At 64.4% G+C, this 57,671-nt stretch carries 42 protein-coding genes and 1 pseudogene (1 of these 43 only partly in view); 24 read left to right on the forward strand and 19 right to left on the reverse strand.

The features are described 5' to 3' along the window. Window positions 1-198: 198 nt before the first annotated feature. The 4 genes and pseudogenes from GEV01_RS10090 to GEV01_RS10105 form a co-directional block, all read left to right on the forward strand. Window positions 199-468, forward strand: a pseudogene (locus tag GEV01_RS10090) (ABC transporter permease subunit); the annotation flags it as partial. Window positions 469-484: 16 nt separating this feature from the next. Then, window positions 485-1,294, forward strand: coding sequence for an ATP-binding cassette domain-containing protein (locus tag GEV01_RS10095; RefSeq protein ID WP_152803857.1), 810 nt, complete (start codon window positions 485-487; stop codon window positions 1,292-1,294). Window positions 1,295-1,524: 230 nt separating this feature from the next. Further along, window positions 1,525-2,091 carry a YceI family protein gene (locus GEV01_RS10100; RefSeq protein WP_008449570.1) on the forward strand — a complete coding sequence of 189 codons (567 nt, stop codon included), beginning with the start codon at window positions 1,525-1,527 and terminating at the stop codon, window positions 2,089-2,091. 101 nt (window positions 2,092-2,192) lie between these two features. After that, window positions 2,193-3,950: an amidohydrolase gene (locus GEV01_RS10105; RefSeq protein ID WP_235914299.1), complete on the forward strand. Its 1,758-nt coding sequence runs from the start codon at window positions 2,193-2,195 to the stop codon at window positions 3,948-3,950. 1 nt (window position 3,951) lies between these two features. Here GEV01_RS10105 and GEV01_RS10110 read toward each other — a convergent pair whose 3' ends face one another. Then, the gene (locus tag GEV01_RS10110) at window positions 3,952-4,539 is read right to left on the reverse strand and encodes a chromate transporter (RefSeq protein ID WP_328595476.1); all 588 of its coding nucleotides are present in this window, start codon (window positions 4,537-4,539) and stop codon (window positions 3,952-3,954) included. Further along, window positions 4,536-5,114 (reverse strand): chromate transporter, encoded by a 579-nt coding sequence (locus GEV01_RS10115; RefSeq protein WP_152803861.1) that lies wholly within the window; start codon window positions 5,112-5,114, stop codon window positions 4,536-4,538. The genes GEV01_RS10110 and GEV01_RS10115 overlap by 4 nt, the downstream gene beginning before the upstream one ends. A gap of 136 nt (window positions 5,115-5,250) precedes the next feature. Between GEV01_RS10115 and GEV01_RS10120 the strand changes: the two genes are divergently transcribed. Continuing rightward, entirely contained in the window at window positions 5,251-5,439 is a 189-nt protein-coding gene (locus GEV01_RS10120; RefSeq protein ID WP_008449565.1) for a hypothetical protein, read from the forward strand. A 255-nt stretch (window positions 5,440-5,694) separates the two neighbouring features. On the opposite strand, the gene GEV01_RS10125 is transcribed toward GEV01_RS10120, so the two are convergent. Continuing rightward, entirely contained in the window at window positions 5,695-6,597 is a 903-nt protein-coding gene (locus tag GEV01_RS10125) for a PAS domain-containing protein (protein ID WP_152803863.1), read from the reverse strand. Between the two features lie 47 nt (window positions 6,598-6,644). On the opposite strand from GEV01_RS10125, the gene GEV01_RS10130 reads away from it, so the two are divergent. From GEV01_RS10130 to GEV01_RS10145, 4 genes are read left to right on the forward strand one after another with little or no spacing between them, the layout of a single operon-like run. After that, a complete protein-coding gene (locus GEV01_RS10130) occupies window positions 6,645-7,070 on the forward strand; it encodes a hypothetical protein (RefSeq protein ID WP_152803865.1) in 426 nt (141 codons plus the stop codon). Window positions 7,071-7,078: 8 nt separating this feature from the next. After that, a complete protein-coding gene (locus GEV01_RS10135; RefSeq protein WP_152803867.1) occupies window positions 7,079-8,209 on the forward strand; it encodes a hypothetical protein in 1,131 nt (376 codons plus the stop codon). Then, window positions 8,206-9,357: a hypothetical protein gene (locus GEV01_RS10140; protein ID WP_152803868.1), complete on the forward strand. Its 1,152-nt coding sequence runs from the start codon at window positions 8,206-8,208 to the stop codon at window positions 9,355-9,357. Before GEV01_RS10135 ends, GEV01_RS10140 begins: the two co-directional genes overlap by 4 nt. Further along, the gene (locus tag GEV01_RS10145) at window positions 9,347-9,799 is read left to right on the forward strand and encodes a hypothetical protein (protein WP_152803869.1); all 453 of its coding nucleotides are present in this window, start codon (window positions 9,347-9,349) and stop codon (window positions 9,797-9,799) included. The genes GEV01_RS10140 and GEV01_RS10145 overlap by 11 nt, the downstream gene beginning before the upstream one ends. Before the next feature lie 25 nt (window positions 9,800-9,824). On the opposite strand, the gene GEV01_RS10150 is transcribed toward GEV01_RS10145, so the two are convergent. After that, the gene (locus GEV01_RS10150; RefSeq protein ID WP_152803870.1) at window positions 9,825-10,229 is read right to left on the reverse strand and encodes a hypothetical protein; all 405 of its coding nucleotides are present in this window, start codon (window positions 10,227-10,229) and stop codon (window positions 9,825-9,827) included. An 80-nt stretch (window positions 10,230-10,309) separates the two neighbouring features. After that, window positions 10,310-10,951 carry a phosphohydrolase gene (locus GEV01_RS10155; RefSeq protein ID WP_152803871.1) on the reverse strand — a complete coding sequence of 214 codons (642 nt, stop codon included), beginning with the start codon at window positions 10,949-10,951 and terminating at the stop codon, window positions 10,310-10,312. Window positions 10,952-11,073: 122 nt separating this feature from the next. Here GEV01_RS10155 and GEV01_RS10160 point away from each other — a divergent pair, with 122 nt between their 5' ends. Beyond that, complete coding sequence (locus GEV01_RS10160) at window positions 11,074-14,199, forward strand: NAD(P)-binding protein (RefSeq protein ID WP_152803872.1); 3,126 nt, start codon at window positions 11,074-11,076, stop codon at window positions 14,197-14,199. Window positions 14,200-14,208: 9 nt separating this feature from the next. Here the strand turns inward: GEV01_RS10160 and GEV01_RS10165 are convergent, their stop codons facing one another. Continuing rightward, window positions 14,209-14,868, reverse strand: coding sequence for a class I SAM-dependent methyltransferase (locus GEV01_RS10165; RefSeq protein WP_152803873.1), 660 nt, complete (start codon window positions 14,866-14,868; stop codon window positions 14,209-14,211). 11 nt (window positions 14,869-14,879) lie between these two features. Then, entirely contained in the window at window positions 14,880-17,738 is a 2,859-nt protein-coding gene (locus GEV01_RS10170) for a hybrid sensor histidine kinase/response regulator (protein WP_235914300.1), read from the reverse strand. A 176-nt stretch (window positions 17,739-17,914) separates the two neighbouring features. Between GEV01_RS10170 and GEV01_RS10175 the strand changes: the two genes are divergently transcribed. After that, window positions 17,915-18,544 (forward strand): LysE family translocator, encoded by a 630-nt coding sequence (locus tag GEV01_RS10175; RefSeq protein ID WP_328595477.1) that lies wholly within the window; start codon window positions 17,915-17,917, stop codon window positions 18,542-18,544. A 144-nt stretch (window positions 18,545-18,688) separates the two neighbouring features. Here GEV01_RS10175 and GEV01_RS10180 read toward each other — a convergent pair whose 3' ends face one another. Further along, the gene (locus tag GEV01_RS10180) at window positions 18,689-19,363 is read right to left on the reverse strand and encodes a YceI family protein (protein WP_152803875.1); all 675 of its coding nucleotides are present in this window, start codon (window positions 19,361-19,363) and stop codon (window positions 18,689-18,691) included. Between the two features lie 396 nt (window positions 19,364-19,759). Continuing rightward, window positions 19,760-22,417: a M1 family metallopeptidase gene (locus GEV01_RS10185; RefSeq protein WP_152803876.1), complete on the reverse strand. Its 2,658-nt coding sequence runs from the start codon at window positions 22,415-22,417 to the stop codon at window positions 19,760-19,762. Window positions 22,418-22,606: 189 nt separating this feature from the next. On the opposite strand from GEV01_RS10185, the gene GEV01_RS10190 reads away from it, so the two are divergent. Continuing rightward, complete coding sequence (locus GEV01_RS10190) at window positions 22,607-23,233, forward strand: glutathione S-transferase family protein (RefSeq protein ID WP_152803878.1); 627 nt, start codon at window positions 22,607-22,609, stop codon at window positions 23,231-23,233. A gap of 8 nt (window positions 23,234-23,241) precedes the next feature. Here the strand turns inward: GEV01_RS10190 and GEV01_RS10195 are convergent, their stop codons facing one another. From GEV01_RS10195 to GEV01_RS10210, 4 genes are all read right to left on the reverse strand, one after another. Next, on the reverse strand, window positions 23,242-24,183 hold the full coding sequence (locus GEV01_RS10195; RefSeq protein WP_235914301.1) for a CheR family methyltransferase: 942 nt from the start codon (window positions 24,181-24,183) through the stop codon (window positions 23,242-23,244). 8 nt (window positions 24,184-24,191) lie between these two features. Next, the gene (locus GEV01_RS10200) at window positions 24,192-29,096 is read right to left on the reverse strand and encodes a hybrid sensor histidine kinase/response regulator (protein ID WP_152803880.1); all 4,905 of its coding nucleotides are present in this window, start codon (window positions 29,094-29,096) and stop codon (window positions 24,192-24,194) included. Between the two features lie 18 nt (window positions 29,097-29,114). Continuing rightward, window positions 29,115-30,992: a putative bifunctional diguanylate cyclase/phosphodiesterase gene (locus GEV01_RS10205; protein WP_328595478.1), complete on the reverse strand. Its 1,878-nt coding sequence runs from the start codon at window positions 30,990-30,992 to the stop codon at window positions 29,115-29,117. Between the two features lie 169 nt (window positions 30,993-31,161). Continuing rightward, window positions 31,162-32,718, reverse strand: a complete 1,557-nt coding sequence (locus GEV01_RS10210; protein WP_235914302.1) for a CehA/McbA family metallohydrolase — start codon at window positions 32,716-32,718, stop codon at window positions 31,162-31,164. Between the two features lie 242 nt (window positions 32,719-32,960). On the opposite strand from GEV01_RS10210, the gene GEV01_RS10215 reads away from it, so the two are divergent. Genes GEV01_RS10215 through recD form a run of 4 tightly spaced genes read left to right on the forward strand, consistent with a single transcriptional unit; the run spans window position 32,961 to window position 45,275 of the window. Beyond that, on the forward strand, window positions 32,961-36,104 hold the full coding sequence (locus GEV01_RS10215; protein WP_152803884.1) for a CHASE domain-containing protein: 3,144 nt from the start codon (window positions 32,961-32,963) through the stop codon (window positions 36,102-36,104). Between the two features lie 36 nt (window positions 36,105-36,140). Further along, entirely contained in the window at window positions 36,141-39,551 is a 3,411-nt protein-coding gene (gene recC, locus GEV01_RS10220) for an exodeoxyribonuclease V subunit gamma (RefSeq protein WP_152803887.1), read from the forward strand. Continuing rightward, window positions 39,548-43,309, forward strand: coding sequence for an exodeoxyribonuclease V subunit beta (gene recB / locus GEV01_RS10225; RefSeq protein ID WP_152803889.1), 3,762 nt, complete (start codon window positions 39,548-39,550; stop codon window positions 43,307-43,309). Before recC ends, recB begins: the two co-directional genes overlap by 4 nt. After that, entirely contained in the window at window positions 43,299-45,275 is a 1,977-nt protein-coding gene (gene recD / locus GEV01_RS10230; protein ID WP_152803891.1) for an exodeoxyribonuclease V subunit alpha, read from the forward strand. Before recB ends, recD begins: the two co-directional genes overlap by 11 nt. 153 nt (window positions 45,276-45,428) lie before the next feature. On the opposite strand, the gene GEV01_RS10235 is transcribed toward recD, so the two are convergent. The 3 genes from GEV01_RS10235 to GEV01_RS10245 all read right to left on the reverse strand — a co-directional run bounded on the left by GEV01_RS10235 (window position 45,429) and on the right by GEV01_RS10245 (window position 47,907). Continuing rightward, entirely contained in the window at window positions 45,429-46,301 is an 873-nt protein-coding gene (locus tag GEV01_RS10235; protein WP_008449516.1) for a serine hydrolase, read from the reverse strand. A 276-nt stretch (window positions 46,302-46,577) separates the two neighbouring features. After that, window positions 46,578-46,802, reverse strand: coding sequence for a TOBE domain-containing protein (locus tag GEV01_RS10240; protein WP_008449515.1), 225 nt, complete (start codon window positions 46,800-46,802; stop codon window positions 46,578-46,580). Between the two features lie 82 nt (window positions 46,803-46,884). Then, entirely contained in the window at window positions 46,885-47,907 is a 1,023-nt protein-coding gene (locus GEV01_RS10245; RefSeq protein ID WP_152803893.1) for a sulfate ABC transporter substrate-binding protein, read from the reverse strand. A 372-nt stretch (window positions 47,908-48,279) separates the two neighbouring features. Here GEV01_RS10245 and GEV01_RS10250 point away from each other — a divergent pair, with 372 nt between their 5' ends. Beyond that, window positions 48,280-48,753, forward strand: a complete 474-nt coding sequence (locus GEV01_RS10250; protein WP_235914325.1) for a GNAT family N-acetyltransferase — start codon at window positions 48,280-48,282, stop codon at window positions 48,751-48,753. Between the two features lie 10 nt (window positions 48,754-48,763). Here the strand turns inward: GEV01_RS10250 and GEV01_RS10255 are convergent, their stop codons facing one another. Beyond that, window positions 48,764-49,561: a class II glutamine amidotransferase gene (locus tag GEV01_RS10255; protein WP_152803897.1), complete on the reverse strand. Its 798-nt coding sequence runs from the start codon at window positions 49,559-49,561 to the stop codon at window positions 48,764-48,766. Window positions 49,562-49,716: 155 nt separating this feature from the next. On the opposite strand from GEV01_RS10255, the gene GEV01_RS10260 reads away from it, so the two are divergent. The 7 genes from GEV01_RS10260 to GEV01_RS10290 all read left to right on the forward strand — a co-directional run bounded on the left by GEV01_RS10260 (window position 49,717) and on the right by GEV01_RS10290 (window position 56,226). Next, a complete protein-coding gene (locus GEV01_RS10260; protein ID WP_152803899.1) occupies window positions 49,717-50,541 on the forward strand; it encodes an EAL domain-containing protein in 825 nt (274 codons plus the stop codon). A 151-nt stretch (window positions 50,542-50,692) separates the two neighbouring features. Then, entirely contained in the window at window positions 50,693-51,139 is a 447-nt protein-coding gene (locus tag GEV01_RS10265; RefSeq protein ID WP_152803901.1) for a hypothetical protein, read from the forward strand. A 102-nt stretch (window positions 51,140-51,241) separates the two neighbouring features. Continuing rightward, a complete protein-coding gene (locus tag GEV01_RS10270; RefSeq protein ID WP_235914303.1) occupies window positions 51,242-52,018 on the forward strand; it encodes a YcbK family protein in 777 nt (258 codons plus the stop codon). 46 nt (window positions 52,019-52,064) lie between these two features. Beyond that, on the forward strand, window positions 52,065-52,475 hold the full coding sequence (locus GEV01_RS10275) for a hypothetical protein (protein WP_152803903.1): 411 nt from the start codon (window positions 52,065-52,067) through the stop codon (window positions 52,473-52,475). 25 nt (window positions 52,476-52,500) lie between these two features. Next, a complete protein-coding gene (locus GEV01_RS10280; RefSeq protein WP_152803905.1) occupies window positions 52,501-53,301 on the forward strand; it encodes a transporter substrate-binding domain-containing protein in 801 nt (266 codons plus the stop codon). A 2-nt stretch (window positions 53,302-53,303) separates the two neighbouring features. Continuing rightward, the gene (locus GEV01_RS10285; protein ID WP_152804072.1) at window positions 53,304-53,969 is read left to right on the forward strand and encodes an amino acid ABC transporter permease; all 666 of its coding nucleotides are present in this window, start codon (window positions 53,304-53,306) and stop codon (window positions 53,967-53,969) included. A 67-nt stretch (window positions 53,970-54,036) separates the two neighbouring features. Beyond that, window positions 54,037-56,226, forward strand: coding sequence for a putative bifunctional diguanylate cyclase/phosphodiesterase (locus tag GEV01_RS10290; protein WP_152803907.1), 2,190 nt, complete (start codon window positions 54,037-54,039; stop codon window positions 56,224-56,226). Window positions 56,227-56,235: 9 nt separating this feature from the next. Here GEV01_RS10290 and GEV01_RS10295 read toward each other — a convergent pair whose 3' ends face one another. Then, window positions 56,236-57,276 carry a hypothetical protein gene (locus tag GEV01_RS10295; protein WP_152803909.1) on the reverse strand — a complete coding sequence of 347 codons (1,041 nt, stop codon included), beginning with the start codon at window positions 57,274-57,276 and terminating at the stop codon, window positions 56,236-56,238. Window positions 57,277-57,293: 17 nt separating this feature from the next. Further along, window positions 57,294-57,671, reverse strand: the 3' portion of a protein-coding gene (gene flgL, locus GEV01_RS10300) for a flagellar hook-associated protein FlgL (protein ID WP_152803911.1). The gene runs 534 nt beyond the window's last position; only the last 378 of its 912 coding nucleotides appear in the window; its start codon lies beyond the right edge, outside the window; it ends in the stop codon at window positions 57,294-57,296.

The following is a 57,671-nucleotide window of genomic DNA, read 5'->3' on the forward strand; positions in this document are numbered from 1 at the left end:
CAAGTATCTCATCGGCTCTTCATGCGGCAAACGACTATTTTTTCCTTTCTATATATCAAAAACCTATAAAGAAGAAAGTGCATATCAAAACGTAAAACTATTCGTTTTGATTTTGTTGTTGCGGAATTAATCTGGCCGGCATGACTACTCGTGGAGCCGGCAATGGGAAATGTTAAGCATCGGACAACCGCAGGCGCCGATCCGGCCCTGGTCGAGATGGCGCGCAGCTACGGCCTCTCCGGCTGGCCGCTGTTTCTCGACGTGACCTTGCCGGCGGCGCTGCCTTCGATCCTGTGGTCCGTGCGCATCGGGCTCGGCCTGGTGTGGCTGCTGTTGATCGTTGCCGAGGCCGTCTCTGCGCAATCCGCGGTGCGCATCGCACTGTACGTCCTGCTGGGCGGCGCGGCCGATCTGGTGGTGCGCGCGACGGCACGGCATTTCCTGCGCTGGCATCCCGCTTACCGTTAAGAATGGAGTAAACCGTATGTATATTTCGACCGCCTTGTTCGACATCGACGATACGATACGCCGCCCGCTTCGGCCGACGCCGGCGCCGCCGCTCAAGCGGCAGGGCGTGGCGCTGGCGTTGGAAGACGTGAGCGTGGCGTTCGGCGCCCGTCCTGTGCTGAATGAACTGCGGCTCTCGCTGCGCGCCGGCGAATTCGTCGCCGTGCTGGGCCGCAGCGGCTGCGGCAAGACCACGCTGCTGCGCACCATCGCGGGATTGGACGGCGCCGATGCCGGCAGCATCGCGGTCGGCAACGGCGGCCTGGACCCCAGCATCCGCATCATGTTCCAGGAGCCCAGGCTGCTGCCGTGGAAGTCGGTGCTGGAGAATGTGGCGATCGGCAAGCCGCGCTCGCTGAATGCGGCGGCGGCCACGCTGCACATCGTCGGCCTGGCCGGCCGCGCCGACGATTGGCCGGCGCAGTTGTCGGACGGCCAGCTGCAGCGGGCCGCGCTGGCGCGCGCGCTGCTGCACGAGCCGCAACTGCTGTTGCTGGACGAACCGCTGTCCGCGCTCGATGCGCCGAGCCGCGCCGAGCTGCAGCAACTGATCGAAGCGCTGTGGCAATCGCGCGGCTTCACCGCCGTGCTGGCCACGCACGACGTGCAGGAAGCGCTGGCGCTGGCCGACCGCGTGGTGCTGATCGAGCACGGCCGCATCGCGCTGGACTTGCCGGTGGACTTGCCGCGTCCGCGCGCACGCGGCAGTGCAGCGTTTGCTGCTTTGGAACAGAGATTGCAGCAGCGCATGCTGCAACCGCCGGCGGCGCTCGCCCCTGCGGCCTGACATCCTCTCGGCCTTTAGGCAGATGCCCATCCGATCGCCGCTGCTCTATCATCGCAATATGAGCAGCCGGTTTTATGATCGATTTTATCGATAGTAAAGCGGTAAATATTTCGTTTTACAACGGTAGATGTGACGAGCATAATCGCTTCACTCGAAGACATGCACCGGGCGGGCCTCAGCTTGCCGGGTCGAGTTCTTACATATTGTTCCCACATCCTGGAGTCTTACAAATGAAAAAAATCTTTGCCCTGCTGGTTGCTGCTGGTATCTCGCTGTCCGCCTTCGCCGCTCCGGAGAACTTCACCTCCGACGCGAACCACACCTTCGCCCGTTTCGAATACAGCCACTTCGGCTACTCGACCCAGCAGAGCCGCTTCAACAACACGACCGCCAAGATCGTGCTGGACCGCGCCGCCAAGACCGGCTCGGTTGAAGCGACCATCGACACCAAATCGGTCGATACCGGCTCGAAGCTGTTCGACGGCCACATCCAGGGCGAAGACTTCCTCGACACCGCCAAGTTCCCGACCATCACCTACAAGTCGACCAAGTTCAACTTCGATGGCGACAAGCTGGCTTCGATCGACGGCAACCTGACCATCAAGGGCGTGACCAAACCGGTCAAGCTGACCGTGACCCACCTGCAGTGCATGGATCACCCGATGCTGAAGAAACTGGCTTGCGGCGCCAACGCCACCGCCACCATCAAGCGTACCGAGTTCAACGCCGGTAAATACGCACCCTACGTCGGCGACGACGTGACCCTGACTTTCGCAGTCGAATCCATCAAGGACTAATCGAACTGGGCCTGGCTCAATTCCTTAGTCTCTGATGTGGGTCGGCGCGGTGCATGCATCGCGCCGGCCCGATTTTTTTTTAGGAGCAGTAGACAATGAGAATGAACCAGTTCGCACTCGCAGCCGCATGGGCCTGCGCCGGTCTCGCGCAGGCCGCGCCGGACCTCATCATCAGCAACGGCAAGATCGCCACCATGAGCAAGGAGGGCGAGTTCGCCCAGGCCATCGCCATCAAGGACGGCAAGATCCAGGCCGTCGGCAGTAACGCCCGCATACTCAAACTCAAATCGGCCGGCACCCAGCTGATCGATGCCGGCGGCAAGACCGTCATTCCCGGCCTCAACGACTCCCACCTGCACATCATCCGCGAAGGCTTGAACTACAACGCCGAGCTGCGCTGGGATGGCGTGACCTCGCTGAAGACGGCGCTGCAAATGCTCAAGGAGCAGGCGGCGCGCACGCCGGAGGGCGCGTGGGTCAAGGTGGTCGGCGGCTGGAACGAATTCCAGTTCGAAGAAAAACGCCTGCCGACGCTGGCGGAAATCAATGAGGCGGTGCCGGACAAGCCGGTGTTCCTGCTGTACCTGTACGGCCTGGGCTTCCTCAACCAGAAGGGCATCGCCACGCTGGGCTACGACGCCAGCACCCGCTTCAAGGATGGCGAAGTGCAGCTGGGCGCGGACGGCAAGCCGACCGGCCTGCTGATCGCCAAGCCGAACGCGATGATCCTCTACACCACGCTGGGCAAGACCAACGCGCTGCCGCGCGCGCAGCAGCTCAACTCCACGCAGCAGTACTACACCGAACTGAACCGTCTCGGCCTGACCAGCGCCATCGACGCCGGCGGCGGCGGGCAGGCGTATCCGGACGATTACGCGGTCAGCCTGGAGCTGGCCAAGAGCGGCAAGCTGACGGTGCGTACCTCCTACTATCTGTTCGCGCAAAAGCCGGGCAAGGAGCTGGAGGATTACCAGCGCTGGCTCACCATGACCAAGCCTGACCGCAACGACCACCTGTTCTACGCCAACGGCTACAACACCGAGGGCGGCGGCGAGAACCTGGTGTGGAGCGCGGCCGACTTCGAGAACTTCCTCGAACCGCGCCCGGACATGCCGCCGCAAATGGAGAGCGAGCTGGAACCCGTGCTGCGGCTGCTGATCAAGAACCGCTGGCCGTTCCGCATCCACGCCACCTACGACGAGAGCATAGACCGCGACCTGGCCGTCATCGAGAAGGTCAACAAGGACACGCCGCTGAACGGCCTGCGCTGGTTCTTCGACCATGCCGAGACCATCAGCGACAAGCAGCTGGCGCGCGTGAAGGCGCTGGGCGGCGGCATCGCGGTGCAGAACCGCATGTACTTCCAGGGCGAGCTGTACTGGAAGCAGTACGGCGCGCAAACCCGCCAGATGCCGCCGATTAAAAAAATGCTGGAGATGAAAATCCCGGTCGGCCTGGGCACGGACGGCACGCGCGTCAGCAGCTATGGTCCGTGGCCGTCGATCTACTGGGCGGTGACGGGCAAGACTGCGGGCGGGCTCAGCGTGTGGCAGCCCAAGGATGTGCTGAGCCGCTACCAGGCGCTCAAGCTGATGACGCAGGGCAGCGCGTGGATGAGCGGCGAGGAAAAGCTCAAGGGCACGCTGGCCCCCGGCCAGTATGCGGATCTGGCGATACTGCCGCAGGATTATTTCTCGATGGCGGCAGAGCAGATCAAGAACCTGGAAAGCAGCCTGACCATCGTCAACGGCAAGGTGGTGTATGCGACGCGCGAGTTCAAGCAGTACGCACCGGCCTTGCCTGAGGTGGAGCCGGACTGGAGCCCCGTGAAATACTACGGCGGCTACCAGAACAAATAAGTCAGACCAGCTGGAACCAGCCCACCACAGCGCCCGCAGCCAGCAGCCACAGCAAGTGGATGCGGGTGCGCCAGATCACCAGGCCGGCCACCACCGACAGCGTCCACAGCGGCCAGTCGGTGGCCCAGCTGTGGTGCGCGCTGCCGAGGATGATCCCGACCGACACCATCAGCCCGACCACCACCGGCGCCATGCCTTGCTTGAAGGCGCGCACACCCAGCAGCTCGCGGTTCTGATGGCCCCAGCGCGCCGCCAGATAGGTCAGCGTGGTACTCGGCAGCATGATGCCTATCATCGTCACCAGCACGCCGGCCAGCGCCGCCGTGTAGCTGCCCGCGTTGAGGCCGACATTCCAACCCATCAGCGCCACGAACAGCACGTTCGGGCCCGGCGCGGCCTGGGCGATGGCGATCGAATCGTTGAACTGCGATTGCGTCAGCCAATGGTGTTCCTCGACCAGGAAGCGATGCATCTCGGACGTGGTGGAAATCGCGCCGCCTATCGACATCAGCGACAGCAGCAGATAGTGGCCGAACAGGTTGAGCCAGTCGGACAGGCTCAGCACGAGATGCAGCGGGGCGTCGTTCACGGCTGATGTCCCTTCAGCTTGCGGTAGGTGAGCGTGACGCCGATGCTGCCCAGGATCAGCAGGGTGTAGGCCAGCGGCAGATGCAGCAGCACCACGAACACCACGCACAGCAGCGCGATGGCGCCTGTCAGCCACATCGGCAGCGGATGCTTGCCGAGCGCGGAGGCGAGCTTGAGGCCGGTCGCGGCGATCATGCCGGCCGACACCGCCGCCATGCCGCGCAAGGCGCCTGCCACGCCGGGATGGTGGGCGTAGTGCGAGTGCAGCACGGCCAGCACCAGCACCACCAGCAGCGGCACGGTCAGCATGCCGGCCAGCGCCACCAGGCCGCCGCGCAAGCCGTAGTAGCGGCTGCCGATCATCAGCGCCAGGTTGACCACGTTGGGGCCGGGCATGATCTGCGCGACCGCCCATTCCTCGATGAATTCTTCCTGCGTCAGCCAGCGCTTGCGCTCGACCATTTCGCGCTGCACGACCGCCAGCACGCCGCCAAAACCTTGCAGCGCCAAAATGGTGAAGGACAGGAAAAGATCGAATTGGGAAGAGGGGCGGGAGCGGGGCAGATCGGAAGTCATGCACTATTATCGCGCAGAAACGCTTTAAATACAGAAATGATAGGAAGCTGACATTGACTTTGGCCGATGCTCGCCCATACTCCTTTAGCGTGTCGCAGATCAGGGTTTACTTCACCAACTCTTGCTAAGGATCATGATGAACGTTTCGCTATTACAGCAGCGCAGTGATGAGCAATGCAGTGCCGCAGTCAACCGCGGCATCCTGGTGCAATCCAGCTTCAACACCGTTTGCGCGATCGAATACATGAAATCCCACAACGTTGCTCCGCAGGTGATCGAACGGGTGCTATTACACCCTGAACTGCGTCGAAAATCCCCTCATTGACCCGTCAGCTTATACAGCCCCGGTGTTTACTTATGCACAAATCATGTTGACAAGAATTTTCTTTAAAAATTTTCTCGTTACAATACTTGACGCGCTAAGTCATTGATTTTTCAAGGGGTTTATTTTGCCTGTTGGATGGGCAGTTTGTTGAAAACCGCATAGGTAAAGCCTCCCTGCGGTGTCAAGAGGGTGATATCCACATAGATATCCACAGCGTCTGTGGATATCCGGAAAAGTGCTTTAACAATCCACGACTTACAGCGGTATTTTCAATGCCTGCAGGACGCTGGCGACGACAATGTAGCGCGGTGGGGTGTCGGCGCTGGCCGTCACCGTCGCGCGCAACCGCACTTCCTGGCCATCGCGGCGCCAAGCGCTGACCACGTCGGTCCAGGCTTCGCCTTCCTTCAAGGCTTGCAGCGCGTCGCTCAGTTGGTCCGGCGGATAGGGCGGGGCGTGCAGCAGGCGCGGATCGGCGCCCAGCAATTCCTCCCGGCTGTACTGGAAGACGGTGCAGAATTTATCGTTGACGCTGGTGATGCGGCCGCGCTGGTCCAGCGTCATCATCACCGCGTGCTGGTCGATGGCGGCCAGCAGCTGCCTGGCCTGGTCCAGTTCCCGTTGCAGCACCTGCGCCTGGCGGTGCGCCTGCTCCAGCCCGGAGTAGGCGCGCAACGACGAGATCACCGTGGTGAACAGCTTGCGCGTGGTCAGGTCGGTCTTGCACCAGAAATCGTTGATGTCGTAGTCGAGGATGATGCTGTGCTCCAGCGCCTGCCCCGGCTGGCCCGTGCGCAGGACGATGCGCACCAGCTGGTTGTGCAGCGTGTCGCGGATCTGGCGGGCCACGTTCAGGCCGGCATCGCTGGTTTCCATGATCACGTCCAGCAGCACCAGCGCGATGTCGGGCGTGGTGCGCAGCGTGTGCAGCGCTTCCTCGCCACTGTAGGCGTGCAGGAAGCTGAGCCTGCGGCCTTGGAAGCAGGCGTTGCTCAGCGAGAATTTGGTGACGACGTGGACGTCGACGTCATCGTCCACGATCAGCACGCGCCATGGCGGCGGCGCCTGTGCAGCGCCCGGCTTGCCTGCTTGCGGCTGGCTGGCCGGCGGTGCTTCGTCTTCTATCATCCAATCGGTGTCGTCGTCGTTCTGGTTCATGCATCAATCCCACGGTGAGTCGGAGAAGGGAATTGCGGACCTTCACAGTGACACTATTCCTTGCCAGTACTTTTGTCAAAGGATTCCCCGGTGTGCGGGCGCCGACGTGTCTCAAGGCCTACTTATGCACAGAAAAATATTTTTCAAGCAGCCTCGAAAGCGTTTCGAGCCTGAATTTTGCATGCCGTAAGTACTTGATTTTATTGGGTAAAAAATTTGCCTGTGGATTAGGCATTTTGTTGAAACCCGCGCCGTTAAAGGCGTTCTCGGGTGTCAAGTGGCGGTTATTCACAACCTTATCCACAGTTGGTGTGGATATCTGTGAAAAGCGCTTTAAATCCGGCGGCTTAGGCGCTTTTCTTCAGGAATCGCAACAATGCATATCGTCATTTACGGCAAATTCAATTGAATGCCATCAACTTTGCCTGCATGATAACATTCTCGCCGGTGATTTTTTTGCACAAATGCTATGAAGAAATGCTTGTACGTGGTGGCGGCTGGATTGAACTTTCTGACGGTGGCTCAAGCGGCGCAGCCTGTCCGCTTGCAACTGCCTTTGCCTGTGGCGGGCACCCGCTTTTTGCCGCAAAACATAGGGCTGTCTGCCGATGGAAAAGACCTGTGCCTGACCGGCGCCAACACGGATGAGAATGGCCGTGCAACCACCCAGTTGCTGCTGATTGACCGCACCAGCAATACGGTGCGCTGGCAGAAACGGCTGCCCGCACCGGACGGCTACTCCGACATCTATCCGGTGCAATGCGTGAAGGAAGGCGCAGCGGTTTATCTGTTGGCCAATGTCGATACGGATAGCGTCAAATCGCTGCGGCAGACTCTGGCCTACGTGTACAGCTTTAACTTGCAAGGCAAGCAAACCGCCTACAAAGTGCTGGATCTTCCGGGCAGCGACCACTTCGCCTATGCCATGGCGGCTGCGCCAGGCGGCATCAAGGTGGCCGGCTATATCAAGGACGAGGACGACGACTTCGAATACTACTCGGTGTTCACGCAGGGCCTGGATGCGGCATTGAAAGCCGATAAGCCATCGATCAAGAAGACCGGGGCGTTTGCGCCGTTTCCCACTGCACGGATAGTCGGCGACAACCTGCACATCGGCGGGAATTTCTATCCATACAAACTCTCCAAGACGGAGGGCGGTGGCGATTACGCGGTCTCGAAATTGCGCTTGAGCGGCAGCTATCTGTGGAGCCAGCGTCCGCCCACCGCGAATTCTCTTTCGGTGTACACCGGCGTCGGCGGCAATGGCGCCGTATTCCGCTTGGGCTATCAAAAAGAGATGTCGTCGTTGTTGCAGGTGACGGCGGATGGCAAGGTCGGGCCGGAAGTCAGTTATGCCAGTAAATATTGCGAAACGCAGGCGCTGGTTGAATACGGCAACGTCTACCTCGCCATCCGCAAGCCCTGCAAAAGCTTGGGCGGACGCTCGGTGATGGTGTCGATCAACCCGGACGGCAAGACTGAAAAGCTGCTCGACTGGTTTGCCGAGGAAGCGCTCTATCTGACCACCGGTGCGGACTCCTGGGCGGCGGTGGCCAAGGACAAGTCCGGCAAGCCTGTCTTGTACACCGGCGCCGTGAGGGCCGCTGAATGAGCGGCAAGAAGTTTTGCTGGGCTGCGCTGGGCCTGGCACTGTGCGCCAGCGCGCAGGCGGCACCGCAAAAGCTGGCACTGGCGTTGCGCGACAAGAGCTTCAGCGTGTACAGCATGGAGTTCTCGGCCGATGGAGAGCAGGTGTGTATCGCCGGTGTCGACCACGACGACCTGGGCTCTTCGACCGGCCGTCTGATTTCGATAGACCGTGGACGGAATGTGATCCGCTGGCAAAAGACCTTCCCGGTTCCGGATGGCTATGCGGGCCTGTTCCCCGTTCAATGCCTGCCCACGAACGATAGGGTCTATCTGCTGGCCAACGTCGATACGAAGAGTTCGCCCCCGATCACACAGACGCTGACCTATGTGTACAGCTTCGACGCCCAAGGCATCCAGCTCGCCAGGCGCCGGTTGGTCAGTCCGGCACGCAGCCAGTATGGCTATGCGATGGACGTGACCGCAGACGGCATCAAGGTCGCGGGCTATCTGAAAAACGAGGATCAGGATTTTGAGTACTACTCGGTCTATACGACTGTGCTCAATCTGGCGCTGCAAGTACAGGGGGAGCCGGTGATACGCAAGACCGGCGCCTATCTGTCCGGCAGCGGTTCCCGCGTTGTTGGCGACAGCCTGTATGCCGCCGGAGTGTTCGCACCCGCCAAGATAGCCAAGGATCAGGTGATTGACGACTTCGCGGCATCGCGGATACGGCTGGCAGGCGGCTATGCGTGGAGCGTGCACCCGCAGTTGGGCGCGCGCCCGGCCGTGAGTGCCGGTGTGGCAGCAGACGGTACCATCCATGTGCTGCGCAACGAAGGCCGAAGCACAACGCTGTTGACCGTGCCGCCTGACGGCAAGCCGCTGCCACCGCGCACCTACTCAAGCCGCTATTGCGACACCCGTGCGATCGCCGGGTATGGCAAAGGTTTGATTGCGTTGCGCGAAACTTGTGACGACAACGCCCGGAGGGCAACAACGGCGTTGCTGGAAATCGATCCTGCCAGCGGCAAGGAAACAGAATTGAAATGGGTAGACGATCAGGTTGTCGGGGTCGCGACCTCTGGACGGCTATGGTCGGCGATCGCGAAGAATCCGGCTGGCAAGTTGTTTTTTTATTCCTCCGAAAAAGGATTTTTGTATGCGCAATAAAGTCATGTTCGCGGCACTGCTGCTGTGTTCCAGCCTGGGCCAGGCCTTCGATGGTGCGCCGTCGTTCAGCACCAAGCGCGCCGGCGTCGAGCACACGCTCAAGCTCAGCCGGTGGAAGGTCAACGCCAAGGGCGTGCCTTCGTTCGACTATGTCTATGAACAGCAGGCCGGCGCCTGCAGGTTCAAAGTGGCGGGCCATGCGATAGCCGGCTTCGACGAGTCGGGCGGCGAGGTGGTGCTGGATGTCTTCAATCCCGAAGACGGCAAAGGCAAGGCCATGCCGCAGATCCTGGTGTTCTACGACGAAGCAGTCACGATGGTCTTGCCGCTGAAGGGCGCAGTGCGGGAGGTGTCTTTCGACGACGAGCTGAGCGACGCGCAACTGCGCAGCAGCTGCGGCAAGAAGGCGAACGCCAAGCTGTCCGTCATGTTCCGTCAATAAGCGCGGGATAGCGCATGCCGGGCGCTCAGCCGTCGATGCCGGCCAGCAGCTTGCGCACGGCGCCGTGGGCCATGACGATGTCCGTGCCGTCGTGCAGCAGCGTGTTGTACTTGGCGCGGAATTCGGCATCGCCGCTTTCGGACGGGCCGATCAGCGCTTCGATCGCCTTGCGGAAGGTGCGGGCTTCGGCCAGGGTGACGGGCTCCGGTTCGTCGAGGCGCTCATCCATCTGCGCCATCAGGCCGGACAGCTTTTGCAGCCAGGCGAAATGCGGATGGTTGGCGACCAGCTGCAAATGTTCCAGCGGACTGCCGACCGCGCCGAAGTATTGGGTTTCCACGTGGATCAGCTGCTTGTGCAGGTCGCGCAGCGCGCGCGCCAGCGCGGTCAGTTTGGCGTTGTTGGCCAGTTCGTTGTCGGCGGATGCCATAAATTCTCCAAGGTTAAAATCCAGGTGCTAGTGTAGCGGGCCGGAGGCCGCGCGGCCATGCGCTAAAAGATGGGGCCAAGTTACGCGCTGAGCGCTTTCAGCCGGTCGAGCTCGGCCAGGAAGCGGTCGCTGGCGATGGCCGGCGGCCACGGTTCCCATGCAGCGCCGCCGTAGACCGCTTGCAGCGGGTCGTCGTTCAATGGCGGCACGCTGATCTTGAGCGTGTGCAGCACTTCCTTCGCCGACCAGCCCACCACGTGCACCGCCTCGCTCGCGGCCGCCAGGCGATCGGCCATCTTGTGCGCCGCGTGTTCCTTCGGCGTCCAGCGCGGCAGGCCGTAGCGCAGGAAGACGGCGTTTTCCAGCCGCACCGTCAAGGCCTTGAAGCCTTCGCCCAGGAACGGCTTCAACGGCGATACGCAATCGAAGCCCAGCAATCCTTCCTCGGCATCGTGCAGCAGCTCGCGCAGCGCCGCCAGCGGCGCCAGTTGCAGGCCGACCGCCGTGCAAGCCGCGGCGCGCAGATGCATCACCGTCAGCGAGTGCTGCGCCACCGACAGGGGCAGCGGCCACGCCGAATGTCCGCCCCAGCGATACGTGCGGGCCAGGCCCAGCGCGAGGTCGCTGTCTTCCCAGTCGAACGGCGTCGGGTCGAGCAAGTCCAGCCGGCGCTCCGACGGCATGCGGACCCAGGCGCGGTGCTCGTGATGATCGCGACCCATGCGGTTTTCCTTCTCTGTGGCGTAATCGACATCGTACACCCGCGGCCGCAGATTTTTTCGGCAACAGCCTGTTGATTTGCAATACACTGGGAAGATGTTGATCTGCGGATACGGATGAGTTCATGGTGACACGACCTTCATACATCTACCAGGGCGGCTCGGTGATGATGCACTCGCCGCTGCAATTGAAGAACGCCGAGATGTACGGCTTCTTCGTCAAGGGCGAGCTGTCCAATTTGCAGGCCACGCTGGACGGCACGCTGAACCAGGTGGCCGGCCAGCGCATGCGCTTCAAGGCGATTTCGCCGTATGTGCTGCTGACCTTCACCCGCGTCAACCACGCCGATTCTGCGGCCCCGGTCGATCATGCCAAGGGCTGGATCACCGAGATCGACATCGTCACCTGGATCATGGTCGGCGCCATGGACGACGAGGGCGAACTGGCCCACATCTACTACTACCCCGCGCACATTTTCGTCGACGATGCGATGGCGCTGATTAACGGCCGCGAGCTGTTCGGCTATCCCAAATACCTGTGCGAGTACGAGATCCCGCAGGGCGACGCCGAACCGCTGCGCTGCTCGGTCGCGGCCAAGGGTTTCCAGCCTTTTGCGCCAGAGACGAAGATCGCCATGCACCCGCTGCTGGAGGTGAACGCGACCCTCAAGACCGGCATCGAGAAACCCATCACCAGCCTGCTCGACCTGATCGAGCAGGCGATAGAGCTGTTCCTCTCCATCCCCGACTTTTTCAACCTGGACGTGGCGGGCTGGGACGACATCATCTCGCTGCTGCGCAATCCGCGCATCGACCAGATCTTCCTCAAGCAGTTCCCCGACAGCGCCGGCCTGAAAGCCGTGTACCAGGCCATCCTCGCCGCGCCGGCCACCATCGACCGCATACACAGCGGCGCGCTGCTGGGCTATGAATACGAGTGCGTGCTGCACGCCTTCGACAGCTTCCCGCTTCAGCAGACGCTGGGCCTGAAGCTGGGTGCGCAGGAAGCCATCCTGCCGTATAAGCTGCATTTCGACTTCACCGCGCAGCCGGGCGAGGAGTTGATCGACAACTCCTCCATCGCGCCGCAGAAGATCGCCATCCTCGGCGGCGGCGTCGGCTCGATGACGGCGGCCTGGTACCTGAGCGACCTGCCGGGCTGGCAGAACAACTACGACATCACGGTCTACCAGCAGGGCTGGCGCCTGGGCGGCAAGGGCGCCAGCGGCCGCAATGCCAAGTACGGCCAGCGCATCGAGGAACACGGCCTGCACATCTGGTTCGGCTTCTACGCCAACGCCTTCAGGATGATCAAGGCGGCCTACGCCAGCCTGGATCGCCCACCCGGCGCACCGCTGGCGACCTGGCGCGACGCCTTCAAGCAGCACGACTACGTGGTGCTGTCGGAGCAGGTGGGCGAGCAGTGGCACAACTGGTCCATCGTGTTCCCCACGCTGCCGGGCGAACCGGGCGAGGGCGGCGAGCAGATCACGCTGTGGACCATGGCCGAAGCCATGTTCTTCTGGATTAAAAAATGGATCGACGGCCTGGATAACCTGACCCGCGCGATGAACCTGCCGCCGCATCCGCACCACACCGGCATCGTCCCGGATTGGCTGTACCACCTGGCCGAAGGCGTGACGTCGTCGGCGCACGAACTGCTGGACGACATGTCGCTGCTGGGCAGCGCCTTGTACGGCATGCTGGCCAATATGTCGCCCGACGTCGGCAAGCACACCGAAGGCCAGCACCTGGCGCTGGCCGGCGCGCTGGTGGGCGTGCGCGGCAAGCTGCATGCGCGCTACCGCGCCCTGGTCGACAGCGGCGAGGGCGACGCCAGCGACGATATCCGTCGCCTGTTCATCTGCCTGGACCTTGGCGTGACGGTGATGAAGGGCGTGTTCGAGGACGGCGTGATCCGCAACGGCTTCGACGCCATCAACGATATCGACTTCAAGGACTGGCTGCGCAAGCACGGCGGCGACGAGGTGCTGAGCGTGGACTCGGCGCCGGTGCGCGGCTTCTACGACTTGGTGTTCGCCTACGAGGGGGGCGATTTCGACAAGCCGAACATCGAAGCCGGCACGCTGCTGCGCGCGATGGCGCGCATCGGCCTGGCCTACAAGGGCGGCATCATGTTCAAGATGCAGGCGGGGATGGGCGACACGGTGTTCACGCCGCTGTACCAGGCCTTGCTGGCGCGCGGGGTCAAGTTCAAGTTCTTCCACAAGGTCGAGGAACTGGTGCCGGACGGCCGCCAGATCGGCAGCATCCGCATGACGCAACAGGTGGCGCTAACCGGCGCGGATTACGATCCGCTGGTGGACGTGAAGGACTTGGCGTGCTGGCCCAGCACGCCGAACTACGAGCAGATCGATCCGGCGCAGGCCGCGCTGCTGCAGGCCCATGACGTCAATCTGGAATCCAGCTGGAGCGATTGGCCCAAGCTGTATCACCAGCACTTCGACAAGGAGCTGCCGGTGCTGACGCTCAAGCGCGGCGTCGATTTCGACCAGGTAGTGTTTGGCATTTCGGTCGGCTCGCTCAAGGCTGTGTGCCCGCAACTGCTGGCGCACAGCCCCGCGCTCAACACCACCTACGAGCAGGTGCAGACGGTGGCGACGCAGGCTTACCAGGTCTGGCTGAACAAGGATCTGGCGCAGATGGGCTGGGACTTTCAGCCGGACGGCCAGCAGCCGGTGCTGAGCGCGTTCAGCGAGCCTTACGACACCTGGGCGCCGATGGATCATCTGCTGTGCCGCGAGGACTGGGCGCCGCCGCTGGCGCCGCGCAATGTGTCCTACTTCTGCAGCGCGCTGCCGGTGAGCAGCTATCCGCCGGTGAGCGACACCGGCTTCCCGGCGCGCATGGCGGCGCTGGCGAAGCAGGGCGCCATCGGTCAACTGAGCGGGCAGATTGCCGCGCTATGGCCGGCGGCGGGACCGGCCGGCGCGTTCCCGTGGCAATGGCTGGTCGATGGCAGCGAGGCCACCGGCGTGGCGCGCTTCGACAGCCAGTACTGGCGCGCCAATGTCGATCCGTCGGAACGGTATGTGATGTCGGTGGTGAACAGCACCAAGTACCGTCTGCAAACCGACCAATCGGGCTACGCCAATCTGTACCTGACGGGCGACTGGATCAGGACCGGCTTGAACGCCGGCTGCGTGGAGGCGGCGGTGATGGCCGGCATGCAGGCCTCGCGCGCGATCAGCGGCCACCCGGCCGTCATCGAGGGCGAGACGGACTTCTGAGGCGGCGAACTAGCGGCGGCGGGCCAGCGTCAGGCCGTCGCCCAGCGGCAGCATCGACAGGTCGATGCGTTCGTCGTGGTGCAGCTTGATGTTCAGCGCTTGCAGCGCGGCGGTGTCGTCGCTGTCGGCGCGTTCGGCCACGCGGCCGCTCCACAGCGTATTGTCGATGGCGATCAAGCCGCCGGGCCGCACCAGTTGCAGGCAGCGTTCGTAGTAGCCGTCGTAATTGACCTTGTCGGCGTCGATGAAGGCGAAGTCGTACAGGCCTGCCTCGCCTTCCTTGATGCGCGCGTCCAGCGTGGCCAGGGCGGGGCCCAGTTGCAGGTCGATCTTGTCGGCGACGCCGGCCTGCGCCCAGAACGGCTTGCCGATGCGGGTGTAGTCGTCGCTGATATCGCAGGCCAGGATGCGGCCCTCGGCCGGCAGCGCCAGCGCCACGCTCAACGCGCTGTAGCCGGTGAACACGCCGATCTCGATGGTGTTGCGCGCGCCGGTCAGCTTGACCAGCATGGCCATGAACTGCCCCTGCTCGGGCGAGATCTGCATGGTGGCTCGTTCATGGTCGCGGGTCGCTTCGCGCAGCGCGGCCTGCGCCGGATGCTCGCGCAGCGAATGCGACAGCACGTAGTCGTACAGCGTATCGGTCAGGCTGAGGGTGCGGTTGGACATGCGGTCTTCCTTCAGATGGTGTTGGCGGGCTGCGACATGTTGACGTCGTTGCTGGCGGCGCGGCGCAGGTCGTTGCAGGCCTGGTCCAGCGCGGCCGCCACTCCGGGCAGGCGGTCGGTCACTTCGTTCAGATTGCCGGCGCTGGCCGCCGCTTCCATTTCATGGCACAGCGTGTGCAGATTGGTCGAGCTCAGATAGCCCGCGCTGCCCTTGAGCGCATGGATCGCCGCCGCCGCCGCGTTGGCGTTGCCGGCCACCACAGCGGCGCGCGCGCTCTCCAGCCGGCGCGGCGCTTCGTCGAGGAAGGCCTGGGTGATGCGCTGCATGTGCGAGTGCGACAGTCCGGCCAGCGGCATGATCTGCACGGTGGCCGGGTCGACGCGCTTCTCGACGGCCGGCGCCACGCCGAACTGCTCGTCCAGCGATTCGGCGCGGACGGCGCTCAGGCGCGCGGCGTCGGTCGGCCGCAGCGGACGGCCGCGGCTCAGGTGCTGGGCGATGGTCTTCTCGATCTGGTCGTACAGCAGGCGCTCGTCGACCGGCTTGCTGAGGAAGCCGTCCATGCCCACCGCCAGATAGCGCGCGCGGTCATGGTCGCTGGCGTTGGCGGTCAGCGCGATGATAGGGATGCCGGGATCGAGCACGCGGTAGTCTTCGCTGCCGCCGCTGCGGATCAGGCGCGCGGCCTGCTCGCCGTCCATCATCGGCATGCGGCCGTCCATCAGCACCAGGTCGTAGGCGGCGGAGCTCAGCGCATGCAGCGCCTGCAGGCCGTTTTCCACCACGCGGATGTCGTGGCCCATGTTCTCCAGCAGCGTGCTGACGATGATCTGGTTGGTGCGCACATCCTCGGCGCACAGCACGCGCAGGCGGTAGGCGTGGTGCTCTTTGCGCGGCAGGCTGGATGGATCGACTTCAGGCGCCGCGCCCAGCGCCAGCGGCAGCGTGAAGCTGAAGGTGGAGCCGACGCCGACCCGGCTTTCGGCGGCGATCGAGCCGCCCATCAGTTCGACCAGCTCCTTGCAGATCGCCAGACCCAGGCCGGTGCCGCCGTAGCGGCGCGTGGTCGAGTGGTCGGCCTGCTCGAATTTCTGGAACAGCCGTGGCAGCGTATCGGCCGGGATGCCGGGGCCGGTGTCGGTGATGTCGAAGCTGACGCTGGTGCGGCCGTCGATGGTCAGCAGCGCCGAGGCATCGAGCCGCACTTCGCCGCGGTCGGTGAACTTGATGGCGTTGCCCAGCAGGTTGAGCAGGATCTGGCGCAGGCGGGTCGGGTCGCCGCGTACGTAGCGCGGCATGTCCAGCGCCAGGTCGCAGCGCAGCAGCAGGCTCTTGGCGTCGGCCTGGCCTTGCAGGATGCCGATGGCGTCGTCCACCAGTTCGATCAGGTCGAAGTCCACCGTCTCGATCGACAGGCGGCCGGCGTCGATCTTGGAGAAGTCGAGGATGTCGTTGAGGATGGCCAGCAGCGATTCGCTGTTCTGCAGGCCGATGCGCAGGTATTCCTCGGTGCGGCCGCGCACCGACTGGTCGCGCATGGCGAACTTGATCATGCCGATCACGCCGGCCAGCGGGGTGCGGATGTCGTGGCTCATCGCCGACAGGAAGTCGATGCGGTGGCGGCTGACCACTTCCGCGTGTTCCTTGGCCTCGGTCAGCTGGGCGGTGCGTTCCTGCACGCGCTGCTCCAGCGTGTTGCGCAGCAGGCGGATCTGGTCGGCCAGCGCGAACGCCAGCAGCACGCCGTCCAGCGTGCCGCCCAGCAGCGTGAACAGCTGGGCGTTGGTGATCATGGCCGGGATCAGGCCGAGGTTGGCGGGCAGGATGAACAGTCCCGGCACCATCAGCGCGACGAAGCCGAGCACGAAGAAACGGGCCGGATAGTAGCCGCGCCGCCAGACCACGATGCCGCTGGTGAGGGCCATCGCCATCCAGATCGAGATGACGATGGTGGCGATGGTGTGGGCGTAGCTGAGGTAGAGGAAGCAGCTAGGCAGCGTCAGCAGCGGCAGCACGATGTTGATGCGGCTGAGTTTATGCAGCAGCGGCGAATGCTCCTTGAGCCGCAGGAAGTTGGTGTAGAACTGCGTGCTCAGCACCGGCAGCAGGAAGAAGGGCACGTAATGCCATTGCAGGTTGTGCCAGCCGAACAGGTCGGCCGTCATGTGGAAGGTCATACCCCAGGCGATGGCGTAGCACAGCACGTACAGCGAGTAGTACAGCGATGAGTTGTCGCGGGTGATCGAGTAGATGAAGAAGTTGAACACCGTCAGCGCCAGCAGGGCGCCGATGGAGCCGATAATCAGCACGTTCTCGCGCGCCACCAGCTGCTGGTAGGCGGTGCGCGGCAGCACCGACATCACCGGCGTGCGCGCGTAGTAGGGGCTGGCGAAGCGTATCAGCACCTGGTAGCGCTGGCCTGGCTGCAGGTCGACGTCTTTACCGTAGTGCAGCAGGTAGGCGTGCGGCTGGCGGTAGCCGGTCAGCATCTGGCGCGCGCTGCCGTCGGGGCCGAACACCTGGATGTCGACCATGTCGATCAGCGTATCGTTGGGATCGATGACCCAGGCTGGCTGGTGGCTATCGTTGCGCAGCTCGGCATACAGCCAGTAGCCGCCACCCAGCAGGTCGACCTTGGTGGCGGGCTTGAGCCCGGCCAGCAGCTTGGGCAAGCCGGTGGCGTCGACCGGAAAGGGCTGGCCTTCGTCCAGATAGAGCTTGCCGGTAGTCATCAGATCGATACTGGCGGTATTGACGCTGATCGCGGCTGGCAGCGTCTCCGCAGCGACGGCGGGAGTAAACGCCAGTTGCCACCATGCCAGCATCGCCAGCAGCACGAGGACGGCACCACGTGGCAGACCGTAAGACATCTTGCAAGCTTTACTCATTAGTGTTCCGATGGCCGCCGGTCTCGATTAGTGATTTTTTCCATTTTAAACGAGAACTTATTGTTTTATTCAAAAATTGACCTATGGCACAGACCGATGCTTGGCGCGCGGCGGCCGGGGCGGGTAAGATGGCGCCTTTGCACCACAGGAATACCGCCGTGCTTATTTCTCCAGAACAATTCATAGGTTTTCTCAGCGCCGCCCTGCTGATCACGATATCGCCGGGGCCGGACAATCTGATGGTGCTCAGCGTCGGCATGTCGCGCGGGCGGCGCCAGGGCATGGTGTTCGGCCTGGGCTGCGCGCTGGGCTGCCTGAGCCACACCTTGCTGGCCACGCTGGGCGTGAGCGCGCTGATCAAGGCTTCGCCGCTGGCGTTCGGCGCGCTGAAGCTGCTGGGCGGGGCGTATCTGATCTGGCTGGGCATAGGCGCGCTGCGCAGCCGTGGCGGCGCTCGTGTCGAGGGTTCGGCCTTGCCCGATGAAAGCCTGCGCAAATTGTTTGCCAAGGGACTGTTCGCCAATGCCGTCAATCCCAAGGTCGTGCTGTTCTTCCTGTCCTTCCTGCCGCAGTTCGTGGTGGCCGAGCGTGGCGACGTCAGCTGGCAGACCGCGCAGCTGGGTTTGCTGTTCACGGCGCAGGGCGTGCTGCTGTTTGGTTTGCTGGGTTATTTTTCCGGCGCGGTGGGCGCGTGGATCAACCGCCATCCCGGCGCGGGCATGTGGATGGACCGCGTGGCCGGTGCGATTTTCGTCGGCCTGGGCCTGAAACTGATTATTTCCCGCTAAAGAGCAAAAAAAGTCTGTTCGGGGCGCGTATGTCATCAGGGCGTAATGCTGCACTGCGATACTGGCTTTGCTCTTTCAAGTCTCTCCCGATTTGAAAACTTTTGGCCCGCGCCTTTTTGTGCTGCGGGCTTTTTTTTGCCCGGTTTATTTTGCCGCCAGGGTGAAGCGTAGTTCCAGCTGGTCTTGCACGGCCAGCGCGCCGGCCATGACGGAAAACGGCGTGATGCCGAAATCGCTTTGTTTCAGGTTGACGCTGCCGGTGACGGTCATCCCGCCGTTGCTTTCGCGGATCTCCGCCGGGATCGCCATGATGCGGGTGACGCCGTGCAGCGTGACCGCCACTTGCAGCGGCTGGCCGGCGGCGCCGCGCTCGGCGTGCACACTCACCACCGGATAGCGCTCGGCGTCCAGCACGCGGGTCAGCATATTGTTGCGGGTGCCGTCGATGGCGTCGGCGGAGGGCTGTTTTTCCAGGCCGGCGGCGACGCGCAGCTCGGCTTCGTCGACGGTCAACTGGTCGAGGCGGAACTGGAGGTCGGCGCGGTTCTGCGACGGCGACACGGTGCCGCTGACGTGGCGGCTGGCCACCAGGTGGTCGTGTCCCAGCCGCGCCAGCAGCCCGCCGCGCCGCACGGTGATGGCGATCAGCGATTGCGCGCTGTCTATCGTCAGGGCGTTGGCGGCAGGGGGCTGGACCGGCTCCGCGGCAGGCGGCGGCGCTTCGGGCGGGGCCGGCGGCGCGCTGGTGGGCAGCTGCGTGCAAGCGGCCAGCAAGGCCGCCAGTACGATGATTTTTTGATACGTATGGATTTTTGTCATAGCCGCGCGTGTGGTCATTTGGCCGTCATAATGCCCCATTATGATGCGTCTCGCTGGTCCCAGCGTGCTCCAGCTGGTCTCCGTGCCCAAGCTGGTACGGGATTTCACAAAGCATGACTCAGCAGGCTCGCCGGTGGCCTGAAACACCGGCACCACCGCCTTCCTCTCCCTTAAATCCTACCTTAATGAATCCCTAAGCCTATGCCGGGCGATAGGTGGCAAAGTAACACCTGTAGCGCGAGGTTTGAGCCTGGCGCCCGGTTGCCGGACTCCATCAAGCCCGGCACAGATTTCGCCCAGGCGGCACCATCGCCGCCGGGCCACGGACCATCCCCACGCTTTCGAGCGTTTTCGTAACCAGCATCATCTCGCGATGACGCTGGTTTTTTTTGCCTGTCAGCCGTGCTTGGACAGCCAGGCGTCGATTTCCGGCAGACGGGCGGTACGCAGCTTCACGCGGTACTGGATCGAGGCGATCGCCGTCTTGGTGTCGCCCTGCGCGTCGGCGGCCAGGTATTGTTTGGCGTAGGCGCGCAGCTTCTCGATCATGTCCGGATCGGACGAACGTCCACCCAGGCCCGGGAAGTAGCGGCTGCGCGAGCTGGCGTCGATCTTCTTCTCGATCTGCGTGTGGTGGCTGACGGCGAAATCGTAAGCCAGGTCCGGATGATGGCCGGCCACGTGGTTCAGGATGGACGCGCCTTCGGTCGCGCCGCCTTCATCGGTCAGCGCCAGTTCCAGCGCGCGCTGGGCCAGGGCCTTGTCCTTGGCGGTGCCCAGCAGGTCGTACAGCTCGCTCTTGATCATCGACGACTTCTCTTCCTGCGCGGCGGCGTGCAGCTTGTCCCAGGTGGCGGCGTCGGCGTTGTCGGCGATCACGCCAAGGATAGGGCGGCGCAGCGCTGCCGGCATCGCATCCTTGTCGGTGGCGGAGGCCGCGTAACGGCGGCGCGCTTCCGCCACCACGCCTTCGTCGCCGACCGCGCCCAGCACGTGGATCAGCGTTTCGCGCAGATTGGCGACCGGCGCCGCTTCATCGGCGGCCTTGCTCCAGCCTATGCGGGCCAGCACCGGCGCCAGGCGCTTGCGCGCGTAGCGGTCCAGCGCCGCCTGCTGTTCCGGCTTGCCTTCGTAGCTGTAGTGCAGGGCGAGCAGCGAATCGGCGATCTGGTCCCACACCTGCGGCGCGGCGTCCAGCGGTGCGCGGCTGGCCAGGTCGAGGAAGCTGGAGGCCGGCATCAAACCCGCCATGCCCAGCGACCAGCTGTCCGACAGCAGGCCCATTTGGTCGATGGTCTGCAGGCCGGCAAAGCGCTCGGCCAGCGCGGCGAAGGCCTTGGGCGCGTACAGCGTGCGGTAGTAGCCACTCTGGCCGGCGTTGACCAGCACCGCGCCGCAGCCCGGCAGCGTCATGCTGGCCTTGCCGCCGGCGACGACGGTGCGGGCGGTGGCGCCGCCCACGGTCTGGGCGATTACCGGCACGCGCCAGCTCAGCGGCTTCTTGTTGGTCTGGTCCTTGCTGAACTCACCCTGCGTCAGCGCGATGGTGGTCTGGCCGTTTTTGCAGACCGCATCGGCCACGCGTATCATCGGCACGCCCGGCTTCAGCGTGAAGTCGTGGGCGATCGCCGTCACCGGCTTGTGCGCTGCCTTTTCCACTTCGCGCCACAGGTCGTCGGACACCGTGTTGCCATAAGCATGCTTGGCCATGTAGCTGCGCACGCCGGCACGCCAGGCGTCGTCGCCGACGTAGTTCTCCAGCATGCGGATGACGGATTCGCCCTTCTGGTAGGTGATGCTGTCGAAGGCCTGGCTGGCTTGTTCGACGCTGGCGATGTGCTGCACCACCGGATGGGTGGTGGCCAGCGCGTCGCGGTTCATGGCCTGCTCGCGGGTGCCGACGGCGCGCAGTTCCCACTTCCATTCAGGGTGCAGGCGGGTGGTGGTGCGCGACTCCATCCACGAGGCGAAGCCTTCGTTGAGCCACAGGTCGTCCCACCATGCCATCGTCACCAGGTCGCCGAACCATTGGTGTGCCATTTCGTGCGCGGCCACCAGGAAGGAGGTTTCCTTGTCCGACTGCGTGGCAACGCGCGGATCGAGCAGGATCGCGGATTCGAAGGTGAAGATCGCGCCCCAGTTTTCCATCGCGCTGAAGAACTGGCTGCGGCCCGGCGCGGCGATGTTGTCCAGCTTGGGCAGCGGGTATTTGACGCCGAAGTAGTCGTTGTATTCCTTCAGCACGGCGACCGACGAATCGAGCGCGAACTGCGCCTGGGCGATCGAACCCTTTTGCGTGACGACGCCAAGCTCGGTGCCGCCTTCGACCGCGGTGGCGCGTTCGAACTCGCCCAGGCCGAAGAACAGCAGGTAGGTCGACATCTTCGGCGAGGTGCCGAAGCGCACCAGCTCGCGGCCGTCCGCCAGCTTGCTGGTGGCGGTGACAGGCATGTTCGACACCGCCATCTGGCCGGCCGGCACGGTGGCCTCCAGCGCGAAGGTGGCTTTGTAGAAGGGCTCGTCCCACGAAGGGATCACGCGGCGCGCTTCGGAGTTTTCAAACTGCGTGTACAGCGCGCGCTTCTTCTCGGCGCCGTTCTGGTAGTCCAGCGAGAACATGCCGGTTGGCTGGGTGCCGATCACGCCTGTGTAATCCAGCTTGAGCTGATAGCTGCCCACAGCCAGCGGCTGGGCGAACTGGAAGGTGGCGGTCTGCTTGTCGTCGTCGACGCTGATCTTGCTGGCCGCCTGCACCGGCTTGCCCGGACCGGCGCTGATGGCGGCGGCGCTGAACTTCAGGTCGGCGGCGTTGAGGGTGATGCTGCTGCTGGCTTGCTTGATGTCGAGCGCGATGGTGACGCTGGCGCTGAAACTGCTGTTGGCGGCGTCCGGCACCAGCGACACGGCGTAGTGCGTCGGCACGGCGTTGCGGGGAAGCTGGGTGGTGACTTTGGCGGCCTTGGCCGCCGGTGTTGCGGCCGCAGCCAGTGGAGCCAGGCCGGAAGAGAGGCCGAGCAGCGCCATCACGGCGAGCGAAATCAAACTGCGTTGCATGCAATGTCCTTCAATAGGGTGAGCCGGTAGGCATACGATATAAACCGTTATTGGCTTCGTGGGCCAACGAGCAATCTACGGCGATCTGGTTGGAATGTCAATCTTGATAGTTACGTGCGCGGGGATGTCGCAACGGCGTCTATGCGGCTATCATGCGCTATGCCCATCATGCGAAAAAAGGAGTTGGATATGAAGTTTTTCACGTCGCCGCGCACGCCTAATCCGCGCCGGGTCGCCATGTTCATGGCTGAGAAAGGCCTGGGCAATATCGAGCATGTGTCGATCGACCTGCTCAGCGGCGCGCACCGCAGCGCCGAATACCTGCAGAAGAACCCCTTCGGCCGCTTGCCCGCGCTGGAGCTGGACGACGGCCGCGTCCTGTGCGAAACGCGCGCCATCTGCACCTGGCTGGAAGGCTATGCGCCCGAGCCCAACCTGATGGGCGAAGGTTTCGACGAGCGCGCCTTCATCGAGATGACCGACCGCCGCATCGAGCTGCACCTGTTCCTCGGCATCGCCAACTGCGTGCGCCATACGCATCCGGGCCTGGCGATGCTTGAGCAGCCTCAGTTTGCCGACTTCGGCGCGTCGCAGGGCGAGAAGATGCGCGAGACCGCGCGCTGGCTGGACGGCGTGCTGGCGACCCAGCCCTTCGTGGCCGGGCAGCGCTTCACCATCGCCGACATCACGGCGTTCTGCGCGCTGGAGTTCGGCCGTGGCTTGATGAAGTTCCGTCCCGGCGCGGAAGGCATGGAGCACCTGCAGGCCTGGCGCGACCGCATCGCCGAACGGCCGAGCGCCGCCGCGCCTTACTAACGCCGCGCTTAAGCCACCCGCTTGTACCAGGGCTGGTGCGGGAAGACCGGCTTGTAATGGCTGGCCAGGGGATCGCCCGCTTCCAACGGACGGTCCAGCACCAGCAGGCCCGATTGCGCCAGGCTGTCGTCGAACAGCTGCAGCACGCGCTGGCGCAGCGCCGGCCCGAAGTCGGGCAGGGCGCGTCGGCCCACGATCATCTGGAATTCATTGAACGAAGCATCCGTCACCAGGTTGTACTGGGCCCAGGTGATGCGGCTGCGCAGTTGCGGCACCAACACCGCATGCAGGCCGTCGCCGCTGACTTCGAAATAATCGAGCAGCTTGCCGACGCCACCACTGCGCACATAGTTCGCCTGCAGCTCGCCCAGCCGCGCCATCGGCAGGCTGGCTGCCTGCGCCTCCGCCAGCAGCGCATCGCTGGAGACGGTGGCGTAGATCTCGGTGCGCGCGCCCAACTGCTCCTGTTCCAGCAGGATGGCCAGCGTCCACGCCTGCTGCGCGCCGGCGCAATCGGCCAGCCACACGCGCGGCAGCGCCGCCCCGTGCAGGCACACACCCAGCGACATGCGCAGCAGCGATACCTCGGAGGCGTCGTCGAACATCAGCGCCGGCTCCACCGACAGTTCGCGCAGCAGCGCGTTCCAGGCTTGCTGGTCGTGCAGCACCAGCGCCTGCATGGCCGAGATGGTGTCCACCGACTTCTGAGACATCGCCGCTTGCAGACGGCGCGACACCACGTCGCGCTGGTAGCCGCGGAAGTCGTAGCCGTAGACCTGGAACACGGCTTCCAGCAGCAGCTCCTGCTCCAGCTCCTCGACCGTGGACGGCGGCTGCCGGCGCGGCCCAGCGGCCGGCGGGGCATGCCGGTCCGGCGCTGCCACGGAGTCCGAACCGCCCGCATCCGCAGGCCGCAAGGCGGCACGCAGCGAGGCGAATAGCGAGTTCATGCCCGCCATCAGTGCAGCCACACCCGCATCAGCGACAGCAACTGCGCCACGTCCACCGGCTTGGTGATGTAGTCCGACGCGCCGGCCGCGATACATTTGTCGCGGTCGCCCTTCATCGCCTTCGCCGTCAGCGTGATGATGGGCAGCGATTTGAATTTGGGGATGCGGCGGATCGCGCGCATGGTGTCGTAGCCGTCCATCTCCGGCATCATGATGTCCATCAGGACGATCTCGATGGTCGGATCTTTTTCCAGCACTTCGATGCCGTCGCGGCCGTTCTCGGCGAACGACACCTGCATCTGCTGGCGCTCCAGCAGCGACGACAGCGCGAAGATGTTGCGCAGGTCATCATCGACGATCAGCACCTTGCGGCCCGCCAGGCCGCCGTCCGCCGCGTGGATCTCTTCCAGCATGCGGCGCTGCGCTTCCGGCAGGCTGGCCTGCGAGCGGTGCAGGAACAGGGCCGTTTCGTCCAGCAGGCGTTCCGGCGAGCGGGCGTCCTTGATGACGATGGTCTTGGCGTAGCGCTTCAGCTTAGCCACTTCCTTGCGGTTCAACTCCTTGGCGGTGTTGATCACGATAGGCAGGTCGCGCAGCGATTCGTCCTTGCCGATGATGTCGAGCAGGTCGAAGCCGCTGATGTCGGGCAGCGTCAGGTCCAGCACCATGCAGTCGAAGCGGGCTTCGCGCAGCGCGTCCAGCGCCGCCTGGCCGGTGTCGACGGCGACGATGTGCAGGTCGGCGTCGCCGATCAGGGCGACGATGGCGTCGCGCTGCATCTGCTCGTCGTCCACCACCAGCAGGCTGCGCTTGCCGCCCAACAGGAACTTCTGGATGCGGCTGAACTCTTCCTGCAGCGCGGCCTTGCTGACCGGTTTGTTCAGGTAGGAGATCGCGCCCAGGCGCAGCGCGCGTTCGCGCTCGCGCAGGCTGGACATCACGTGCACCGGAATGTGGCGGGTGCTCGGGTCGCGCTTCAGGCGGTCCAGCACCGTGAAGCCGTCGATGTCCGGCAGGTCGAGGTCGAGCAGGATGGCGGACGGCAGGTAGTCGCGCGCCAGGCTCAGGGCCGAATCGCCCTGCATGGTGACGATGCCCTTGAAGTTCTTCTCGCGAGCGAAGTCCAGCACGATCTTGGAGAAGCGCTCGTCGTCCTCGATGATCAGCACCGACGGATCGCCCGGCGCCACCAGGCCGCGGTCGTCGCTGCTGCCGTAATCGGCCATGTCGGCGTCGATATCGGTGATGGCGTTGCTGATGTCGTGGTCGGGCTGCGCCAGTTCGCTGTAGTGCGGCGGCGTGTACACCACCTGCGGCGCCGGCGACGGCAGGCGCACTTGCGGCTGGCGGCCCATGTCGTAGTTGATGAAGCCAGCGCGGTTATACGGCAGGAACAGCGTGAAGGTGGAGCCGTTGCCGACCGCCGATTCGACGCGGATCTCGCCGCCCAGCAGGCGTGCCAGCTCGCGCGAGATCGACAGGCCCAGGCCGGTGCCGCCGTATTTGCGGGCGGTGGAGCCGTCGGCCTGCTGGAACGCTTCGAAGATCAGCTGCAGCTTGTCGGCGGCGATGCCGACGCCGGTGTCGCAGACGGCGAAGGCCAGCACCGCGTCCGCATGCAGCAGGTTGGGGTGGTCGCTGGAGAAGCCGCTGCTGACCAGACTGATACTGAGCGAGACCTGGCCGTGCGTGGTGAACTTGAACGCGTTCGACAGCAGGTTTTTCAGCACCTGCTGCAGGCGCGTGGTGTCGGTCATCATCGCGGTCGGCAGGTTTTCCTTCAGCTCCACGGAGAAGCCCAGGTGCTTGGCCTCGGCCATGTGGCGGAAGGTGCGGTCGACGTAGTTGCGCAGGTTCTGGAAGCGGTACTCGGACACGTCCAGCGTGACGGTACCGGATTCGATCTTCGACAGGTCAAGAATGTCGTTGATCAGCGTGAGCAAGTCGGAGCCGGAGCCGTGGATGGTCTTGGCGAATTCCACCTGCTTGCCGGACAGGTTGCCGTCCGGGTTGTCGCCCAGCTGCTGCGCCAGGATCAGCAGCGAATTCAAAGGCGTGCGCAGCTCGTGCGACATATTTGCCAGGAATTCGGATTTGTATTTGGAGGACAGCGCCAGCTGGGTGGCTTTCTCTTCCAGTGCCAGCTTGGCTTGCTCCACCTCGCGGTTTTTGCGTTCCACCTCGATGTTCTGCTCGGACAGCAGGCGGGCTTTTTCGGCCAGCTCCTGGTTGGTCTGTTGCAGTTCCTGCGCCAGCGATTGCGACTGCGTCAGCAGCGATTCGGTACGGCTGTTCGCCTCGATGGTGTTCAGCACCACGCCGATCGATTCCATCAGCTGGTCGAGGAAGGAGAGGTGGGTTTCGGTGAAGCGGTCCAGCGAGGCGATCTCGATCACCGCCTTGACCTGCTGCTCGAACAGAATCGGCAGCACGACGATGTTGGTCGGCGGCGCAGCGCCCAGGCCGGACGAGACGACGATGTAATCGCGCGGCACGTCGGTCAGCCAGATGCGGACTTTCTCCACCGCGCACTGGCCGACCAGGCCTTCGCCCGGCAGGAAGGAGGTGGGCAGCTTGCGGCTGGAACGGTAGCCGTAGCTGGCGATCATGCGCAGGCGGGCGTCGGATTCCTGCGAGTCCATCATGTAGAACACGCCGTGGTGGGCCGATACCAGCGGTGCCAGCTCGGACAGAATCAGCTTGGTCACAGCCTGCAAATCGCGCTGGCCTTGCAGCAGACGGGTGAAGCGTGCCAGGTTGGTCTTCAGCCAATCCTGCTGCGCGTTCTTCAGCGTGGTGTCCTTCAGGTTGCGGATCATCTCGTTGATGTTGTCCTTCAGGTAGGACACCTCGCCACGCGCTTCCACCTGAATGGAGCGGGACAAGTCGCCGCGTGTCACGGCGGTCGCCACCTCGGCAATCGCCCGCACCTGGTTGGTCAGGTTAGCCGCCAGCTGGTTGACGTTCTCGGTCAAGTCCTTCCACGTACCGGCCACGCCGGACACGTTGGCCTGGCCGCCCAGCTTACCCTCGGTACCCACTTCACGCGCCACCCGCGTCACCTCGGATGCAAAGGAGGACAGTTGGTCCACCATCACGTTGATGGTGTCTTTCAGTTCGAGAATCTCGCCCTTCACATCCACCGTGATTTTCTTGGACAAGTCGCCGCGCGCCACGGCGGTCGTCACCGCCGCGATGTTACGCACCTGGCCCGTCAAGTTGGACGCCATGAAGTTTACGTTATCGGTCAAGTCCTTCCAGGTGCCGCCGACGCCCGGCACGTATGCCTGTCCGCCCAGCTTACCCTCGGTACCCACCTCGCGCGCCACCCGCGTCACTTCCGACGCGAAGGAGGACAATTGGTCCACCATCACGTTGATGGTGTTTTTCAGTTCGAGAATCTCGCCCTTCACGTCCACCGTGATCTTTTTCGACAAGTCGCCGTTTGCCACGGCGGTGGTCACGTCGGCGATGTTACGCACCTGGCCGGTCAAGTTACCCGCCATCGAGTTCACGCCGTCGGTCAAGTCCTTCCATGTGCCGGCCACGCCGGGCACGTTGGCCTGGCCGCCCAGCTTACCCTCGGTACCCACTTCCCGCGCCACCCGCGTCACCTCGGAGGCGAAGGAGTTCAATTGGTCCACCATCACGTTGATGGTGTTTTTCAGTTCGAGAATCTCGCCCTTCACGTCCACCGTGATTTTCTTCGACAAGTCGCCGTTCGCCACGGCGGTGGTCACGTCGGCGATGTTACGTACCTGGCCGGTCAAGTTACCCGCCATCGAGTTCACCGAGTCGGTCAAGTCCTTCCAGGTGCCGGCCACGCCTTTCACCTGCGCCTGTCCGCCCAGCTTACCCTCGGTACCCACTTCCCGCGCCACCCGCGTCACCTCGGAGGCGAAGGAGGACAGTTGGTCCACCATCACGTTGATGGTGTTTTTCAGTTCGAGAATTTCGCCCTTCACGTCCACCGTGATCTTCTTGGACAAGTCGCCGTTCGCCACCGCCGTCGTCACCGCCGCGATGTTACGCACCTGGCCTGTCAGGTTGGACGCCATGAAGTTCACGTTGTCGGTCAAGTCCTTCCAGGTGCCGCCGACGCCCGGTACATAAGCCTGTCCGCCCAGCTTACCTTCCGTACCCACCTCACGCGCCACCCGCGTCACTTCCGACGCGAAGGAGCGCAGCTGGTCCACCATCACGTTGATGGTGTCTTTCAGTTGCAGGATCTCGCCGCGCACGTCCACCGTGATCTTCTTGGACAAGTCGCCGTTGGCCACCGCCGTCGTCACCTCGGCGATGTTACGCACCTGCGACGTCAAGTTACCCGCCATCGAGTTCACCGAGTCGGTCAAGTCCTTCCAGGTGCCGGCCACGCCTTTTACCTGCGCCTGGCCGCCCAGCTTACCCTCGGTACCCACCTCGCGCGCCACCCGTGTCACCTCTGAGGAGAACGACGACAGCTGTTCCACCATGGTGTTGGCAGTGGTTGCCGCCCGCAGGTACTGGCCTTTCAGCGGCACGCCGTCCACCTCCAGCGCCATGGTCTGCGACAGGTCGCCTTTCGCCACGGCGCCGATCACGCGCGCCATCTCGGTGGTCGGCCGCACCAGATCGTCGATCAGCGCATTGACGGCGCTGACGATGGTGGCCCAGCCGCCGGACATATTCGGTACCTGTGCGCGCTGCGTCAGCCGGCCTTCGCGGCCCACCACGCGGCTCACGTCCGTCACCACCTGCACCATTTTTTCCTTGGTCTCGATGATGTCGTTCAGCGTGTCGGCGATCTTGCCCGCCATGCCGGTCCAGTCGGATGGCATACGGGCGGTGAAGTCGCCTTTTTTCAGTGCCATCAGCGTAGCGAGCAGTCGCTTGGCGTCGATCTGCTCGCCCATGTCGGTCATGTCATTCATCGGCTTAGTCCTCGTTATTTAGGAGGGATGGGATTCGGTGGTGGATGCTACCGGCTCGGCGCCGGCATGTTCGAGCAGGGCCGCTGCGGGCAGCGGCATGAAAAACAGTTCGCCCTGGCAGCTGTCGCAACCCAGCGCGCGCAGCGCGTTGAGCTGTTCGCGGCGGTCCACACCCAGCGCCACGACCTTCATGGACAGGGCGCGCGCCAGGTGGATGACGGCGGCGACGATGTCGCTGCCGCCTTCGTCGTTGCCGATGGACTGGATGAAGCTGCGGTCTATCTTCAGCACGTCGAGCTGCCAGCGCTTGCAGGCGGCCAGCGAGGAACGCGCGCTGCCGAAATCGTCCAGCGCCGCGAGCACGCCGCCGCTTTGCAATTGCTGCAGGAGCTGGGCCAGCGGTTCGGTCGCGCCCAGCAGCAGTTTTTCGTTCAGCTCCACGCCGATGCTGCCGGGCGCCAGGTGCTGTTTGCGGATCGCCGGCAGCAGCGTTTGCAGCAGGTCGGAGGTGAGCTGCGGTGTCGCCAGGTTGATCCAGATGCACAGCGGCGTGCCGTGGCGCGCGCCGGCGCCGGACGCCGCCACCCGCTGCCACAGCGCGGCCTGGGCGCAGGCTTGCGCGATCACCCAGGCGTCGATGCGGTCCAGCAGTCCGCGTTCCTGCACATGCGGCAGGAACGCGGACGCATCCAGCATGCCTTTGGCCGGATGGTGCCAGTACAGCTGCGCCTCGGCGCCGGTCGTGCGGCCGGTGGCGATATCGACCTGCGGCTGGTAGCGCAGCTCCAGCTGGTCGGAGGCCAGCGCCTTGCGCAGCTCCAGCGTCCATTGTTCGCGTTCGCGCTCCCGCACGTTGAGCTCTTCGTGGAAGAACTGCACCGGTCCGGCGTCGTTCTGCTTGGCGTGGTACATGGCGGTGTCGGCGTTCTTCATCAGCGCCTGGGCGTTGTTGCCGTCCTGCGGATAGATGGCGATGCCGATGCTGGCCGCCGTCTTCAGGCGATGGCTGCCGATGTCGAAGGGCAGGGCGCAGGCCAGTTCGATCTTGCGCGCCACGCGCGCGGCGTTGGCCGCCGCGGCCCGGCCTTCGATCAGCACGACGAATTCGTCGCCACCCAGCCGCGCCACCACGTCGGCCACGCGCACCGCCGCCGTCAGCCGCGCCGACACCTGGCGCAGCAGTTCGTCGCCGGCTTCGTGGCCGTAGCTGTCGTTGATCTGCTTGAACTTGTCGAGGTCGAGGAACAGCAGCGCGAAGCCGGCGCCGCTGCGGTCCGACGTGGCCACCGCGTGCTCCAGCTGCTGGATCAGCGCGCGGCGGTTGACCAGGTTGGTCAGCGCGTCGCGGGTGGACAGCTCGTGGGCGCGCAACTCGGCCTGCTTGCGGTCCTTGATTTCCTGTTCCAGCTCGCCGTTGATGCGCTCCAGGTCCTGCAGGCGCTGCACGCGCAAGTCCTGGTTCAGGCGGGCCAGCTGCTCGCTCTTTTTGCGCAGCAGGATATTCTTCTTCGTCATCTCGACGAACACCGCCACCTTGGCCTGCAGGATCTGCGGGATCACCGGCGTGAACAGATAATCCGCCGCGCCTTTCTGGTAGGCCTTGAGGCGGTTGATCTCGTCCGCGTAGTGCGCGGTGATGAAGATGATGGGCACGCCCGCCGAACGCGGATGCGAGTGGATGGCTTCGGCCGTCTCAAAGCCGTCCATGCCGGGCATGCTGACGTCGAGCAGGATGACGGCGAATTCGTGCAGCAGCACCTGGCGCAGCGCTTCCTTGCCGGAACCTGCCGTGATCAGCTCATAGACATGCTGGTCGGCAGCTTCGGACAGCAGACTCTCCAGTGCGTACAAGCTGGCTGGATCGTCGTTGACGAGGAGGACTTTTGGGATAGGCACGGCTGGCTGATCAGTTAAGGTATCGGACGGTCGCACTGTGTATGGAAGGTAAAAGATACTCTGGAATATCCGGGAGTCAAGCAAAATTGCACTCGGCTACAAGATGCTGAAACCCCTATTTTATCAATCTGACAATCGACATGTAGAATATTTTTTACGAGCAATAAGATTATCGGAGTTCAATTTTCCGCAGCGCACGATTGCGCGGCTGCTGGCTGACCCAAATTGGCGCGCTCCACAGCATTTTTCCATCGTCCTGGGTGACGCGGACGTAGTAGAAATGCTCGCCGGCGGCGGGGGTGAGGACGGTGCGGGCCTTGCTACCGAGAGTGGCGACAGCGCCGTTACGCCCGGGCACGCCGTGGAAGACGGTGATGGCGGCGGCGCGGCGGCCGCCCTGGCTGAGGTAGCTGGCCCGCAGCGTCAGCCTGCCGCGATTGACGAAGCGTTCGCCCATCATGTGGCCGTTGGCGGTGAAGATGAGGCGGGAATTTTTATCCATCGTGGCAAATACGCGACGCGCGCGCAGTGCGGCCAGCAGGCTGTCGCTGTCCAGCGCTGCGCCGCGCTCGACCAGCACGCCGGTGCGGTTGCTGTAGGAGGCGCCCCAGTTGGCGCAATGATTGTCCTGGTCGCTGCTGAAGGCCAGGTGGTAGCCGGCTTCCAGCAGCTGGTTGCAGGCGGCTTCGTAGGTGCTCAGGCGCGGCTCGGCCTCGTCGGTGCGGGCCGAAAAGGCGTTGCTGTTCATGACTTCGCACAGCAGCATGGCCTGGTCGCCGTCCGCGTTCCAGGCCAGCGGCTTGCCGCCGATGGCGAACTGGTCGCCCTGCGGATGGTTGAACTGGCCGACCCAGCCCCGTTCGCGCATCAGCCGGTACAGCGCGGCATAGTCGTTCCTGGGACTTTCCGTATCGGCCAGCAGTTCGCCCCGGGCGTTGCGTTCCCAGCCCAGCAGTTCGCCGCTGTTGAGGATGTTGAGGTGGCCGCCATGGTTGATGACGCCCCATTCCTGTCCATAGATGGCGAGGAAGCCGGGATGGTTCCGGTTCCACTCGTCCGCCGCTTGCAGGCCGCTGCGGTACAAGGCCGTGGCGGCGGCCGGATCGGCATCGCTGTTGGTGCCGTCCGAGCCGTCGTACATGTGGTTGTGCTCGGACGTCATCAGGAAGTCCAGCCCGTGTTGCCGGGCGTAGGCATAGGCGTCGGCCGGCCCCAGCGCGGCGCTCTGCGGCGCCTGCGCGCCGGTGCAATGATCGAGCGCGCCGCCGCCGTCGCTGTGATTGGTCTGGCTGTGCAGATTGCCCAGGTAGACGGTGTAGGGCGAGGCCTCCACCGGATCCGCCGCTTGCGGCGATGCGGCCGGGGCCGCCGGGAGGGCGCCGACCGCCACGCTCCAGTCCTGCTCGACTGCGGGACTGTCGCCGGCGCGGGCGCGCAGCCGCAGCCGGTAGATGCCTTGGCGCAGCGCCGGTGGTGCGTGCCAGCGTATCGCCACGTCAAGCTCCGGTGCTTCTTGCGGCTGGGTCCGGCGCCACGTGCGCAGCACGCGTCCGTTCGGCGCGAGCAAGTCCAGGCGCCAGCGCAGCGTCCCGCCCGGCTGCGCATCGGGCGTGGAAAAATGCAGCGTCAGCGTGCGCGTGCCGTCGGCGCCGGCGTGGAAGGGCGCCTCCAGCCAGGCCTCGAATTCGTGATGGTCAACAGTCGTCGCATAACTGCTATCCGGCATGCAAATGATGCAGAAGGCAAATACCGTTATGATAGATACTGCGCGCATGATGGCCTCCGGCAATGCCGGTAGTTTCCGGCCTCATCATTTAGAGCGCGCCTTGCTGCATATGGTTCCCTTGAATTTCGCGCGGCATCGTTGCGAAATCTCTCCAATTGTTTCACTGGTTCCGGGGCGGCATTAATAGTATGCTGCTGTGATGCAAAATTTTCCGCAAATATATCGACCTAAAGTGATGGCGAATGCTCAAATCGGGTAATGCGACGCAAGCGGTCCGCAGTCCCCGCCTGCTGTTCTGGCTGGCGGGCGGCGCGTTGGCGCTGGCCGTCGGCGCGGCCCTGTATGGCGCCGCCGCCAAGACGGTCGACGACGACGCCCGCCAGCGTTTCGAGAACCTGGCGCGCAGCACGCAATACGGCATTTCGGCCCGCATCAAATCGTATTCCGATCTGACGCGCGGCCTGGTGGCGCTGTTCCAGACCAGCGATGATTTGACACGCCTGCAGTTTCACCAGTACGTGGCCAGCCTGGAGATTCCGCGCCACTTTCCGGCCATCGAGGCCGTGACGTGGGCGCCGCTAGTGACGGACGAACAGCGCGACGCCTTCGTCGCCCGCGTGCGCGCCGACCGCAGCATGTCGCCGCAGGGTTATCCAAATTTCGACATCAAGCCGCCGGGCCGGCGCGCGCACTACGCGGTGCTGACGTATATGGAACCGGCGTCGATGGCCGACGAAAAAATGGGCGTCGACGTGGTCGTCAATCCGGCGATCGACAAGCTGGTGGCGGCCTCGCGCGACAGCGGCCAGGTCAGCGCGTCCGGCCTGCCCATCGTGATCCAGCGGCCCACGCCGCACATCGGCCTGGGCATCCGCCTGCCGGTCTACCGCCGCGGCATGCCGGTGGCCGATGTGGCGGGACGCCGCGCCGCCTATCTTGGATCGGTCGGCATCGGCTTCAGCGTGCCGAAGCTGGTGCAGGGCGCGATCGACGAGATGACGGTGCGCCAGGTGCACCTGATGCTGTATGCCGACGGCAGCAAGGATGTCGAGCAGCGCCGCCTGGTGATCGAGCATAGCGACCGCCTGCTGTTCAACGATAACGGCACGATGAAGGCCGAGGCCATTCCGGCGTCGCAGCGCGCCGAGTACTTCGAATCGGTGCTGCCTATCGATTTCAACGGCAGCTTGTGGAAGGCGCAGTTCCAGGTCCGGAAGGCCGAACTGCTGACCGGCTTCGACCTGTATTTCCCATGGATCGCGGGACTGACCGGCTTTGCCGGCACCATGCTGTTGTACGGTTACTTCTTCGTGCTGTACTCCTCGCGCCGGCGCGCGCTCAAGCAGGGCGTGCTGCTCGACACGGTGCTCAACAACGTCGATGCCCACGTCTACATGAAGGACCAGAAGCGCCGCTACATCTACGTCAACGCCAAGATGGCCGACTCGATGGGATTGCCGGTGGAGGACATCGTCGGCAAGCTCGATCGCGAGCTGATGCCGACCGCCGTGGCCGACGCCGCGTGGGCGCAGGAGCGGCCGGTCTTCGCCGACAACGTCAAGCGCTCCGGCGAGACCCAGTACGTGGGCCGCGACGGCGTGGTGCAGCACCTGTGGACCGTCAAGGTGCCGGTGGAGATAGACCGCGCCGTCACGGCCGTCATCGGCCTGTCGACCGACGTCACCGAGCTGCATCAGCTAAAGGAAGAAGCCGACGCCGCCAACCAGGCCAAGAGCGACTTCCTGTCGAACATGAGCCACGAGATCCGCACGCCGATGAACAGTATCATCGGCATGGCCCATCTGGCGCTGAAATCGGTCACGCATCCCAAGCAGCGCGATTATCTGCAGAAGATCTACCACTCGGGCCAGCACCTGCTGGGCATCATCAACGACATCCTGGACTTCTCCAAGATCGAAGCGGGCAAGATGGACCTGGAGGTGCTGGACTTCTCGCTCGATGCGCTGCTGTCGAATATGTCCAGCCAATTGGGCGAGAGCGCGGCGGCCAAGGGGCTGGAACTGGTGTACGAAATCTGGCCCGGCCTGTCGCAGCAGCTGCGCGGCGATCCGCTGCGGCTGGAGCAGGTGCTGCTCAACTTCACCAGCAACGCCATCAAGTTCTCCGAGAACGGCAAGGTGTTTGTGCGCGCGCGGCCGCTGGAAGAGCGCGACGGCCGTATCCTGGTGCGCTTCGAGGTGGAGGACAGCGGCATCGGCATGTCGCCGGAGCAGCTGGAGCAGCTGTTCCAGTCCTTCCACCAGGCCGACACCTCGACCACGCGCCGCTACGGCGGCACGGGCCTGGGGCTGGTCATCAGCAAGCAGCTGGCGGAGCTGATGGGCGGCGGCGTCGGTGTCGACAGCCAGCCCGGCACCGGCAGCATCTTCTGGTTCACGGCGCGGCTGGACAAGGGCGTCAGCATGCTGCAGCCCAGCGACGATTCGGTGCAGCCGGATGTGCTGGACAGCATACGCGGCGCCTCCATCCTGCTGGTCGAGGACAATATCTTCAGCCAGCAGGTGGGCCAGGAGCTGCTGGAGGACGCCGGCGCCACCGTCTGCGTGGCCAACAACGGCAAGGAGGCGATCGACCTGCTGCTCAAGGAGCGCTTCGACTGCGTGCTGATGGACGTGCAGATGCCGGTGATGGACGGCTACGAGACCACGCGCCTGATCCGCGCCCATCCGAAGCTGTCGGCCACGCTGATCATCGCGATGACGGCCAACGCCGGCCGCGACGACCAGGAGCGCTGCCTGAGCGCGGGCATGGACGAATTTGTCACCAAGCCGATCGCGCCCAAGCTGCTGTTCAACATGCTGTCCAAGTGGATGAGCCAGCGGGCGCGCGCCGCCGGCCTGGCGCGGCCGCTGGCGCCGCCGCCGCCGTCGTACTTCACCATGGCCGATGGCGCCGCCGTCACCGCGCCGCTGCAGCCGCAGATGCAGACGATGGCGTCGGGCCTGCCGCCGCTGGCCGCGCGCATCGAACCGGCGCCGCCCGCAACGCCCGCCGCGCCGTCGGATCCGGAAGAAGCGGAGCTGCTCGACGTCGCTGCGCTGGCCCAGACCTTTGGCGGCAAGGCCGACAAGATGCGCAAGTACGCGCTGCTGTTCCTGGATTCGGCCCGCGATGGGCTGCGGGAAGTCGATGCCGCGCTGGTGCGGGAGGATCTGGCGCAGTTGTCCGAACTGGGCCACCGCATCAAGTCCTCGGCGCGCGCGGTCGGCGCGATGCGCTTCGGGAACCTGTGCCTGGCGCTGGAAAAGGTACGCCATGACGCCGACTGCGCCAACGCGCGCCAGCTGGTGGGGCAGATGCACGCCATGCTGGCGGTGCTGAACGAGCGCATGGAGCAGGAACTGCTGGCCTACGATCCCGGCTAGAGCGATAATACGGGCTTCCATCCCACGAAGAACCCTATGCATTCGAGCATCACCCCCGGCCTGTTGATCTTGCACGGTAATCAAATGGAGCAGCTGCGCGCGGCGGTGTTCCAATGGCTGCGCAATCATCCGCTGGGCGCGCTCGAATCGGAAACCGTCCTGGTGCAGTCGAACGGCGTGGCCGAATGGCTGAAGATCGCGCTGGCCGAGGAAATGCGCGTCTGCGCCGCCACCCGCGTGGCGCTGCCGGCGCGGTTTTTGTGGGAGACCTACCGCGGCATGCTGGGGCGCGACCGTGTGCCGGTGCGCTCGGCCTTCGACAAGGGGCCGCTGACCTGGCGCTTGATGCGGTTGCTGCCTACCTTGCTGGCCGATCCCGTCTTCACGCCGCTGCGCCACTTCCTGGCCGACGGCGAGGCTGAGCGCCGGCTGCAACTGGCCGAGCGCCTGGCCGACTTGTTCGATCAATACCAGGTCTACCGCGCCGACTGGCTGGCCGACTGGGCGCAAGGCCGCGACCAGATGCGCAACGCCCGCAACGAAGTGCAGCCGCTGCCGGAAGACCAGCGCTGGCAAGGCCAGTTGTGGCGCGCGGTGATCGCCGACGTCGAACCGCATGAGCGGGAACTGGGCCGGGCAACCGTTCACACCGAATTCGTACGCGTCTGCGCCGCCGGCGAGCAGCCGCTGGGCCGTCTGCCGCGCCGCATCGTCATCTTCGGCGTTTCCGCGCTGCCGTATCAGAGCCTGCAAGCGCTGGCATCGCTGGCGCGCTACACGCAGGTGCTGCTGGCCGTGCCCAATCCCTGCCAGTTCTACTGGGGCGACATCATCGAAGGCCGCGACCTGCTGCGCTCCGCGCACCGCCGCCAGCAGCTGCGCAACGGCCAGGACCTGGGCGCGATACCGCTGGAAGAGCTGCATGCGCACAGCCATCCGCTGCTGGCCAGCTGGGGGCGGCAGGGCCGGGACTTCATCCGCATGCTGGACGAATTCGACGAGGCCTCGGCCGCCGCAGCCGCCGCCAGCGACGGCGAGGACATGGCGCCGCTGCGCATCGACTTGTTCAGCGACGGCGAGGGCGATACGCTGCTGTCGCAGGTGCAGGCCGCCATCCGCGACCTGCTGCCGCTGTCCGAGCATCCGCAGATACCGCCGGCGGACGACGACCGCTCCATCGAATTCCACATCACCCACAGCGTGCAGCGCGAGGTGGAAGTGCTGCACGACCAGCTGCTGGCGATGTTCGCCGACGGCAGCGGCCTGCGTCCTCGTGACGTGGTGGTGATGGTGCCGGACATCGACACCTTCACGGCCGCCATCCACGCCGTGTTCGCGCAGCACCGCCGCAGCGACCCGCGCTACATTCCGTTTGAAATCGGCGACGTCAACGACCGCAGCGTCAATCCGCTGCTGGTGGCGCTGGAGTGGCTGCTGCGATTGCCGCAGCAGCGCTGCCGCCAGAGCGAAGTGCGCGACCTGCTCGACGTTCCGGCGCTGGCCGCGCGCTTCGGCCTGGGCGAGGACGACCTGCCGACGCTGGGCCTGTGGATCGAAGGCGCCGGCGTGCGCTGGGGGCTGGATACCGAACACCGAGCTGGCCTTGGCCTGGGAGCTGCGGGTGGGCAGAATTCCTGGCTGTTCGGCGTGCGCCGCATGTTGCTGGGCTACGCCAGCGGCGAAGATGCGGCCTTCGCCGGCATCGAAGCGTATGGCGAAGTGGGCGGGCTTGATGCTGCGCTGGCGGGATCGCTGGCGCAGCTGGTCGAAGCGCTGCTGCACTGGCGCGAAGTGCTGGCGCAATCGCGTTCGCCGGCCGAATGGGGCGTGCAGGCGCGCGCGCTGCTGGCGGCATTCTTCAAGGCGAGCGAGGAGGGCGACCGCCTGACCCTGGCGCAGCTGGACGATGCGCTCAACAACTGGCTGGAAACCTGCGAGGGCGCGCAATACGACGAAGCCGTGCCGCTTGCCGTGCTGCGCGAAGCCTGGCTCGGTCTTCTGGACGAGCCGACGCTAAACCACCAATTCGTCTCCGGCGGCGTGACCTTCTGCACGCTGATGCCGATGCGCGCCGTGCCGTTCCGCGTGGTCTGCCTGCTGGGCATGAACGACGGCGACTTCCCGCGCCGCGCGCCCAAGGCCGATTTCGACCTGCTGGCGCAGCCGGGCATGGCGCGTCCCGGCGACCGCTCGCGCCGCGACGACGATCGCTACCTGATGCTGGAAGCGCTGCTGGCCGCGCGCGACAAGCTGTATATCAGCTGGGTCGGACGCAATGTGCGCGACAACAGCGAGCAGCCGCCGTCGGTGCTGGTGTCGCAGTTGCGCGATTACCTGGTCAATGGCTGGCAGCTGGATCCCCATGCGCGCACCACGGAGCACGCCTTGCAGCCGTTCAGCCGTCGCTACTTCGAAGACGGCGGCCTGCTGACCTATGCGCGCGAATGGCGCGAGGCGCATGGCGAGGAACTGGCCGATGCCGCCGCCGCCGAGCTGCCGCCGTTCGATATCGACGACAAATATCGCCTGAAGCTGTCGACGCTGACCAACTTCATGCGCCAGCCGGTGCGCTTCTTCTTCCGCCAGCGCCTGGGCGTGATGTTCGGCGACGCCGCGCTGGTGGGCGAGGATGAGGAACCGTTCTCGCTGAACGCGCTGGAACGCTATCTGCTCGAAGACACGATGCTGGACGACGGCGCCGAAGCGGAGGAACTCCACCAGGTCTACGACAAGATGACCGAACGCGCCGAACGCCTTGCGCGTGAAGGCGTACTGCCGATAGGCCTGATCGGCCAGCAGTACCAGCACCAGCTGGTACAGGCCTTGGTGCCGGTGCGTTGCGCCTGGCTGACGCTGCGCGAACGCTACGAGCTACCGGCTGACAAGGTGCCGTTGAACCTCCAGCTGGCCGGCGTGCAGATCGACGACTGGATCGACCAATTGCGCAGCAACGGCAGCGAGACCGTGTGGCTGGCGCAGATGTCGTCCAAGGTGACGGACAAGCAGGGCAAGCCGCGTGGCGATAAATTGATCGCCATGTGGCTGCGCCAGCTGGCGGTGGCGGCGGCCGGCATGCCGGTGGCGGGCTTCCTGGTGGCGCGCGACGCCATCGTCAGCATGAAGCCGCTGGCGCAGGCCGAGGCGCAGGAAGCCTTGCGCGAACTGGTCTGCCTGTGGCGCGACGGCATGAACCGCCCGCTGCCGACGGCCTGCAAGACCGCGCTGGCGCTAGCGCAGGGCGGCGATCCGCGCGCCGTGTACGACGGCGGCTTCGAAGTCTCCGGCGAGAACGATGACCTGTGTCTGGCCCGCCTGTGGCCGGACTTTGCGGCGCTGAGCGCCGAACCGGATTTTGCCGATGTTTCGCAGGCGCTGTATGGCCCGCTGGCGGACTGGCTGGAACACTACATCACGATAGATACCATCGACGGCGAGGACGCAGCATGACCACGAACGCCGCCAATTCACTCGATCCGCTGAGCTTTCCGCTGCATGGCTCGCGCCTGATCGAGGCCAGCGCCGGCACGGGCAAGACCTGGACCATCGCCGCGCTGTACGTGCGGCTGGTGCTGGGCCATGGCGACGACAACGCCTACCGGCGCCCCTTGCTGCCGGCCGATATCCTGGTGATGACCTTCACCCGCGCCGCCACGCGTGAGCTGTCGAACCGCGTGCGCGAGCGGCTGGTGGAGGCGGCGGCTTACTTCCGCGGCTATTCGGCGATGGGGCTGGGCGCAGGCAGCGGCGTGCAGCGCGACGACTATCTGGACGCCATCCTCGAATCCTATCCGGGCCACAGCGAGCAGCAGCAGGCCGCGCACCGCCTGATGCTGGCGGCGGAGACGATGGACGAAGCGGCGATCTTCACCATCGACGCCTGGTGCCAGCGCATGCTGCGCGAGCACGCGTTCGATAGCGGCAGTCTGTTCGACGAGGAGCTGGTCAGCGACGAGCAAGCCCTGTTCGAGGATGCCGCGCACGATTACTGGCGCCAGCAGGTCTATCCGCTCAACGCCGTGTCGCTGGAAGCGCTGCTGTCGTGCTGGGGCGACGTGGGCGCGTTGAAGAAGTCCATACGGGAGCTGGTTAAACGCGCCGACATCATCGGCGACGGCAGCGCGCCCGGCACAGAGTCTTTGGGCGACCTGATCGCCGCCGTTCAGCGCGAGCAGCAGCTGCAACTGGCAGGTCTGAAGGCCGGCTGGGCGGATCGCGCCAACCGCATGGAACAATGGATCGCCAAGGAACGCGAACTCTCGCCCAAGTGCTTCAACGGGAACAAGATGCGCGCTGATTCGCTGGTGGCGTGGTTCAACGGCCTGCGCGCCTGGGCGCAAGACGCCAGCATGGTCATGCCCGACATCTCGGACACCGCCTGGAAGCGCCTGACGCCGTACGGCCTTGAAGACGCGTTCGCGAAAGGCTACACCGCCGCCATCCCGGACGACTTCGACGCCATCGAGCCGCTGAAGAAAGCGCTGGAGGACATCGAACCCCTGTCGCACGCGCTGTACCGCCACGCTGCCGGCGCCGTCGCCAACCGCATGGACGAGCTGAAAAAGCGCAGCCGCCAGTTCGGCTTCGCCGACATGCTGGACCGCCTGAACGCAGCGCTGCAAGGCGAGAACGCCGCCGCGCTGCGCAAGCGCATCACCGACCAGTACCCGGTGGCGATGGTCGACGAGTTCCAGGATACGGCGCCCAACCAGTACCAGATCTTCAACCTGCTGTACCGCGTGGCGGACAACGATCCCGAGACCGGCTTGTTCCTGATCGGCGATCCGAAACAGTCGATCTACGGTTTCCGTGGCGCCGACATCCACAGCTACCTGTCTGCGCGCAAGGCCACAGCCGGCCGCCATTACCAGCTGGGCACCAACTACCGCTCGACCAAGCCGGTGGTGGACGCCGTCAATCACCTGTTCATGTACGCCGAGGGCGAGCCTGCGCAAGGCGGCTTCGGACGCGGCGCCTTCCGCTTCCGCGACCCCGGCACACGCGAGAACCCGCTGCCGTTCGAAGCGGTCGGCGCCAAGGGACGCGGCGAACGCATGGTCAACGCGGCGGGCGATGTGCCGGCGCTGGTCATCGCATGCAGCGCCGCGCAGGATTTGAAGGCGGACAGCTACCGCGAATTCTTCGCCTGGCACTGCGCCGAGCATATCGTCGCGCAGCTCAACGACGAACGCGCGGGCTTCGACGGCCCGAAAGGTTTCGAACGCCTGCAACCGGCCGACATCGCTGTGCTGGTGCGCGACCGCAAGGAAGCCGCCGCCATCCGGCGCGCGCTGCAACGGCGCCAAGTCGCCAGCGTCTATTTGTCGGACAAGGATTCCGTCACCGACAGCGAGGAGGCGGCCGATGTGCTGCGCTGGCTATCGGCCGTCGCCAGCCCGCTGGACGGTGCGCTGGCGCGCGCCGCCTTCGCCACCCGCACCACCGGCCTGCCGCTGGCGGAACTGGCGTTGCTGTCGTCGGACGAACTGGCGTGGGAGGAGCGCGTCGAACAACTGAAGGCGCTGCACATCGTGTGGCAGCGGCAGGGCGTGCTGGCCATGCTGCGCCGCTTTATCCACGAACTGAAACTGCCGGCGGCCTTGCTGCAACAGCCGGGTGGCGAACGGCGCCTGACCAATCTGCTGCATCTGGCGGAGCTGCTGCAATCGGCCAGCCGCCAGTTGGACGGCGAACAGGCGCTGATACGCTGGCTCGCCGAGCAGATCGAAGGCGGCGAGGGCGCGGGCGATGAGCGGGTGCTGCGTTTGGAAAGCGATGCGGAACTGGTGAAGGTCGTCACCGTCCACAAATCGAAAGGCCTGGAGTATCCGCTGGTGTATCTGCCGTTTGCCGTCACGGCGCGCAAGGTGGAGCGCCGTAACCGCAGCTTCTTCGAGTTCAGCGACGAAGACGGCGTGCGCCAGATCGACATGGCGCTGACCGACACCGCGATGGAACTGGTGGAGCGCGCGCGCCTGCAGGAAGACCTGCGCCTGCTGTACGTGGCGCTGACGCGTGCGCGCCACTTCCTGTGGCTGGGCGTGACGGCGCTGGCCGCACGCAAGGCGGGTGACAACACGCTGCACGAATCGGCGCTGGGTTATCTGCTGACCGGCGGCGAAGCGCTGCCGTCGGACCTGATGATGGAACGCTGGGAGCATGCCTGCAAAGGCTGCGACGGCATCAGCATCGAGACGCTGGACATGGCGATGCAGCAGTTCACGCGCCTGAGCCGCATCGAACAACGCCCGCCGTTGCTGGAGCCCCAGCATTATGCGGGGCGCTTCGAGCGTGATTGGTCGGTGGGCAGTTTCAGCTCGCTGGCGCGGCGCACCGGGCCGACCGGCACCATCGGCAGTGGCGGTCCCGCCTTGCCGGTGCCACGTGACGGTCTTCAAGAGAACCTGCTGGAAGGCGCCGGCATGCCGTCCCTCGCGCTGCCGACACGCGTGGAAGACGCGCCGTGGCATCGCTTTCCGCGTGGCTCGGTGCCGGGTAACTTCCTGCACGAGCAGCTGGAGTGGATGGGGCAGGAGGGCTTTGCCATCGTCGATCACGAGCACTTCGAATCGCGCCTGACGCGGCGCGTGGAGCGTGCCGGCTGGGGCAACCGCCTGGAGGACACGCTGGCGTGGCTGCGCGAGATCGCCGGCACCACCTTGCCGCATCTGGAGGCGCCGCTGAGCGCCATCGCCTCGCCGCTGCCGGAGATGGAGTTCTGGTTCCCCAGCGAGCGCCTGAGCACTGGCGCGCTGGATGGCCTGTGCGCCCGATTCCTGCTGGGCGGTGCGGCGCGGCCCGCGCTGCCGGAACGCCAGTTGCACGGCATGCTGAAAGGCTTCGCCGACCTGGTGTTCGAGCACGAAGGCCGGTTCTGGGTGCTGGACTATAAGTCGAACGCGCTGGGCGCCGGCGACGCCGCCTATCACCAGCCGGCGCTGGTGGCGGCCATGGCCGAGCACCGCTACGACATCCAGGGCGCGATCTACATGCTGGCGCTGCACCGCCTGCTGCAAAGCCGCCTGGGCGAGCAGTACGATCCGGCCGAGCATCTAGGCGGCGCGATTTTCCTGTTCCTGCGCGGTATTGCGAATCCGCAAACGCGCGGTTGTTACCTGATAGAACCCAATCCCGAGCTGCTGGCCGGACTGGACCGGTTGCTGGATGAGTCCGGCGTAGCGCAAGCAGAGGCACCGCATGAGTATTGAAACGTCCGCAGCCCTGTTCGAGCAGGTCGATGCCTTGACCGAAAACGGCCAGTTGCGCCGCCTGAGCGGTGCGTTTGCGCGCTTTATCGCCTCGGTTGGTGCCAGTTCGCCGCAATTGATGGTGGCTTGCGTGCTGTTGTCTGAACTTGAGGGGCGCGGCCACAGTTGTTTGATGCTGGATGAGCTGGCTGACGATCCGTCCGGCCAGCTGGGCTGGACCGGCGAGGAATGGCGCGCGTTGCGTGCCGCCGCAGGCGTCTGGCCGAAGAACGCCTCCGCGTGGCGGGCGCTGCTGGCGGGATGCGACCAGGTGTGGCCGGTGGGCGACCTGGATTTCCAGCAACCGCTGGTGCTGGACGGCGAGCGGCTTTACCTGCGGCGCTATTGGCGTGACGAAACTTTGGTCGCCGAAGCCGTGCGCGGCCGTGCTCTGGGCGGCGTGATCGCCGTCGACGAGGACGCCAGCACCGCCGACGTGCGGCACTGGCTCGATGTGCTGTTCCCGCACGCAGCACGCGGCGGCGGCCCAGATTGGCAGAAGATCGCCTGCGCGGTCGCCATGCGCGGCAAGCTCGGCATCATCACTGGCGGCCCCGGCACCGGCAAGACCTACACTGTGGCGCGGCTGCTGGCTTTGTTGTTCGCCACCGCCGGCGTGCGCCAGTCCGGCTTGCGCGTGGCGCTGGCCGCGCCGACCGGCAAGGCGGCGGCCCGACTTAAGCAATCGATTGATTCAGCGCTCGACGATCTGGCGGAAAAAGTCGGCGCGGCGCTGCCGTTGCACGAACTGGCCGCCCGCATGGGTGCGGCGCGTACGCTGCACAGTCTGCTTGGCGCGCGTCCTGGCACGCGTGCTTTCCAGCACAACGCCGGCAATCAGCTGGAGGTGGACGTGTTGATTGTTGATGAGGCGTCAATGATCCACCTGGAAATGATGTCCGCGCTGCTGGCCGCCTTGCCGAGCACGGCCACTCTTATCTTGCTTGGCGACAAGGATCAACTGGCTTCGGTGGAGGCTGGCGCCGTGTTGGGCGACCTGTGCCACAACGCCGAGGCGGGCGCCTACGAATCGGAAACCTTGTCATACGTGCAATCAAGCACCGGCCAGCAGATTCCGGAAAGCTACGCCGGCAACGGCGGCCCCATCGCCCAGCAGACCGTGATGCTGCGTGAAAGTCGCCGTTTCGGCGGTCCGATCGGCGCGCTGGCGCTGGCTGTGAATGCCGGAAATGCTGCCGCATCGTTACAAGTATTGCGTGACGGTACGGATGGCAAGGTCGCCTGGATCGATCCGGCCCAGCCTTCCGACCTGTTGCAACTGGCCTTGGCGGGCCGGTCGGGGGCGGCCGGCGGCTACCAGGCTTATCTGAAAATGATCAAATCCGGAGCCCCGGAAGGCGATGAGATCGTACATCTTGCCTGGGTGAAATCCGTGCTGAACAGCTTCGAAACCTTCCGGATTTTGTGCGCGGTGCGCGAAGGCGAGTGGGGTGTTGCTGGATTGAATGATGTCATCGAACAAAGATTGCAGACGGCCGGTTTGCTGCGGCGTAGCGGCGAATGGTACATCGGCCGGCCGGTGATGGTGACGCGCAACGATTACGGCAGCGGCGTTTTCAACGGCGATATCGGCCTGACTTTGCCCGATCCGGCGCGTCCCGGAGCCTTACGGGTGTACTTCTCGGAAGGTGACAAAGTGCGCAGTGTTCTTGCCACACGGCTAAGAAATGTCGAAACCGCGTTTGCGATGACGGTGCATAAATCACAAGGTTCCGAGTTCCAACACACGGTGCTGGTGTTGCCACGGGACAGCGGCGGCATGCTGGCGCGTGAGCTCATTTACACCGGCATCACGCGCGCGCGCGACTACTTCACGTTACTAACGCCGAACGGCCAGGTGCTGCTCGACGCCATCGCCCAGCGCACCCTGCGCGCCAGCGGCCTGCGTACGCTGCTCGGCAACTAATCCCCCCGATTTCCCTCTGCACGATGCCCTTCCAAGGCATCGTCATAGCTAAATCAAGCTAAAAATTGGCTTAAAAACACCAGAATCTGGTTTGTAGAGGCAAAAAAAACCGGACCCTCGGGTCCGGCTATTGGCTCGCGGCGCTGAAAAAAATCAGGCGGCGCGGCGGTGGCGCTTGGCTGGTTTGGCGGCTTTCTTGTGACGGGTGACGGAAGCCTTCATGACTTTTGGTTCCCCATCCGGGCCTGCGACGAAGCGGCGAATATTGAATGCATCCATCAAGCGAGCCGAGTTGGCCTTGGCGTTGAGCAACACCAAAGTAGCGTTCTTGCCTGCCGACTTGAAGCGCATGATGAGGCAGCGGCCGGCTTCTTCGGTGTAGCCGGTTTTGGACAGGCCGACGTCCCAACCCTTGGCACCGACCAGGCGGTTGGTGTTGTGGTACTCGACCTGGCGGCCTTTGATATTGATCACATCCTTGGTGTCGGTGGTGATGCGGCGGATGTCCGGATAAGCCGATGCGGCGGTTGCCATTTTGACCAGATCGGTCGCGGTCGAGCGGTTGTTCGGCGACAGGCCGGTCGGTTCTTCGATCACGGTCTGGGTCAGGCCCAGTGCCTTGATCTTGGCATTGACCGCCAATTTGAACGCAGCAGGGCCGCCCGGATAGGTGCGCGCCAGCGACGCGGCAGCACGGTTGTCTGACGACATCAATGCAAGCTGCAGCGCGTCGCGGCGGGCCAGTTCGGCGCCGACCGGCACCCGCGAGGTGCTGTGCTTGAGCATGTCCACGTCGGTTTTATCGATGCTGATGGGGGCATCCATGTCCGGCTTGGAATCGAGCACCACCATCGCGGTCATCAGCTTGGTCAGCGAGGCGATCGGTACTTGAACGTTGGAATTCTTTTCGAGCAGCACTTTGCCGGTGCCGTCTTCGACGACCAGCACCGACTGCGAGCCGAGCGGTACCGCGAGCGCAGCCACGGTAAACGAACTCAGCAATACAGCGACAATTTTCTTGAGCATGTTAGGTATTCTAGGGAGAGAGGAGTGTATCGGGTGTCAAAGGTTGACACAGCGCAGTGCTGATCTAGCTATGCGGCAATATTTCCTGAGGATAGAAGATAACATTAAAGTGGTTTCTCGTCTATTGAATGTAACTCCACGATTCCATTTATTTTGTATCTCTTAGTACGGGGTCAAGTCTGACATTCGGACACGGCCCCGTATAAAAAAAGCCCTGAGACGGGATGGCTCAGGGCTTTGCGTGGCCGCCAGCGGGCGGTGCTCAGTTGCTGTCGATCAGTTGCTGCTGATCTTGGCGATTGAGACTTCGGTGGATTTCACCAGGGCAATCACTTCGCTGCCGACCTTCAAATCCAGGTCATGAATGGAACGCGAGGTGATCACCGAGGTGACGATGCCGTGCTGGGTTTCCACATCGACTTCCGAAACGACCGGCCCAAAGATGATTTCCTTGATTTTGCCGCGGAACTGGTTACGTACGTTAATTTCAGAAATGGCCATCGTGCTTCCTTTGTCTGGTTGATACTACATGGTCAGATTAAGGGTAGTCAGGCCGTTTGCAAACGAATCGATACGTATATCCTTATTTGGTCTGGTAGATCTTGTCGAATTCGCCGCCGTCGTCAAAATGCTTCTTCTGCGCCGATTTCCAGCCGCCGAAGACGTCATCTACCGTGAACAGCGTAATCTGGCGGAAGTTGGCGTTGTACTTCCTGAACGCCGCCTCGGAGCGCGGACGGAAGTAGTGCTTGGCGATGATGTCCTGCGCCTGCTCGGTGTACAGGAAGTTCAGGTAAGCGGTCGCCTGCTTGCGGGTGCCGCGACGGTCCACCACCTTGTCGACCACCGCCACCGGCGATTCGGCCAGCACCGACGCCGACGGGTAGACCACTTCGAAGTTGTTGCCGAACTCGGCACGCACCAGGTTCACTTCGTTCTCGAACGTCACCAGCACGTCGCCGATCTCGCGCTGGGTGAAGGTGGTGGTGGCGCCGCGTCCGCCGCCGTCCAGCACCGGCACGTTCTTGAAGATGCGGGTGACAAGGTCGCGCGCCTGCGCTTCGGTGCCGCCTTTTTTCAGCACCGAGCCCCAGGCCGCCAGGTAGGTGTAGCGGCCGTTGCCGGAGGTCTTGGGATTCGGCACGATGACTTTGACGCCAGGCTTGGCCAGGTCGGCCCAGTCCTTGATGTGCTGCGGATTGCCCTTGCGGACCAGGTAGATCAGCGTCGAATAGAAGGGCGCGGCGTTGTGCGGGAACTTCTTGGCCCAATCCTGTGTCACCAGGCCCTTGTCGGCCAACATGTCGATGTCGTTCGCCTGGTTCATCGTGACAACCGCCGCTTCCATGCCGTCCGCCACCGAGCGGGCCTGCTTGGACGAGCCGCCGTGCGATTGGTTGATGTTGACGGTTTCGCCGGTGGTCTTCTTCCAGTCGGCCTCGAAGACCGGGTTGATGTCCTTGAACAGCTCGCGCGCGACGTCATAGGAGGCGTTCAGCAGCACGGTTTCTGCGGCGTCCGCCTGCAACGGCAAGCCCAGCATGGCGGCCGACGCGGCCAGGAAGGACGAGATAATCAGGCGGCGGGCAGGTTTTTTGTTGGTCATAATGAGCTTTCGTAATAACAGACGCCCATGGTGTAAAATTTCGCCCGGAAAAGATACGAATTTTTCGTAATATGCTTAGAAGGCATGTATGACACGGGGTTTTCATTAAAAACCGCATAACGATTTTTGAAAACATTCGTGGGCAAAAGCAGGGCCAGCCACTAGTGTGGGAGGGTCGTTCGGGTGTGTCCGCAACGGCTTTTGCTGCTTGGTGTATAGTCGGTTTCAGGCACTGAAGAAGGCGCGCGGCGATACGGCGTAGCGCTTCATTTTTGCTATCGGGAATATTTGTGAGCGTACATGAGTCTTGAAATCCGGAGTCTAGAAATTCGCGTTGCTGCTTCGACAGATGCGGATGCGGCATGCACGGTGCTGCGCCGCTCGATCACGGAGTGCTGCAATCTGGATCATAAAAACGATCCCGCCATCCTGGATGCGTGGCTAGGCAATAAAACACCGCAGATGGTGGCGAACTGGTTCAGTTCGCCGACGAATTTTTCGCTGGTCGCGTTGAGTGAAGGTCTGGTGGTTGGCGTCGCGCTGCTGACCGGCGCCGGCAAGCTGGCCCTGTGCTATCTGCTGCCGGAGGCGCGTGGCCAGGGTGTGGGCAAGGCGCTGCTGGCGCGCATGGAAGAGCAGGCGTGCAGCTGGGGCGTGAAGGCGCTGCAATTGCACAGCACGGCCACCGGCCAGGAATTCTTCGCCAGGCGCGGCTACGTGGACGCCGGCAAAGTGCGTTCGCCGTATGGCGTCGAAACCGTGTTCTTCTGGAAGCAGCTGGACGCCAGCGCCGAAGCGCCGGACGGCAGCAAGCGCAAGCGCTTTTGCAACTGCAATCCCGTTTGACGCTACAACGCTAGCAGCAGATCTCCAATTCCCATTCCTGACGCCGCACCGGCGTCGCTCCCACCTCCAGTCCGTTGACAAACAGCTTCAGCTCGCCCGGCGCGAACCTGGTCCATTCCTCGTTGGAGGTCAGCGGCTGGGTCGCGATGACGGCGATGCGGTCGTCCAGATGGTTGTGCTTGCTGAAGTCGATGCTGAGGTCGCAATCGATGAGCTGCGCCACCGAGAACGGATATTCGCGCACCACCACGTGCAGGTCGGTGCTGCAATGGGCGAACAGCAGCTCGCCGTTGGACAGGATGAAATTGAAACTGCCGTAGTCGGCGATCTCGCCGGCCAGCGTTTCCAGCGCGGCGAACAGCAGGTGGCGCGGCGGCCGGCTTTCGAAGCGCAGCGCCAGGCCGGACAGCAGGTGGCAAAAGGCGCGCTCGCTGTCGGTGTCGCCGTACGGTGAGTACAGGCTGGGATTCGGGTCGAACAGTTTCAGGTCGCCGTTGTGCGCGAAAGACCACGTCTGTCCCCACAGCGTGCGCGTGAACGGATGGCTGTTTTCCAGCGAGACGCGGCCCTGCGTGGCCTTGCGGATATGGGCGATGACGTTCCTGGCCTTGATCGGATTGCTGCGCAGCTGGGCGGCCAGCGGCGAGTGGGTCGAGGCCAGCGAGTCGGTGTAGAGCTGGCAGCCGCTGGCCGTATGCAGGGCGATGCCCCAGCCGTCGCGGTGTTCGCTGCCGCGCAGCGCGAAGCCGGCAAAGGAGAAGTCGACGGCGGCGGGTTTGCTGCTGCTCATGGCGAGTAATTGGCACATGGTGTTCGGGCATGAAGTGGCGATGTCCCACGATAGCGGCAGCACTCCCCGGGCGGAACGAATGTTTTGGCATATCCATAGCTGAAAGCATTCGTTCAGCTTTGGCGCGCGCAGGCCTACGCTGTCGCTATTGTCAGCATCCGTCGAGGAGTTTCATGTCTTTCCCCATCCTGCAAAAATACCTGGCGCGTTTATCCGACGCGACCGGCGCCGCTTCCAGCATCTGGCTCGATCACGAGGGCAAGGCGCAGGGGCGGTTCTTCAATTGCACCATGAGCAGCGCCTTCCAGCCGATCCGCGAACTGGCGTCGGGCAAGGTGCAGGCCTACGAGGGCCTGGCGCGCAGCGTGTCCGCGCAGGACCAGGGGCTGTCGCTGTGGAAGCTGCTGGACCACGCGGCCAGCGACGACGAGTCCATCGAGCTCGACCGTTTGTGCCGCATGCTGCATGCGATTAATTTCTTCCGCCAGGCCGGCGAGGGCGGGCAGGACTTGTACCTGAACGTGCACGACCGCCTGCTGAGCGCGGTCAGCAGCAATCACGGCCATGCTTTCCGCCGCATCCTCGATGCGCTGGAGCTGCCGCTGGAACGCGTGGTGCTGCAATTGCCGGCGGCCTCGCCGCAGCAGGGCTGGCTGTTGAACTATGTGTCCGACAACTACCGCCGCAATGGTTTCCGTTTCGCCGTCAACGTGCCGAGCGCGCGCGAAGCCTTGCACGTGCTGGAGCGCTTGCGGCCCGATGTGTTCAAGCTCGACGCGCGCGAGCTGCACGACGGCGAGACGCTGCAGACCTTGTTGACGCGCAGTGCGCAGGCCGGCGTGGCGGTGGTGTTCAAGCGGCTGGAGTCGCCGCAGTCGCTGACGGTGCTGCGCCAGTTGAGCGAGTCGGCCGGCGTGCCGCTGCTGGTGCAAGGCTATCTGCTGGACGAGCCGCGCGCCGATTTGCTCGACACCGAACCGAGAGCCGTGGCCGCTTGATACGCTGTGAAAACCGATACGGTCGTTGTGCATGGTCCGGTAATCTGCATCATTTTAAATTTGGATGCAGCATCATCGATGATAGCCAGATTGAATTTGAATTTTTGGAGGCGACTGCTTAAATAAAGGTTCTCAAACGGAGGGTCTGATCATGAAAACCATGTGCTTGGCAGTGGTGTTGGGGTCGCTTGTTTTCTCGCCGGCGGTGCTGGCGCAGCAGATCGACAGCGGGCAGGAACCCGTCAGCGTGCCGGTCAAAGCGAACCAGTTGCGCATTGAGTTGCCGGATTCGTACTACAAAATGTGGCCCGAGGATTATCGCGATCTGATCGGCTACTACACGCTGTCGAATGGCCAGACGCTGGCCATCGTCGGCCGCGGCACGAATATGTTCGCCTACGTGGACCAGGACCGGCCGCACAAGATCGTCAGTACCAACCGCGGCACCTTTGTCGCCTTGGACAAGCAGCTGAAGGTGGAGCTCGACCTGAAGGCCGAAGGCGGCCCCAAAGGCTGGATCACCATGGTGGTGCCGGCGCAGAACCTGGCGGACGGCCAGGTCGTGCCTGAGCAAGTGCTGTACATCGCAATGCGCTAGCGCCGGGAGGCACCCGGTTTTTTGCAGGAAAACGGGTGCCTTTCCTTTTTCATTTCCCTCTGCATACGCTATAGTGTCCATATCGTTTTTCACGGATAGGCTATGGCATCGCGCAGAGATTTTTTACAGCAGGGTTTGGGCTTGGCGGGAGCGAGTTTGCTATCGGTGCCGCTGATAGGATGCGCTTCCCGCACTACCGTTCAACACACGGCCGCAGCGCCCAAGCCGGCGGCCCATGCGGCCGCCCCGGGCGCCGCTGCCGCCGCCACGCCGGGCGCTGTCGCCCAGGCCAAGCCGGCCGCCAGCATGCCGCGCGCCTCGGCGCAATCGGCGCCTTCCGGTTTCGGCGAGCTGGAGCCGCCTCCCGACATCTTCGACGCGCAGGCGCTGGACCTGGAGTTCTGGCTCAAGCCGCGCACCATCGATGTGATCCGTCCGGCCAGCGGCGAGCGCGCCAAGCTGCTGTACTGGCGCGATGGCGAGATCATCGAGTCGGCCTACCAGGACTTGTGCCACCTGCTGCGCGACGTCAACGGCAAGGAAACCGCACTCATCGATCCCAAGCTGTTTGAAACGTTGTGGGGCACGCAAGCCTTCGTGGCGCGCTACGGCATCGATACGCCGCTGGAAATCCTGTCGGGCTACCGCACCCCGGCCTCCAACCAGAAACTGCGCGAAGCCGGCGTGCCGGCCGCGCGCCAGTCGCTGCACATGGAGGGCCGCGCGGCCGACATCCGCCTGGCCAACCTCAATTCCGAAGTGCTGGGCGGGCTGGTCAAGAGCTTCCGCCAGGGTGGCGTCGGCTTCTACTACCGCGCCGGCGCGCGCGGCGGCTGGATTCACGCGGATACCGGCCTGAAGCGTACCTGGAAGGGTTGAGCCCGTATCGGCTACACTAGCGGCTTGCCAAGTCAACAGGAATGCTATGCAAGACAATATGGAGCCGCCGCGCTTCCGCCCGGTGCCGTGGAGCGGCCTGGAAACCCCGGCCGATGTGGAGCTGTGGATCGCCGAGCACAATTTGAGCCTCCAGGAAAATATCGCCAAGCACGAGACCGGCTACGGCGTGTGTTTCACGCTGGCCGAAGGCGGCGACATCTATTTGCAGACCACGCAGGACGGCGCCCTGATCCTCGATGTGACGCCGGAAGCCGCCTGGGTGGCGCCGCTGATCATGGCCGCCGCGCGCGTGGACGAGGCGCCGCCGGGCCGGCTGTGGGTGCTGCCGGACGATAAGCTGATACAGTTGATGATAGGGTTGAGCGGGCTGATCGCCAGCTCCATCCTGGTCGTGGGCCACAATTTCGGCCTGCGCCGCCGCATGGGCGCGTGGTAGCGCCCGCCATTTCATAAGGAACTCCATGCACAAACGCGAATTCTCTTTCAAGCTGGCGCAAGGCGCGCTGCTGGCGCTGGCCATGACGGCGGTGGTGCTGCCGGCCTCGGCGGCCGATCTGCTGGACAAGGTCAAGGCGCGCGGCACGCTCAAGGTGGCGCTGGAGGGCACTTACCCGCCGTTCAACTACCGCGAGAAGGATGGCCAGATCGCCGGCTACGACGTCGATGTCGCGCGCCTGGTGGCCGCCAAACTGGGCTTGAAAGTGGAGTTCGTCAGCAGCGAGTGGGCCAGCATCCTGGCCGGACTGTCGGCCGGCAAATACGATGTGATCATTTCCCAGGTCGGCATCAATCCCAAGCGCGAGCAAGCCTTCGATTTCTCCACGCCCTACATTTATTCGATGCCGCAGCTGATCGTGCGCAAGGACGAGCAGGCCGCCTACAAGACGCTGGACGACTTGAAGGGCAAGAAGCTGGGCGTGGGGCAGGGCAGCGTCTACGAGCAGCAAGCCAAGGCGGTGCCGGGCATCGAGGTGCGCAGCTACGCGGCGGCGCCGGACACCATGTCCGACCTGGCGTTCGGCCGCATCGACGCGGCGCTCAACGATAGCCTGATGTCGGCCTATCTGCTGAAAAATTCCAAGCTGCCGATCAAGGCAGGCGCCCAGGTGGGAGCGGTCGAGCGCATGGGCATCCCTTTCCAGAAGGGTAATCCGCAATTCAAGCAGGCCTTGAACCAGGCGCTGGCCGCGGCCGCCGCCGACGGCAGCCTGAAGGCGATCTCGCTGAAGTGGTTCGGTATCGACGTCAGCAAGGCGCCGTGAGCATGGATGTCCAGGCGCTGTGGGAGCTGATGCGCGAGGCCGCGCCGGTGATGCTGCGCGGCGCCGGCTACACGGTGCTGTTCGCGCTGGCGGCCATGCTGGGCGGGCTGCTGATCGGCTTCCCGGTGGCGGTGATGCGCATCCTGCCCTACCGCGTGCTGCGCTGGCCGGCCTCGGTGTACGTCAGCCTGATGCGCGGCACGCCGCTGCTGGTGCAGATGTTCGTCATCTACTACGGCCTGCCCAGCGTCGGCATCGAGTTCACGCCGGTCACGGCCGGCATCCTGGCGCTGAGCCTGAACTCCGGCGCCTTCCTGTCGGAGAGCCTGCGCGGCGCCATCGCCGCGGTCAGCAAGGGCCAGTGGGCGGCCAGCTACAGCCTGGGACTGGGCTACTGGCTGACGCTGTACCACGTGGTGCTGCCGCAGGCGCTGCGCATCGCCGTGCCGGCCATGAGCAATACGCTGATCAGCCTGATCAAGGATACCTCGCTGGTGTCGGTCATCACCATGACCGAACTGATGTTGTCGACCAAGGAGGTGATCGCCACCACCTTCCGGCCGCTGCCGCTGTACCTGGCCGCCGCCGTCATCTACTGGATACTGAGCCTGCTGTTCGAAGCGCTGCAACGGCGCGCGGAACAACGCTTGAACCGCGCGCACCACTGAGGCGGCCCGGTTCGCTCGACAGTGCGCGCCTTAAATGCTAGTCTGAACACCTACGCAAAGGGGTGGTATGGAGAAGCATACGCACAGTACCGAATTGCACGGAAGCCGGCAGCCGATCTCAGCGGCGCGCATCGACGGCTTGACCCGCATGGCTATCATCGATGAAGCGGCGGCGCCGTTCGTCCAGGTGCCGCCGGCCGACGGCCTCAGCGCCGAACAAGCCTGTTTCAACGATATCTATCTGCTGGCCCCGGTCGGCTATTTCGTGCTCGGCTTCGACACCACCATCCTGCAAATGAATGTGGTCGGCGCCGACCTGCTGGGCCTGCCCCGCAACAACCCGGCGCGCATCCCGCTGCGGCAATTCATCGCGCCGCGCTTCCATGACGACTTCGACCGTTTCGTGCGGCAGGCGCTCAACAGCAAGCATCCCGAGCTGTGCTCGCTGCAGATGACGCGGGCCCGCAACCAGCAAGGCTTCCCGGTCACGCTGCGCGCCAGCGTCGACGCCAGCGGCCAGGCGATCCGCGTGGTGCTGGAGCTGGCCGAGGGCAAGCTGGCGGCGCTGGAGCGCAGCGAGGAGCGCTTCCGCCGCATCGTCCACAGCGCCGAGGAGGGCATCTGGGAAATCGACGCCGCCGCCCGCACCAGCTTCGTCAACCCGAAGATGGCGCACATGCTGGGCTACAGCATCGAGGAAATGCTGGACCAGCCGCTGGTGGCGTTCATGGACGACGAGGGCCGCGCCATCCTGGAGCGCAATATCGCGCGGCGCCAGTCGGGCGTGGCCGAGCGCCACGAGTTCAAGTTCCTGCGCAAGGATGGCGGCGAATTGTGGGCCACGCTGGCCACCAACCCCATCTTCGACGCCGACGGCGGCTACCTGGGCGCGCTGGCGCTGGTGTCGGATATCACGGCCAACCGCGCATCGACCGAGCGCATCTGGCACCAGGCCAATTTCGACGACCTGACGGCGCTGCCGAACCGCCATATGTTCCAGGACCGGCTGGGGCAGGAGGTCAAGAAGGCGCAGCGCGAAGGCATGCAGCTGGCGCTGCTGTTCATCGACCTGGACGGCTTCAAGGAAGTCAACGACACGCTGGGCCACGAGCAGGGCGACGCGCTGCTGGTGGAGGCGGCACGCCGCATCGGCGCCTGCGTGCGCACCTCGGACACGGTGGCGCGGCTGGGCGGCGACGAGTTCACCGTGATCCTGTCCGGCATCGAGCACGCGGCCGGCATCGAGCGCATCACGCAGACCATGCTGGCGCTGCTGAACCGGCCGTTCGCGCTGGGCACGGCGCAGCCGTCGATCTCGGCCAGCATCGGCATCGCGCTGTATCCGTCGGACGCGGCGGCGCCCGAGGACTTGCTGCGCAACGCCGACCAGGCCATGTACGCCGCCAAGCAGGCGGGCCGCAACGGCTACAGTTATTTCACCGCCGACCTGCAGCTGGCGGCCGAGGCCCGCCAGCAGATCACGCTGGACTTGCGCTCGGCGCTGGCGGAGCGCCAGTTCGTGCTGCATTTCCAGCCCATCGTCAATCTGCAGAGCGGCAAGATCGAGCGGGCCGAGGCGCTGCTGCGCTGGCGCCATCCGCAGCGCGGCCTGCTGGCGCCGGCCGAGTTCCTGCCACATGCGGAGTCGGGCGGGCTGATGATGGAGATCGGCGACTGGGTGTTCCGCCAGGCAGCCCTGCAGGCGCGGCGCTGGCAGGACGAGCTGGGGCCGGGCTTCCAGGTCAGCATCAACCAGTCGGCGGCGCAGTTCCGCGGCGACACCGCGCTCTACGTCGGCTGGCTGAATTACGCGGCCGAGCTGCAGCTGGCGCCGCGCAGCATCGTCATCGAAATCACCGAGGGCGTGCTGATGCATGGCGCCTCCAAGGTCGCGGACCGGCTGCGCGAGCTGCGCGAGATGGGCTTGCAGGTGGCGCTCGACAATTTCGGCACCGGCTATTCCTCGCTGTCCCACCTCAAGCATTTCGGCATCGACCTGCTCAAGCTGGACCACAGCTTCATCCAGCACCTGGCGGTCGACAGCGGCGACCTGGCGATGTGCGAGGCGCTGATCGTCATGGCGCACAAGCTGGGCTTGCGGGTGGTGGCGGAGGGCGTGGAGACGGCGGCCCAGAGCGCCTTGCTGGCGCTGGTCGGCTGCGACTTTGCGCAGGGCTATGTGTATGCGGAGGCGATGCCGGCCGAGCAGTTGAGCGAGCTGGCCAGGCGCGGGCTGCCGCGCCTGATCGAGGATTGAGGCGGCGGCTTAGCGCAGGCTCAGCAGCGAGATCACGCGCTCGCGGCTGATGCCGGCCAGTGCCGACGTGATCGACAGCAGCGACTGGTAGCCGGGCTGCCTGGCGGTCGAGACGAAGTTCTGCGCCACTTGGTCCATGCCATCGGTGGTGTCGCTGGGCGCCGCGCTCTGCACGCGGGCGCTGACCTGGTTGAGCGCCGTGTGCACCGAGGCGATCGCCTGCTCCACCTGCGCCAGCGCCTGCACCACTTGCTGCAGCGTGGCGCGGACCGATTCCATGTCCGAGGTCTGCCAGCTGTCCGGATCGACGGCCGGCGCTTCGGCCTCGGCCTTCACGCGGTTCAGCTGGCCGGTCGGGAAGCGGATGCCGCCGCCCTGCACGGCGATGGTGTCGCGCACATTGGCCCACGACGCTTCGTCGGTGGTGAATTCCAGCTGGCCGTCCTCGTTGAGGTCGGCGCGCACGCCGCTGGGCGCCAGCGCGTCGTCGAAGCGCTGGGCGATCTGTTCGTCGCTGAGGCCGGGCTCCAGCACCACCGAGCGCAGGTTCTGGCCGCCGCCCAGCGAAATCGCCAGCACTTCGCGGCCGCCGTTGCGCAGGTTGGCCATGGTCATGCCGCGCACCGTGAAGCGGGTGGTGCTGGCCTTGTTGCTGAACTTGAGGCGGGCGTCCAGCGTGCCGCCGGAAGCCTGGCTGCGGTTGCGCCAGCTGTTGCTGAACTGGCGCACGCGCGCATCGAGCGTGCCGTCGGCGCGCTGGCGGTTGGCCAGGCGGGCGCTGAGGTCGGCCTTCAGGTTGCGCAGCTGGGCCGCGCTCTGTTCGAGGAAGTCCAGCGCCTGCTGGGCGCCGGAAATGTCGCCCTGCAGCGGCTGGTCCCAATTGTTCAGGCCGCGGCGCAGCGGCGCCGCCGACGTCGGGGTCGGTGTTACCGGCGTGGCCGTGGCTGCGTTCTCGCCATGCAGCCCCAGAGAGGTGCCGTCCACCGCAGTCGCATTGCTGGCGTTGCCAGGAACAATGACGGTGGGGTTGGAGTTGGGCGAGATTTGCATACGATGCTCAGTTTAAATTACAGGATGTTGAACAGCGACAGGTTGCTGATCTTGGCATAGGCCTTGTACGACGATTGCAAGGCCAGATTATAGCCGTTCAGCTGGGTCGCGGCGTCGCCGTAGTCCAATTGTCCCAGGTCCAGCATCGCCGTCTTGTTCGACAGGCTGACGTTGGCGTGGTTGCCGTCCAGCGTGTCCATGACGTTCTGGGCGCCGCCGAAATTGGCGATCTTGCCTGCCACCAGGTCCAGCGTGGTGCTGGCGCCGTCCATATTGGTGGCCAGCGCGGCGCGCAGCGTCGGCGAGCCCACCGTCAGCGTCGGCGACGACAGTTCGTTGATGGTCGTGTCCATCTGGTTGAGCAGCGTTTCCAGGCCCGAGACGTCGACGTTGGA

It is taken from the genome of Rugamonas rivuli, assembly GCF_009380165.1.
GTDB lineage: Bacteria > Pseudomonadota > Gammaproteobacteria > Burkholderiales > Burkholderiaceae_D > Rugamonas > Rugamonas rivuli.

Coding starts and splice junctions, on each gene's coding strand:
- GEV01_RS10170 (WP_235914300.1), bottom strand. CDS start 17,738: ATGTCTTACGGTCTGCCACGTGGTGCCGTCCTCGTGCTGCTGGCGATG.
- GEV01_RS10240 (WP_008449515.1), bottom strand. CDS start 46,802: ATGGCCATTTCTGAAATTAACGTACGTAACCAGTTCCGCGGCAAAATC.
- GEV01_RS10165 (WP_152803873.1), bottom strand. CDS start 14,868: ATGTCCAACCGCACCCTCAGCCTGACCGATACGCTGTACGACTACGTG.
- recB (WP_152803889.1), top strand. CDS start 39,548: ATGACCACGAACGCCGCCAATTCACTCGATCCGCTGAGCTTTCCGCTG.
- GEV01_RS10100 (WP_008449570.1), top strand. CDS start 1,525: ATGAAAAAAATCTTTGCCCTGCTGGTTGCTGCTGGTATCTCGCTGTCC.
- GEV01_RS10190 (WP_152803878.1), top strand. CDS start 22,607: ATGAAGTTTTTCACGTCGCCGCGCACGCCTAATCCGCGCCGGGTCGCC.
- GEV01_RS10180 (WP_152803875.1), bottom strand. CDS start 19,363: ATGACAAAAATCCATACGTATCAAAAAATCATCGTACTGGCGGCCTTG.
- GEV01_RS10160 (WP_152803872.1), top strand. CDS start 11,074: ATGGTGACACGACCTTCATACATCTACCAGGGCGGCTCGGTGATGATG.
- GEV01_RS10195 (WP_235914301.1), bottom strand. CDS start 24,183: ATGAACTCGCTATTCGCCTCGCTGCGTGCCGCCTTGCGGCCTGCGGAT.
- GEV01_RS10235 (WP_008449516.1), bottom strand. CDS start 46,301: ATGCTCAAGAAAATTGTCGCTGTATTGCTGAGTTCGTTTACCGTGGCT.
- GEV01_RS10120 (WP_008449565.1), top strand. CDS start 5,251: ATGAACGTTTCGCTATTACAGCAGCGCAGTGATGAGCAATGCAGTGCC.
- GEV01_RS10140 (WP_152803868.1), top strand. CDS start 8,206: ATGAGCGGCAAGAAGTTTTGCTGGGCTGCGCTGGGCCTGGCACTGTGC.
- GEV01_RS10125 (WP_152803863.1), bottom strand. CDS start 6,597: ATGAACCAGAACGACGACGACACCGATTGGATGATAGAAGACGAAGCA.
- GEV01_RS10280 (WP_152803905.1), top strand. CDS start 52,501: ATGCACAAACGCGAATTCTCTTTCAAGCTGGCGCAAGGCGCGCTGCTG.
- GEV01_RS10115 (WP_152803861.1), bottom strand. CDS start 5,114: ATGACTTCCGATCTGCCCCGCTCCCGCCCCTCTTCCCAATTCGATCTT.
- GEV01_RS10275 (WP_152803903.1), top strand. CDS start 52,065: ATGCAAGACAATATGGAGCCGCCGCGCTTCCGCCCGGTGCCGTGGAGC.
- recC (WP_152803887.1), top strand. CDS start 36,141: ATGCATTCGAGCATCACCCCCGGCCTGTTGATCTTGCACGGTAATCAA.
- GEV01_RS10105 (WP_235914299.1), top strand. CDS start 2,193: ATGAACCAGTTCGCACTCGCAGCCGCATGGGCCTGCGCCGGTCTCGCG.
- GEV01_RS10295 (WP_152803909.1), bottom strand. CDS start 57,276: ATGCAAATCTCGCCCAACTCCAACCCCACCGTCATTGTTCCTGGCAAC.
- GEV01_RS10150 (WP_152803870.1), bottom strand. CDS start 10,229: ATGGCATCCGCCGACAACGAACTGGCCAACAACGCCAAACTGACCGCG.
- GEV01_RS10215 (WP_152803884.1), top strand. CDS start 32,961: ATGCTCAAATCGGGTAATGCGACGCAAGCGGTCCGCAGTCCCCGCCTG.
- GEV01_RS10255 (WP_152803897.1), bottom strand. CDS start 49,561: ATGTGCCAATTACTCGCCATGAGCAGCAGCAAACCCGCCGCCGTCGAC.
- GEV01_RS10095 (WP_152803857.1), top strand. CDS start 485: ATGTATATTTCGACCGCCTTGTTCGACATCGACGATACGATACGCCGC.
- GEV01_RS10270 (WP_235914303.1), top strand. CDS start 51,242: ATGGCATCGCGCAGAGATTTTTTACAGCAGGGTTTGGGCTTGGCGGGA.
- GEV01_RS10185 (WP_152803876.1), bottom strand. CDS start 22,417: ATGCAACGCAGTTTGATTTCGCTCGCCGTGATGGCGCTGCTCGGCCTC.
- GEV01_RS10285 (WP_152804072.1), top strand. CDS start 53,304: ATGGATGTCCAGGCGCTGTGGGAGCTGATGCGCGAGGCCGCGCCGGTG.
- GEV01_RS10145 (WP_152803869.1), top strand. CDS start 9,347: ATGCGCAATAAAGTCATGTTCGCGGCACTGCTGCTGTGTTCCAGCCTG.
- GEV01_RS10245 (WP_152803893.1), bottom strand. CDS start 47,907: ATGACCAACAAAAAACCTGCCCGCCGCCTGATTATCTCGTCCTTCCTG.
- GEV01_RS10210 (WP_235914302.1), bottom strand. CDS start 32,718: ATGCCGGATAGCAGTTATGCGACGACTGTTGACCATCACGAATTCGAG.
- GEV01_RS10200 (WP_152803880.1), bottom strand. CDS start 29,096: ATGAATGACATGACCGACATGGGCGAGCAGATCGACGCCAAGCGACTG.
- GEV01_RS10265 (WP_152803901.1), top strand. CDS start 50,693: ATGAAAACCATGTGCTTGGCAGTGGTGTTGGGGTCGCTTGTTTTCTCG.
- GEV01_RS10155 (WP_152803871.1), bottom strand. CDS start 10,951: ATGGGTCGCGATCATCACGAGCACCGCGCCTGGGTCCGCATGCCGTCG.
- recD (WP_152803891.1), top strand. CDS start 43,299: ATGAGTATTGAAACGTCCGCAGCCCTGTTCGAGCAGGTCGATGCCTTG.
- GEV01_RS10260 (WP_152803899.1), top strand. CDS start 49,717: ATGTCTTTCCCCATCCTGCAAAAATACCTGGCGCGTTTATCCGACGCG.
- GEV01_RS10290 (WP_152803907.1), top strand. CDS start 54,037: ATGGAGAAGCATACGCACAGTACCGAATTGCACGGAAGCCGGCAGCCG.